Genomic DNA, 57,671 nt, shown 5'->3' with positions numbered 1-57,671 from the left:
GTTCTGGGCCATGAGGGCAACATCGAGGCCGTCGGCGCGACCATTGAGGCGATTCCGGCCTACAACAAGGATCCGGCGAGCAAGTTCCACCCCAGGGAGCGCGGCGACAACGGCTATGTCCTCACCATGCCCGGCTTCCGGATCTACATCTCGGGCGACACCGAGGACATCCCGGAGATGCGGGCGCTCAAGGATATCGACCTTGCCTTCGTCTGCATGAACCTGCCGTTCACGATGACCGACGAGGCGGCGGCCAGCGCCGTGGCCGAGTTCAGGCCCAAGTTCGTCTACCCCTACCACTACCGTGGCCGCGATGGCGGCACGCAGGATCCCGGAAAGTTCGCCCAGCTCGTCGGCGACGCCGCCGAGGTGCAGCTGGTCGACTGGTACCCGGACGACGACAGCGTCTGATCCGCCTGCCAATGGCGAGCGCACGGCTCCGGCCACGGGCCGGAGCCGGTTTCATCTCGCGGCCGATCCGCTCGCCAGCCGCACGGGCCCGCCCGCGTCCCCGCCGGGCAGGACCGGAAGGCATCCAGATCCCGCGGGTCCGTCCCTGCCGGCTCACGCCGCCCGTCATGACCGGAACGACGTTCGCGCCCGGATCGCCCGCCAAAGCGATTTCCGGGCGTTGTGAATCGCGAGGGGCTTCCCGGCAGCCCCCGGAGCCCGGCTGGCGAGACCCCAGGGCCGCACCAGGGGGCTAAGCAGGCATCGCATTGCACCCCACGGAAGGCTGATCCGGCCGGGGCCTCCACGGGGAGGAGACCGGATCGGCCGCGATCACGGCCTCCGTCGCGGTGAGCCGCCGGATGCTGGGGAGATTGGCCATCCTCGGCAGCAGGCGGGGCAGGTTCCCGTCTCGGGCGAGGGGCTCCGGCATCGCCTCGCCTCGGGCCACCTTGAGACGGTTCCGCCCCGTCCCGTATCGCCGGCGCTGGTCGAGCGGACTGGTCCGTTGCGCGCTCCATTCGCTTCCTGGCGTTGTCGCGCCGGCTCTCGGCCTCCGAGGCGCCAGATCGGCGGCCCGGCTCGGCTCGTCTCCGTCCACCGCGTCGCGCGTCGCGACGATCCTCGCCGCAGCAGGAGCGTTAGCCGCCGGGCCCGTCGGCTGCACGCCTGCGCGCTCCGGCGAAGCGGACCGCTCGGCGGGGGAGGGACCCGCATCGACCGGCCGGGCGAAGGCGCCCGCCGGGCCTGGAACGCCGCGGGGCCGTCGCGGGAGGATCAGGAGCGCACGGGCTGTCGTTGCAGCAGGCAGGTGCCAAGGAAGCACGTGCCGCCCACAAGGAAGCCGCATGTCGCGAACCCGAACGGCAGGCCCTCGCAGAGATGGGTGAACCGTGCAAGGCAGATCGCGACGAACCCCATCGCCATCCCGGCGATTGCCGCCGCCGCGGTTCCGCGTGCCCATGTCGATCCGATCAGCGGCCAGAGGAGCAGCGTGCAGAAGCTGGCGCCGAGGGTCACCCAGGGGGCGATCGCATCGCGCCCGATCCCCTGCAGGGCCACCAGCGACGCAAGCGCCAGCAGCGCGAGGGAGATCCAGCGTGCCAGCGAAAGCTCGGTCGCGGCGGAGAGGTCGATGCGCAGCTGCCCGCGAAGGGTATCCCGGGTTGCGAGCGAGGCGACGGAGAGCACGACGCTGTCGATGGTGCTCATCGACAGCGCGAGCACGGCGATCATCAGGATCACGCCGCCCTCCCGCCAGTGCTGCCGGTACATCGCGACGATCAGCTCGTCGGGGTCGTCGAGCGTGCCGTGCAGCTCGGCAGTGGCGAAGATCGCCATGACGAGGATGCAGGCCATCATCACGAGCATGATCGCACCGCTGATGATCGAGGTCCGGCGGATCGTCTCGGGCGCCCGCGCCATGAATAGCCGCTGGAAGATGTGCGGGAACAGGAACACCGCGAAGGTCCAGGACAGCATCTGGTCGAGAAACTGCGGGCCGTTCTCGCGGTTGAAGACGAGCTTCTCGGGCATCGCCCTCGCGACCCGGTCGAGGCCCGAGGAGACGCCGCCGGCCCAGTCCACGAAGAGCCATGCCGAGATGCCGAGGATCCCGGCGACGATGATGCCCTGCAGCCCGTCCGTCCAGACCACGGCCCTGGCGCCGCCGAAATGGACATAGGCCCAGATCGAGGCGACGCAGATCAGGACGGCTGCGTCATAGGAGATCTGCCGGTCGACGACGCCGGACAGGATCTTCGCCGCGCCGGCGATCTGCACGGCGAGAAACGGCAGAAGGGTCATCAGCCCGACCAGCGTCACCAGCAGATGCACGGTGCGGGAGTCGTAGCAGCGCCCGAAATACTCCGCCTGGGTGATCACCCCCCCATCGCCTGCCGTCGGAGGCGATCCGGGTTCCGAAGGTCCACATCAGGATCGTGACGCCGAGCACGGTCGGGAAGAGCTGGAGGAACAGGATGCCGCCGGAGTAGAACAGCGCGGGCGTGCCGGTGATCGCCAGCGCGTTGAACAGGCTGGCGACGGTGGTCCCCACGAGCCAGGCATAGCCGACGGTCCGGTTCGCGATGTAATGATCCTCGACGGTATGCGCATTGCGCCTCGCCGCGACCGCCGCGATCAGCCCGAGCGCCGCGAGATAGAGCCCGAGCGGGACCAGCAGCCAGCCCGACCCTTCCAGGGTCAGCCTGTCGAGCACCGGTCCACCTGCGTCAGTCATGGAGCATTGCGGGGATGCCGCCGAGATCTGTCGGACACCGGCCGGCCGGCAGCCGCTGAAACCTGAACTGCGTCAGGGCGCAGGCCAGTCCGACAAGGACCGGCTGCCCGACCGGCCCAGAATAGGCGGGTCGGTGCAGTCCCGCAACCGGCTTCGGCCTAGCGCCGGCCCCCGCGGCCGCGCCCGCCGCCGCGTCCGGCGTGCGAGGGCAGTTGCGTGGGCCGCGCCGGCGGGCGGGCCGCCGGCGGTCGGTCCGGCCGGTCGCCGCGTCCGTAGTAGTCGTGGTGGTGGATGTAGATCCCCGAACGATAGGGGTAGGGGTCGTAATATACCCCTCCGCCGCCTTCCACGGCGCAGCCGGCGACGAGCAGGCAGCCGCCGGCGGCCAACAGGATCGCGCGGGCCAGCCGGGTCATCGGTTCTCCTCCACGGGTACGAGCGAGCCGAGGATCGCCGCGATGTCCAGGTCATAGACCTCCCGCGCGCCGTTCTCGCCGACGATCACGCCGATCACGGCGCGGGGCCCGGGCAGCGCCGCGATGGCGACGCCGATATCGATCGGCGCGCCGGCGCGCGTGCCCTGGCCGAGATACAGCCGCGCCGGCAGGACGCCGAGCTCGCCGTCGGCCACGCGTTCGACCCGGCTGTCGTCAACCAGCTTCGTTCCGAGGTCCCGCACATAGGCCTCCGCCTCGTTGATGTCGCGCGGCTCCTCGGGGGAGAGGAAACCGATCCAGAGCGAGAAATCTCCCTCCGGCGTGATGCCGAGGATGCGCGGCACGCCGTCTTCCTCACTGCCGCTGCCGGTCGCGACGACCCAGCCATCCGGCACGGCGATCGAGAACAGGGCCCTGCCGCCGGTCTCGTAGATCGCGCGGACCTCGGCGCGCACGGACTGGACGCCCGCGGCGGCAAGCATGAGCGCCGCGAGCATCCCCGCCCGCGCGAGGCGCCGGATGCCGCGTATCGGATGCGCCGCGCCGGCCGGCACCGCGCTATTTCCGGCCTGGCTCGCCAGGGAGCCGCAACTGTCTTGCATCCTGAATCACCGTCTCCAGTTCCACCTCGAGTTCCGCCTTCAGCGCCCGGTACTCCGCGACCTCGGGGCGACGTTCGGCATCGGGTGCCTGCTCGAAGTGGTCAAGCGCCGTTGTCGCCATGGCGTGCTCCTCGCACATGATCCGGACCACGGCATTGGTCCGGATCAGCAATGCAAGCATCGCCCTGTCCTGGGGGAAACGCTTGAAGGTCGGCTCAAGATCGACGTCCCGATCATTCGCATCCATTGGCGTCACCCGACAATCTTCCTGGGAAACCGTTGACAAGCTCCCTCGGTTTCCGATGCTGTGCCGGACCGGGTCCCGATCATAAGTACGTAACCGTAACCGCGCGGATTCCCGACAAAGCTGTTCAGAATAGCGGACCGATTTGCTATAACGCCCGGCGGGCGCTGGAAACTCGAAACTCAATCGATTTAGCGGTTTGGAAACGCAGCAGATGGCCAGTCCGGATCCCGATACCCTGAGCGATCGCGTTCGCGACGGGCTCGAGCGGATACTCGCGTCGCCGGATTTTGAGGTGACCGAGCGCAACAGGCGATTCCTGCGCTATGTCGTCGAGGAGACGCTCGAAGGGCGGGAGAACCGGATCAAGGCCTACAGCATCGCGACCTGCGTGTTCGGCCGCAGCGCCGAGTTCGACCCGCAGATCGACCCGATCGTGCGGATCGAGGCACGGCGGCTGCGGCGCGCGCTGGAGCACTACTACCTGACCGGCGGCGTGGACGATACCGTCAGGATCACGATCCCGAAGGGCTCCTACATCGCCACCTTCGAGTTTCCCGAGATTGCCCGGTCGGAGCGCGCGGCATCCGGCGGCGAGGCGGCCGGCACGGGCGGGGTGCGGCTCTGCCCGCCGGGTCCCTCGATCATGGTGGCGCCCTTCGACGAGGAAGGCGCCAGCGCCGCGCCGGGGTTCGCCCGCGGCTTCCGGCGGCACCTGATCGTCGGGCTGACGCGGTTCACGGATCTTCTCGTCTATGGCGCCGAGACCGTGCAGCACGCCGACGGCGAGCGGGGCGCCGAGGGCGCGGACCGGCCGGTCGACGTGGATTTCATCCTCGAGGGCTCGATCACCGTCGCCGATGGCCGGATCCTGCTCGAGACCGTGCTGGTCGATGCGCATACGGGGCGCTTCGTCTGGGCCGAGAGCTTCGACGAGGAGCACCATCCGGCCCAGTGGATCGCCCTGCGCGACCGGGTGGCGGCCAGCGTCGTGCGCACCCTCGCGCCGCCCTTCGGGGTGATCTACAGCCACAGGGCCAAGGACATCGATGGCCGCCCGCCGGACTGCCTGCGGGCCTTCGAGGCGGTGCAGCTCTTCTACCAGTACTGGCGGACCTTCGACAATGCGCGCTTCGAGGAGGCGCGCCGGCGGCTCGAGGAGGCGGTTGCCCGGGAGCCGGACTATGCCGAGGCCCATGCCTGCCTCTCGCTGCTCTATACCAACGCGTCGCGCTTCGGCCTGAGCCTCGGGAAGGCCACCTTCGATCCGATGGAGCGCGCGCGGCGCCTCGCGCACCGGGCGGTCGAGCTGGCGCCGCGGTCGAGCCGCAGCTATCACGCGCTCGGCACCGTCTGCTGGTTTTCCGGGGATATCGAGGCGAGCTTCGAGGCGCTGGAGACCGGGCGCGTGCTGAACCCCCACGATACCGGCATCCTCGTCGAGCTCGGCTCGCGCCACGCGGTGCGATGCAACTGGGCGCAGGCGGTCCCGCTGCTGCAGGAATCCTATCTGCGTAACCCGACGCAGCCCTCGACCTACCGCATGGGGTTCTTCCTCTACCACTACATGGAGGGGCGCCACGAGACGGCGCTCCGGGAAGTCTGCCGGATCGAGGCGCCGGACATCGTCTATGTCCCCCTGGTCAAGCTGGCGGTGCTCGCCCGGCTCGGGCGCATGTGCGAGGCGCGGGCCACGCTCGGCCGGCTGCTGGCGATGCATCCCGGCTATCCGGAACGGGCAGAGGCGGATTTCCGGGCGCGGAGCATCCACCCGGAGATCACGGCCGCGGTGCTCGGGGATCTCTCCGCGGTGATCGCCTCGGCCGAGAAGAAGGTGGTCAACGGCCTCTCGGCCCCTGCCGCGTCGCGCTGACCGGAGCCGCCCCGGGCGCCGGAACACGGCGCCGCACCGCCCCACCGTTACCGTAACTTACCTTTCGCACCCTCCATCGGAACGTGCGGGGCCGGTAGCGTCCACCCGGTTCAGGTGTCTCCTGCGGGCAGGGCAGTGATCTGCCTGTCGCGGCGCTTGGCGCGTGTCTCTGCGTGCGGCGGCATTGCGCCGGGGCGGCGCAATTCCCGAACGGCGGACCATCTGACCGGACTGCAGGCGACGTATCGGCGCCCGGAGCGGGCGAAAGGGAGAGATCAATGACATCAGCAGCCGCCGACCTTTCGTCTTCGACGGGACCGCACACACGCATCGACCACTTCATCTCGATGCCCGCCGCCCGGGCCGATGCCTGGCGCGGGCTGACCGCCGATGCGCGGCGCTGGGCCGCGGGCAAGGCCGACCGGGCCGCGGTCGAGCGGGCCTTTGCCGATATCGTGGTTCTCGAGGAGTTCCATGCCTATCCCGGCGCGCGGCTGATGGCGACGCTTCGCGATCGTCTGGCCGCCGGGTCGGCCGAGGGTTTCCGGAACCTCGCGGAGCGCGTCTCGCAGGCCGTCGTCACCCGCTCCTACAAGCATGACGAGGGCGACTGGGACGTTGCCGAGTCCGCGGCCGACCGGATGCCCGATCTCGGCCTGCCCGCGCATGGCTCCGGGGGGCAGCACCGGCCGTTCTTCGAGATGCTGCTGGTCAGCCCGCATGGCGGGACCCGCGGCGCGCAGCAGTCGGCCGAGCTGCGCAAGCTTCGCCGCTCCGAGGATGCCTTCATCTACGAGACCGTGCCCGTCGGCAGCTTCGAGGATGCCATCTGCGCGGCGATCATGAACCCCGGGATCGCCGCCGTGACGATCTACGAGGGCTTCGACTTCGCCTCGCATCACGATGCGCCCGTGCTCCGCAGCGTCATCGCCGCGCGCGGCATCGACGCGGCGGATGTCGACGAGGGCGACCTCGCGCTCGGGCTCGCCAGCGAGCTGAAGCGCCTGCGGCCCGAGCTCGACATCTACCTGCTGTCCGACCGCAAGGTGGAGTCCCTCGCCGGCCATCCGCAGGCCGGCGCGCTCCGGCGCGTGCTCTACTCGGTCGAGGAGATGCTCGAGTTGCATCTCTCGGTGCTCGAGGGCGTCGCCGAACGGTTCCGCACGCCGTTCTTCGACAACCTGAAGCACTATGCCACGCGCCCGATCAGCACCTTCCACGCGCTGCCGATCGCGCGCGGCAAGTCGGTGTTCAAGTCCGACTGGATCCGCGACATGGGCGAGTTCTACGGGCTCAACATCTTCCTCGCGGAGTCGAGCGCCACCACCGGCGGCCTCGACAGCCTGCTCGAGCCCACCGGCAACATCAAGGAGGCGCAGGAGATGGCGGCCCGGGCCTTCGGCGCCGACCGCTGCTTCTTCGTCACCAACGGCACCAGCACCTCGAACAAGATGGTGCACCAGGCGGTGGTGGCGCCGGGCGAGATCGTGATCCTCGACCGCAACTGCCACAAGTCGCACCACTACGGCATGGTGCTCGGCGGCGCGCAGCCGCTCTATGTCGAGGCGTTCCCGATGACGGAATACTCGATGTATGGCGCGGTGCCGCTGGCCTCGATCAAGCAGGCGCTGCTCGACCTGAAGGCGGAGGGCCGGCTCGACCGGGTGCGGATGGTGGACCTGACCAACTGCACCTTCGACGGACACATCTACAACACCCGCCGGGTGATGGAGGAATGCCTCGCGATCAAGCCCGATCTCGTCTTCCTCTGGGACGAGGCCTGGTTCGGCTTCGCCCGCTTCTCGCCGGTGCTGCGCCCGCGCACCGCGATGGGGGCGGCGGCGGCGATCGAGGCCTGGATGCACGATCCGGCCTCGGTGGCGGCCTATGAGACCCAGCAGGCCGAGCTCGGCGAGAACCCCTCGCGGGAGACGCTGCTGGCGACCCGGCTGATCCCCGACCCGCGGCAGATCCGGCTGCGCGTCTACCAGACCAACTCGACCCACAAGTCGATGTCCTCGCTCCGGCAGGGCTCGATGATCCTGGTGAAGGATGTCGACTATCACACGGTCGAGAGCCAGTTCCGCGAGGCGGTCTTCACCCATGCCTCGACCAGCCCCAACCAGCAGCTCATCGCCAGCCTCGACATCGCCCGGCGGCAGATGGAGCTGGAGGGCTACGGCCTCGTGATGAACGCCATCGAGATCTCGCTGTCGATCCGCCGCGAGATCAACTCGCACCCGCTGATATCGAAGTATTTCAAGGTGCTCGGCGCCGAGGAGATGGTGCCGGCATCCTATCGCCAGTCCGGCTTCTCGGATTTCCTCACGCCCGGAACCACCTGGGCCGACCAGATCCGCAGCATGAACGAGGACGAGTTCTGCCTCGACCCGACGCGGATGACGCTGGTCTGCGGCACCGCCGGCTTCGACGGCACCGAGTTCAAGAAGCTGCTGGCGGACGACTACGACATCCAGCTCAACAAGACCTCGCGCAACTCGGTGCTGCTCCAGTCCAACATCAACAACACGCGGAGCGACATCGCCCAGCTGCTGCGGGTGCTGCTCGACATCTCCAACGCCATCGAGAAGCGCCTGGCCGAGGGCGGCGAGGCGGGGCGGGTCGCCTTCTTCGCGCGGGTCAAGTCGCTGATGGAGGATGTGCCGGACCTGCCGGACTTCTCGCATTTCCACGACGCGTTCCGCGGCGATGCCGGCGAGATGACGGTGGAGGGCGACATGCGGACCGCGTTCTTCGCCGCCTATGACCCGGCGGCCTGCGAATACGTGCCGCTGTTCGGCGAGGAATGCGACCGGCGGCTGGCCGAGGGGCCGGAGATGGTCTCGGCCAATTTCGTGATCCCCTATCCGCCGGGCTTCCCGATCATGGTGCCCGGGCAGGTCATCACGCACGAGACGATCGACTTCATGCGCAAGCTCGACGTCAAGGAGATCCACGGCTTCAACCGCGAGAAGGGTCTCCGGCTGATCCGGATCGAGGCCGTCACGGCCAAATCCGCTCGCTGAGCAATCCGGCGCAAACAACGAGGGCGACGCCATGTGGGACTATCTTCTCAACACGCTGCGCGACAATCCGCATATCGCGATCTTCCTGACGCTGGCCGTCGGCGACTGGATCGGCGCGGTGCGTTTCGGCAGCTTCAGCCTCGGCGCCGTGACGGGCACGCTGCTGGCGGGGGTCGTGATCGGCCAGATCGGCATCGAGGTCTCTGGCCAGATCAAGTCGATCTTCTTCATCATGTTCCTCTTTGCGGTCGGCTTCGGCGTCGGACCGCAATTCGTGCGGGGCATCGCGACCGACGGCGCGCCGCAGGCGGCCTTCGCCGCGCTGATCTGCGTGCTCTGCCTGCTCGCGCCCTTCCTGGCCGCGACCATCGCGGGCTATGGCCCGGGCCTTGCGGCCGGGCTCTTCGCCGGCTCGCAGACGCTCTCGGCCTCGATCGGGCTGGCAACCGACGCGATCAACAATTCCGGCCTGTCACCCGAGGAGGCCAAGGCGCAGACCAACCTGATCCCGGTCGCCTATGCCATCACCTATCTCTTCGGCACCATCGGCACCGGCTGGATCCTTGCCTTCCTCGGCCCGAAGATGCTCGGCACGAACATCGAGGAGGCCTGCAAGCGCTATGAGCGCGAGGTGCTCAAGGGCAGCGCCAGCGACTCCAACTACGTGAGCGCCTGGCGGGCCCGCGAACTCAGGGCCTATCGCGTCCGCGAAGGCGGTGCCGCGGTCGGCAAGACCCGGCTCGAGATGGAGCGGCTTGCCGAGGGCGAGCGCATCTTCATCGAGCGCCTGCGCCGCGACGGCGAGCTGGTGTCTCCGACCGACGAGACCGTGCTGAAGGCGGGCGACGTCGTTGCCGTCGCCGGGCGGCGCGAGATCCTGATCGACCTGCTCGGCCAGGCCGAGGAGGTGGACGACCGGGAGCTGCTGGACGTTCCGGTCGAGGCGGTCGACGTGCTGGTCTCCAAGAAGGGGCTGGACGGGCGCGAGCTGATCGACATCGCGAAGGAGCCCTACACCCGCGGCGTCTATCTCAACTCGATCCGGCGCGGGTCGGCCGCGGTCAGCATTCCCGTGCTGCCCGGCACCAAGGTGAACCGCGGCGACATCCTGCGCGTCGCCGGCTCGAAGGCCAATGTCGAGCGCTTCGCCGATGAGGTCGGCTTTGCCGACCGGCCGCAGACCACCACGAACATGGTTCTGGTCGGTCTCTCGATCCTGGTCGGCGGCCTGATCGGTGCCTATGTCCTGCCGATCGGCGGCGTGCCGATCACCCTCAGCACCTCGGGCGGCGCGCTGATCGCGGGCATCGTCGTCGGCTGGCTGCGCACCGTGAAGCCGCAGATCGGCAACGTGCCGCAGCCGACGCTGTGGTTCATGAACTCGGTCGGCCTCAACGTCTTCATCGCCATCGTCGGCCTCTCCTCCGGCCCGACCTTCATCGAGGGGCTGAAGGAGGCGGGCATCGGCCTCTTCGTCTGGGGCGTGATCGCCACCGCGATCCCGAAGCTCGCCGCGCCCTATCTCGGCAAATACGTCTTCAAGTTCGACGATGCGATCAACCTCGGCTGCTGCGGCGGCGCCCGCACCTCGACCGCCTCGGTGGCGATGGTCGGCGAGGTCGCCAAGAGCGACGTGCCGATGCTGGGCTACACGGTGCCCTATGCCGTCAGCAACACGCTGCTGACGCTCTGGGGCCTCGTGATCGTGCTGATGACCCTCTGAAGACGCGCGCCGCCACGGTCATGCCGGGTCGCGCGGCCATTCACCCGACCGGGACGGCGCCGGCACAGGCGCTGTCCGACGAGATCCGGGGCGAGCGTCCGACACCCCGGCTCCCTTCCCTCCACGTTGGACACAGCTCGGAGTCAGACATGTCCCCTTCCTTCCTGATCGCTTCGCACAAGGCGGCCCGGGTTCAGCGCACCGGGCGCCTCCTCGCCGGGGCGCTTGCCGCGGCCCTGGCCATGCAGGCCGTGCCCGCCGGAGCGCAGTCGATCCAGTATCCGACCCAGTCGCACTACTCGATGCCGAAGCCGCACCCCTTCACCGCGAAGAAGGCCGATATCGACCAGCTCGACGCGGATACCGAGATCCTCGTGCAGCAGCTCCGCGCCGGCAGCCCGACCGCGGTGGAATATGCCGGGCGGGCCCATGGCCTGCTGATCTTCCCGAGTGTCCAGACCGCGAACTATTTCCTGCTCGGCGAGACCAAGGCGTTCGGCGTCCTCTATGTCAGGGACGGCTCCGGGGAGTTCCGCAAGAACGGCTACTATTTCGGCGAGCGCAACTCGCTCGGCTTCGTCTCCGGAGCGCAGGCATCGAGCCGGGTGCTGATGTTCATGAACGAGGACGTGCTGGCCGACTTCGTCGCCGCCAGCGATGTCAGTTCCTCCTACATGGTCGTGAACCACGAGACCGGCGAGGTGGCCGGCGAGCCGGACGCCGACATCGCCATCATGATCACCCATGTCGAGGGCGATGTCAGCGAGCTCAGCATCAAGGGGCTGAACATCGTCCCGGTCGACATCAAGGACTGACGGTCGATGTCCGGGGTCAGGAAGCGCCTGCCGGGTCCGACCGCGCCCTGCCGCGATACGGGGCCGGGCCGGCGGTTCCTGGCACCGGTCGCTGTCCCGAGGGCGGCCCCGCCGACGGGACGGTCCCGGTGCGGCGGGGCATAGAGGCGGGGGACATGGAATGGAACTGATCAAGGGCTTCTTCGAGGAATCGGCGATCAGCGTCCTGTTCGTCTGCGTCGCGCTCGGCTTCGGCATCGGGCGGCTCAAGATCGGCGGCATCCCCATCGGGGGCATTCCGGGAACGCTGTTCGCGGCGATCCTGGTCGGCCAGATCGGGGTCGAGGTCGACCCGAACATCAAGACAATGGCCTTCGCGCTGTTCATCTACTCGCTGGGATATGTCAGCGGGCCCAGCTTCGTGGCGAGCCTCGGGCGCAGCACGCTCAATCTCGTCCACCTGTCGCTGCTCTCGAGCCTGCTGATCTTCCTGACGATCTGGGGGCTGGCGCAGCTCTTCGGGCTCGACAAGGGAACCGCGGCGGGGCTGCTGGCGGGGGGGATCACCGAGTCGGCGGCGGTCGGAACCGCAAGCGAGGCGCTGGGGCACCTGACGCTTCCCGGCGACGAGGTGGCGGCGATGCAGTCGAATATCGGCGTCGCCTATGCGGTCACCTATCTCTTCGGCTTCACCCTGGTGGTGTTCTTCGTCAGCGTGATCGCGCCGAAGATGATGGGGATCGACCTCAAGGCCGAGGCCGGCGGCTATGCTTCGGCACTCGGCGACAGCGGCGAGAACCTCGGCCCGACCCAGGAACCCGCGCTCCGGGGCGTCGTCGCCCGGGCCTTCGAGATCTCCAACCCGGAGGCGACCGAGCTCGACATCTCGGCGCTGGAGCAGAAGTTCGGCGGCTTCGTGACGGTCCAGCGCATCGTGCGGCGCGGCCGGCAGGTCGAGCCGACCAAGGACCAGCGGCTCGCGGTGGGCGACCGGGTCGCCCTGTTCGGCCGGCTCGGCGAGCTGCTCGAGGCCGGCGCCTTCATCGGCGTCGAGACCACCGATACCCGGGGCCTGGATCTTGTCGGCGAGACCCGAACCATCGTTCTCACGAACGAGGCGCTGATCGGGGAAACCATCATGGCGGTGCGCGCCAAGATCGATCCCGATGCGCGCCGCGGCGTCCATGTGGTGAAGATCTCCCGCTCCGGACGCATCCTCGTGCCGCGCCCGAGAATGCAGCTCGAGGCCGGCGACGTGGTCAGCCTCTACGGCACGCCGCAGGCGCTCGACAACGTCGTGCCGCTGGTCGGCTATGCCGTCGATCAGGGCATCGCGGTGGATTATGTCTATCTCGCCACCGGGATCATCGCGGGGATCCTGATCGGCATGGTCACGGTCGAGATCGCCGGGGCGCCGGTGGCGCTGCACACCGGCGGCGGCTGCCTGATCTCGGGGCTGCTGTTCGGCTGGCTCCGCTCGCGGCATCCGACCTTCGGTGGCCTGCCGACGCCGACCGCGCTCCATCTCAGGGATTTCGGCCTTGCGGTCTTCATCGCCTGCGTCGGGCTGGGTACGGGGCCGCAGGCCTGGGCGCTGCTCAAGGAACAGGGGCTCCTGCTGCCGGTCCTGTCGATCGTCAGCGTGCTCGTTCCGATCATCGCGTCGATGTACTACGCGCGGTTCGTGCTCAAGATGAACCCCGCGGTGATCTGCGGCGCCCTGGCCGGCTGCTTCACCTGCACGGCCGGCCTCAACGCGGCGGTGCAGGCGGCGGACAACGAGGTTCCGGTGCTCGGCTACACGGTGCCCTATGCCATTGCGAACGTCATCCTGACGCTGCTTGGCCCGGTCATCGTGCTCACGGTCTGACGGGGTGTGGCGGCCCTTTCCGGCCGCCACCCCTGCACAACGGCACGGATGTCAGATGCGAACGGTTGTTCGCTGCGAACTTGCAAACAGGGGGAGGAAATCGGCATGGACCATCAGGACAGCGAGATGGGCAGCGTCAGGCTCGGCACGAGCTACTACGAGAGCCTCGCGCATCTCAGCCCCTTCGAGATCAAGGACGAGCTCATCAAGCTCGCGCGCGCGGGGTCGGAACACTCCGCCAAGGCCTTCCTCAACGCCGGCCGCGGCAACCCGAACTGGATCGCGACGCGCGCCCGCGAGGCGTTCTTCCTGCTCGGGCAGTTCGCGCTCACCGAAGCCAGGCGCAGCTATGACGACCCGGTTGCGGGCATCGCCGGGATGCCGCCGCGCGAGGGCGCCCATGCCCGGTTCACCCGATGGGTCGGCAAGCAGATCGCGCTCCAGGAGGAGGACCGGGACGTGGACGAGGGCATCCCCCCCGCCCGCACCCTCTCGGACGCGGTCGAGTTCGCCATCGGCAAGTTCGGTTTCGACGCCGACGCCTTCCTGCACGAGCTGACCGACTCGATCATCGGCGACAACTATCCGGTGCCCGACCGCGCGCTGCACCACAACGAGATCATCACCCATGAATACCTGATGTGGGCGATGTGCGCCGGCCACCGGCCGGACATGAAGTTCGACCTCTACCCGGTGGAGGGCGGCACGGCGGCGATGTGCTACATCTTCAAGGCGCTGAAGAACCAGCGGCTGCTGAACGCCGGCGATACCATCGCGCTCGGCACGCCGATCTTCACGCCCTATCTCGAGATGCCCGAGCTCGAGGATTACGGGCTGCACTGCATCCGGGTGAATGCCGAGCAGGAGGACAAGTTCCAGCTCACCGAGGAGGACCTGACCGCGCTGGAGGACCCCAAGGTCAAGGCGCTGTTCATGGTCAACCCGGGCAACCCCTCGGCCGCCGCCATGGACCCCGACGCGATCGGCCGGCTCGTGCATTTCGTGAAGACCAGGCGCCCCGACCTTATGATCCTGACCGACGACGTCTATGGCACCTTCGTGCCGGGCTTCGAGTCGCTGCTCGGCCACCTGCCGCGCAACACCATCGGCGTCTATTCCTACTCGAAGTATTTCGGCTGCACCGGCTGGCGGCTGGGGGTGATCGCGGTGGCCGAGGACAATATCTTCGACGAGAAGATCCAGGCGCATCCCGAGGAGATCCAGGAGAAGCTCGACGCCCGCTACCGGGCGCTCACGCCCAAGCCGCGCGAGGTCAGGTTCATCGACCGCGTGGTGGCCGACAGCCGCGACGTGGCGCTCAACCACACCTCCGGCCTCTCGCTGCCCCAGCAGGTGATGATGACGCTGTTCGGCCTGGTCGAGATGATGGACAGCGAGAAGATCTACCAGCAGTCCTGCATCGCGATCTGCCAGCGGCGGTTCCGCAACCTGGTGGAGGGCATGGGCATCGAGTCGAACCCGGGGCCGTATTTCGACTACTATTACGGCATCGTCGATCTCGAGTTCTGGCTGCGCAAATATGCCGGCGACGAGGTGGCGACCTGGGTGAAGGAGAACATCCACCCGCTCGACATCCCGTTCCGGCTGGCCGAGGACTATGGCATCGTGCTGCTCAACGGCTCGGGCTTCGCCGCGCCGAACTGGTCGGCCCGGGTGTCCTTCGCCAATCTCGACGACGATGCCTATTCCGAGATCGGCCGCGCCATCCGCTCGATCGCCCGGGGCTACTACCAGGCCTATCAGGCATCGAAGGGCGAGAGGATCACGGCCTGACCCGGCTTGCCGCCGCCGGCACCAGAGGTGCCGGCATGACGGCCTTCCCGGCCTGCGGGCTAGCCGCCGCGCGCACGATCGCCGCCGAGCCGGAAGATCTCCGGCGCGTATTTGGCGGTGATCCCATGCGCGAAGGCCGAGACCAGCACGGCGGTGATCGCGATCGCGATGATCTCGCGGAGCAGGGGCAGGCTACCGAAATCCACCGCGACGAAGACCGCGAAGAGCGCCGTGGCGAGGCCCCGCGGCCCGAACCAGCCATAGAAGAGCCGCTCGCTGGCCGATGTCTCGGTGCCGATCAGCGAGATCCAGATCGCGAGCGGGCGCACGACCAGCAGCGACAGCACCACCACCAGCAGGCCGCCCGGCGTCAGCAGCGCCAGCGCCTCGGGAACGAACAGCGCGCCGATGAAGAAGAAGCTGAGCATGGCGAGGAACTGCCCGTCGCTCTCCAGGAAGTGGCGCGCCGGCAGCACCGAGACCGTCGCGGCATTGGCGAAGGCGATCCCGGCGACAAAGACCGCGACGAAGGCATTGCCCCCGACATGCTCGGCGGCGAAGAAGATGAAGCCGACGAAGAGCAGCAGCCCGACCTGGCCGAGATCCTTCTCCATCAGCCCGCGTGCCGCGACGAGATTGGTCAGCCTGCCGATGGCGATGCCGCCCAGCAGGCCGACGATGACGCCGGTGCCGATCTGGGTGGCCACCAGCGACAGCAGCGCGGCATCGCCGAGAGCCGGGTCGGCCGTGCCCGCCGCGAGCCCGGCGAAGAAGATCACGAAGGGCAGGGCGAGGCCGTCGTTCAGCCCGCTCTCGGCGTTCATCGCGTCGCGAAGGGTCTGCGGGATGCGTTCGTTCGAGCGGATCGACTGCCCGAGCGCCGCATCGGTCGGGGCCAGCAGCGCGGCCAGCAGGCAGGCCTCCCAGATCGGCCAGCCCGGCAGCACGAGCAGGTTGACCAGGGCGCCGATCCCGATGGCCAGCGGCAGGCCCAGCAGCAGCATGCGCCGGGTCCGCTGGCTGATCTGGTTCAGGGTCTTGCCGCGCAGGCTCGTCGCGTCGGCGAAGAGAAGCAGCGCCAGCGTCACTTCGGCCAGGTGGTGGAAGGTCGTGGCCCGCTCCATGTCGAGCGCCAGGTCGCCGACCCCGAGGACGACGCCGAGCGCGAGGCAGACCATCGGCATCGTGATGCCGGCGGCACCGATCCTCGCCGAGAACATGCAGTAGAGCAGCATCGCGAGGGCAATGTAGACGAGATAATGTTCCATGCGTTTCCCTGGCGCCTCGGCGGGCATCCGCTGCCCGGCCGGAGGCCCGTTTCGCCGTTCCCTGCATCATCCGGCCGTCGACCGGCGCTCCATCGCGTGCCGGAGGGTCCCCGGCCGCCGCTCCGGCAGGGCGGTAGCATCCCGTGCCGGTGCCACCAGTTGAAACGGGCAGCGCTGCATCTTCAAGACCCGCGCGCAACCGAAACGCGCCGGCGATCCGCCGCGCCGGCCATCGTTGCAGCGTCTCCGCTCCTTCGGGCAGTGTGGCGCGAGCCGAAGGCGCGGTACGCGGCGCCGCGCATCAAAGCACGAATTTCCGAGAAGAGGGGACGGTCCGGATGAAAGCGAGCCCGATGCTCATGACCGCGCTCACGCTGAGCGCGGCGATCGCCCTCTGGGGCATCCTCGACCCACAGGGGCTTGGCGCCGGCGCGGCGGCCATCGTGGGGGCACAGTTCGAGAGCCGCGGCTGGTTCATCATGCTGACGGCCAGCGGGCTGCTCTTCGCCGCGATCTATCTCGCGCTCTCGCCGCTCGGCAGGGTGCGCCTCGGGCCGGAGGGATCGGAGCCGGAGTTCTCCACGCCGTCCTGGATCGCGATGCTGTTCGCCGCCGGCATGGGGGTGGGCCTGCTGTTCTATGGCGCCGCCGAGCCGCTGACCCATTTCGCCACCCTCGGCGCCCATGCGCCGCCGTCGCGGGCCGCCGGGATGGCGCTCTTCGTCACCTATCTCAACTGGGGTTTCCATGCCTGGGCGATCTACGGGATGGTCGGCCTCGTGATCGCCTATTTCGGCTTCCGGCGCGGCCGGCCGCTGCTGCTGAGCGCGCCGGTGCGCGACAGCTTCGGCGAGGCGCGCTGGACCCGCGCGATGGGCTGGATCTTCGACCTGCTCGCCATCGTCGCCATCGCGGTGGGGCTTGCGGGCTCGCTCGCCATGGGGGTCTTCCAGGTGCAGACCGGGCTGGCCGGCATGTTCGGCATCGCGCCCTCGGCGGGGCTGACCGCCGCGGTCTTTGCGGCCATGTGCATCGGTTTCGCGATCCCGCTCCGGCTCGATCTCGGCGACGGCATGGCGCGGCTCTCCAACATCGCCATGGCCCTCGCCATCGGGCTGATGCTCTACCTGCTGGTCTTCGGGCCGACCTCCTACCTGATGAACGCGATCGTCACCGGCTTCGGCCGCTATCTCGCGCATGTCCTGCCCGCCGGGTTCGCGACGGCGGAGTTCCTCGAGGAGGATGTCGTCGGCTGGTTCCAGGGCTGGACGCTCAACTACATGATCTGGTGGCTGGCCTGGTCGCCCTTCGTGGGGGTCTTCATCGCGCGGATCTCGCGCGGGCGGACGATCCGGGAGTTCCTCGCCGGGGTGATCCTGGCGCCGACGCTGTTCTCGCTGATCTGGTTCGGGGTCTTCGGAGGGCTCGGCTTCTACGACTCGCTGCGCATCGAGGGCGCGCTCGCCGCGGTCAATCTCGAGAGCCTCGACGCCACCACCTTCGCCCTGCTCGCGCGGTTCCCGCTCGCTACGCTGACCAGCGGGGCGACCATCCTTGCCGCCTTCCTCTTCGTCGTGACCTCGGTGGTCAGCGCCGGCTTCGTGCTCGCGATGTTCGCCACCGAGGGCGACGAGAACCCGCCGGTGCGCCTGCGCCTGATCTGGGGGGCGGTGCTGGGTGCGCTGGGGCTGGCGATGATCCTGGTCGGCGATATCGGGCTGGTGCGCTCGGTGATCGCGCTGTCGGCGATCGCCTTCATCTTCATCGTGCCGATACTGGTGCTGTGCCTGTTCCGGTCGCTGCGGCGGGAGAACGACCAATGAGCGGCAACCTCGTCGATACCGTGCTGAACCTCCTGGTCTTCGGCTATTTCGGCTTCCTGGTCTGGCTCGCCATGCGCCCGCAGCCCTGATCCGCCGGGGCGCCGGCCGCTCCGGCGGGGCAGGGGGCGTGTCGGCCCGGCCTCGCCGGCAGGGCCGATCGGGCGCGGCCTCCCGCATCGCCGGGCGGGAGGCCCGCCGGCGCCGCGGCGGCGATCAGACCAGTTCGGGATAGATCTTCTCGAAGGTCGCCTTCGCCGTCTTGAACCGGCCCTGGACCTCGTTCAGCGCCTTCGCGGCCTCCTTGAGCGCGAGCTCGAGCATCTTCAGGGCGCGGGCGAACATCGGCTTGTCGCGCACGTCCTGCGGGATCGACTTGAGGATGCGCTTGTAGTTCTTCACCGCCAGCTCCTTCAGCCGATCGGCAATGGCGATCCGGTCGGTCCAGAGCTGGTAGGCGTCCCGGCGCGCCTTCTCGAGGCCGCCGAGAAAGCCCTCGCGGTCCGAGGTCATGTCCTTGATGTTCTTCTCGATCTGGTCGGCCTTCAGGGCGCTGACCGCGCTCTCCATGTCGGACTTGTACTTCTTGAGGTCGCGGGCGAGCTGCTTGCCATAGGCGTCCATCTGACCTTCCGCGCCCCTGGCCAGCTTCTCGAGGGTGTCGAGCTTGGACTCGAGCAGGTCGAGCCGCGGCTCCAGATCCTTGCTCCAGGCGTTCTCCGTGGTCATGAACTGCTTGGTGTGGCTGATGAGCACCTTCTTCATCGCGTCCATGACCGCCTTGTAGGCGTCGTCCTGCGGCTTCAGCTTGAGCTTCTCGCAGATCCCCGCCGAGCCGCGCCGCGGCTCGCCGCGCACGAAACTGCCGTGTTCCTTGTAGGTCTTCTCGCATTCCTTCCGGTAGTCCGCGAGCCAGATCCGGGTCTGCTCGATCCGGCCCTGGGCCGCCGGGTCCTTCGCGTTCACCAGCCCCTCGATCCGCTTGATCTCGTCCTTCTCCCACTTCACCTGTTCTTTCTTGATGCGGATGAAGAATTCCTCGGCCTCCTGCGACGTCTTCAGCCAGCCATCGGCGATCTTGTTCGCCTCCTTGATCTGCTTGTCATACTTTCCCATGGGCGTTTTCCTCTCGGTTTACTGGTGCGCCGCGGTCCGGCGCCGTGTTTCGACTGATCGGAATGTGGCGTTTCCGGGCCCGCTCGGCCATGCCGCGGCGGCTAACGTATCGTTGCGCGTTGACTAAGGCGGAGCGCCCTGCCTAGGCTCGACGGGGCGGCCGGTGGGACCAGAGGTGCCGATGGAGCTCAGTCAGATCAGGTATTTCCTGGCGGCCTGCCAGACGCTGAACTTCACGCGGGCGGCCGAGGCCTGCGATGTCGCGGTCCCGACGCTCTCGCGCGCCATCTCGAAGCTGGAGGAGGAGCTCGGCGGCCAGCTCTTCCGGCGCGAGCGGCACCTGACGCATCTGACCGATCTCGGGCGCCTGATGCAGACCCATCTCGCCGCCGCCCATGCCGCGACCGATGCGGCCCGGACCGAGGCGGAGAAGTATGCCGCCGCCGAGACGCGGCTCCGGATCGGCGTGATCTCGACGATCTCGGCCAGCCATCTCGTCAACTTCCTGCGCGCCCTGGCCGAGCGCGCGCCGGGCCTGGACCTCGATATCTGGGAGAGCCACTGCGCCGACATCGCCGCCGCGCTCGAGAACGCGGAGATCGATATCGCGCTGATGACCCAGCCGAGCTATGCCCCGAGCCTGCGCGCCGAGAAGCTCTACGAGGAGCCCTATCTCGTCGCCTTTGCCCCCGGCCACCGCTTCGAGGCGATGAACGCGGTGCCGCTCGCCGAGCTTGATGGCGAGGACTATGTCAAGCGCCTGCACTGCGAGTTTCCCTCCAATTTCCGCAGGCTCGGGATCGATCTGCCCTACAGGGGCGTGCGGGTGCGCTACTCGACCGAGCGCGAGGACTGGGTGCAGTCGATGGTCGCGAGCGGCCTCGGCTGCACGCTGATGCCGCAGTTCCTGCCGATCATGCGGGGCATCCAGACGCGGCAGATCGTCGATCCGGTGGTCACGCGCACGGTCAGCGTGGTGACCCGCTCGGGCCGGCGGCATTCGGCGGCGGTGGAGCACGCGCTCGCGACCGCGCGGGCGCTGCGCTGGCAGGAGATCCTGCCGGCGGCACAGATGGACTAGCGCCCGCGGGCGCCGGAGCGCGAGGGCGCCGGGCCAGGCGCTGTCGTCGGTCGGCGCTGCTGCCGGCACGCTCCGCGATCCGCCCGCCCGGGGGCCTTCCGCCGAGGCCGTCGCGCAGCCTGCGGGCGAGGCCCGAGAAGGCGGCCGCGTCTGCGCCGGGCACCGCCCGGATGGTCTCGTCGGTCGCGTCCCAGGCCGCGGTGATCCCGGCGGGCAGGGCGCGCCCCTTGCCGGCCGGCCCGAGCCGGTTCTTCCGGCGCGATGCGGGATCGACCGTGCGGGTCACGTATCCCGCGGCCAGCAGGCGGTCGGTCATCGTGCTCATGCTCGCGGAGGTGACGCCGAACTCCGGTACCAGCACCGCCTGCGAGACCGCCCCGAGCCGGCCGATCGCCTCGATCATCCGGGCCTGACGCGGCCGGACCCCGAGCGGCGCGAGATGCCGGCGCAGCTCCGCCTCGACAAGCTGTGCGCTGTGCAGCAGCCCATGGAAATCATGCCGGTCGCATTGCATATTGACAGTTAGCATACTAACTGTCTGCCGAACGCAAGGTCGGCCCGCCCCCCGCGGGCGAGACCCCGAGCGCTGCCAGAGTAGGCCCGGCCGCCCGGTCCGCCAGCCCGCAGGCATCCGCGGGCCGGCAGATCGACAGCGGGCGGCACCGTTCGGCCTGCGCAGCACTGAAAGGAGAACACCATGAGAGCCCTGACCGTCTGTACGGCGATGATCCTGTTCGGCGGCCTGTCGCTGGCCGCAGGCCCCTCCGCTGCGCAGCAGCGCCCGCCAAAGCCCGACTTTTCGAGGATGGCCGCGACGCTCGCGGTGTCCGAGGCCGATCTGATGGGCTGCCTTGGCCCGCGCCCCCAGCCAGGACAGCGGCCGCCGCGACCGGATGCGGCGAAGATCGCGGCCTGCCTCGGCGCTGCGGGCTACGACGTCACCGCGCAAGACACCGAGGCGGCGCTGGCCGCGGCCGCCCCGCGCCGGCGCTAGCCCGGCCCGCCCGGTCGCAGAATGGGGGAAACGCAGATGAGAACATTCCAGCGGGTCGGATATCTGGCGGTCGCCGGCGCCATCGCGCTGTCGACCGCGGCCAGCGCGCATGACGACCGGCTGAGCCGGATCGCCGCGTTCTTCGCGCCGGCCGACATCCTCTCCGGTCCGGAGATCGTCGACTGCACGCTGTCGGGCGGGACCCGGACGCGCTGCTTCAGGATCACCGTGACCCCCACGCCGCAGGACTACACGCCCGGGCCGTGGTGCCCCACCCATGTCGGCGACGGCGCGGATGCGGGCGGCATCTGGTTCGCGGATGGCGGGATGGTCGATGTGGACGGCGCGTTCATCCGCTCGCTTGCGGAGCGCTACGGCGACAGCAACTGGCAGCTCTACGACCCAGAGACCGGCGATGTCCGCTTCACCGGGACGCTCGAGGCATGCCAGGCCGCAGCGCGCCCGGATGTGGATCCGGCCTATCGGAATACCTGCGTGCAGTGCCTGCCGGAATACATGCCGGAGGATGCCGTCAGCACCTACACGATCCCGCTCGAGCCCGTGCCGGTCTCCCGGCCGCCGCGCCGCCTGCGCGGCCCGGCCGGCCTTGCCCGCAACGGCGTGCGGCTCGACGGGCCTGCGCCGGTGGAGGCGATCCTTGGGGCCTATACGATCGCGCCGCTTGACGATTGCGGCGGGCATGTGAACCTGCATGCCGGCTATCACTACCACGCGGTGACCGACTGCCTGACCGGCGCGCCGAATGGCTCCGATCCGGCTCGCGGCACAGCCGAGGCCGGGCATGGCACCGAGATCGGCATCGCCATGGACGGTTACGCGATCTTCCCGCACCTGACGGGCGACGGCCGCGCGCCGGAAGGGCTGGACGCCTGCAACGGGCACGACGCGGACGGCATCGGCTATCACTATCACGCGGGCGCCGCCGGTGCGAACGCGATCCTCGGGTGCCACGTGGCCGAGACCGGCTGCGCGTCGGAAGACAGCACCGCAACATGCGATGCGACCAGGCGCCCGCCGCGGCCCTAGCCTGCGGCAAGGCGTTTGGATCTGACGGGGCAGCGGAGGGCCTCGGCGGGTGATCGCGCCCCATGCGAGGGGGCGCCTCTGCACCAAGGGCCGGGCAGCTTGTCCGACCGCTTGGCGCGGCGGCCGCGATCTCTCCCGGCCGCCGGGGCCCATCGAGCAAGGGAGCGGGCGGTCCGCCGAGACGCAGGAGGATCAACCGGCTCTCGCCGGGGGGCCAGCGGGTCCGGATGCTTCCCCGTCGTTCCGGCACTGCCGGGGCGAACGGATGGCCACGGCACCCTCCGCTCTGGCCTGCACCGTGTCGCCGAGGCTGTCGTTCCCGGCCGCCGGCCGGCCCGTCTGAGGCGGCTGCGGGGCTGCCCGTCGGTGATGGTCACCGGCCGGTTGTCCCGTGCCGACACATCGCGCGGCAGGCGCAGCCGTCCGTGTTTCGCTCCGCCATGCGGAAGGGGGCCGCATCCATCCCGGCGATGCCGCAGTCGGAGCCGTCGCCCGTTCCGATGCCATGATCGGGGCGACGCCGATGGCATTGCCGTGCACCCACGGCCGGGCACCGAGCCGGCCGCACACGAAGGGTCTGCCGACCGGCACCGGGAGGCCGCGGGTCCACCGCACCGCCAGGCCGCGCGATGCCTGCGCCCGCACCATGCAGCGCAGGCCGATTGCGATGGGCCGGACCCTCGGGACCCTCGTGGACGGGGCGCGGCGCCGGGCGCCTTTGCATCCCCGACCCGGCGGCCTCGCCCATCACGGTTGACTGGGGCTGTGCGTCAGCGGGTCATCTCGTCCGGGCCTCCCGGCGAGAATGCGGGGGCGCGCCTCCATGGCACTGCGTCATCGTTGCGGACGGGCGAGCCTCCGGCCTCACGTCACCATGCGACGGCGCCGCGGGGCCGGCTGTCATTCGCAGAGCGCCAGCATCCAGTTGCGGAACTCGCGGGCGGGCTTCGACAATCCGGCTCCGCGCGGATGGATGAGATTGTAGGAGAAGGCGGTGCTCCAGGCGCGGTCGAACGGATCGATCAGCCGGCCGTCGCTCAGCTCCTCCTGCACCAGCCAGGCGGCGAACAGCGAGACGCCGAGCCCGTTGATCGTCGAGCTGAGCTGGAAATGACGGTCCTCCAGCATCATCTGCGGCTGCTGCGGCGAGAGGGAGAGCCCGGCATTGCGCAGCCATTCCTCCCACATGCGCGTGTCGTCCACATGGAGCAGCGTGCACCGGGCGAGGTCCTCGGCGCGCTCGAGGCGCCGGGTGCGGCGATAGTCCGGGCTGCACACCACCACGAGGTGCTCCGGCCAGAGGCGGTGCACCGCGAATTTCGGCCAGGCGCCCTGGCCCCACTGGATGCCGAGATCGGCAAAGCCGAGCGGGTTCTCCATGCGGGCATAGCTGTTGTTGTGGTTCTGGATCGAGAGCTGCAGGCCGGGGTGGCGTTCCCAGAACCCGCCGAGCCGCGACGACAGCCAGCGGCTCGCGAACATCGGCAGCACGGCGACCCTGAGCGTGTTGGCCCGCTGCCGGGTGCGCTCGAGCCCGGAGCGGATCGCCGTGAGCCCCTGCTCGACATCGGCGGCGAGGGCCGCGCCTTCATCGGTCGGCTCCAGCCCGCGGGCGGTCCGGCGAAACAGCACGACGCCGAGTTCCTCTTCCAATTTCTTGATGTGGTAGCTGACCGAGCTCTGGCTCGTGTTGAGCGCCTGCGCCGCCCGCGAGACGTTCTGATGGACGTATGCGAGCTGAAAGACCTGCAACGACTTCAGGTTTCGGATGGTTTCCATGGGCCCGGACCTTCGCCTCATGCCGGGCAGCGATGCCGGCGGAGCATCCATGATATCGAAAATTTCGATGGATTGCGCAAATCTTTGCGCTTCTGGCGAAGGCTGCCACGGGCTAGCGTGACCGGATCGCACGTCAGATGCGGAGACATGGGAGGAACGGATGACCACCGCGGTCCTGCAAGCGGTCGGGCTGAGCAAGCATTTCGGTGGCGTCAGAGCCATCGACGACCTGTCCTTCGACGTGCGCCCCGGCGAGATCCTGGGGCTGATCGGGCCCAACGGCTCCGGCAAGTCGACCACGGTCAACGTGCTCTGCGGCGTCTTTCCCGCCACCTCGGGAGAGATCCTGCTCGGCGGCGACCATGTCCAGCACCTGCCGGAATATGCCCGTGTCGCCAAGGGCCTCGCGCGCACCTTCCAGACCGCCAGCCTGTTTCCCGAGTTCACCGTGCGCGAGCAGGTGGCGCTCGGCTCGGACGTGACGCTGAAATCCGGGCCGCTGTCCTGGATCTTCGGGCGCCGCGGCGGCGGCGACGAGGCGGCGGCGGCTGCCCGCGTCGACGAGGCGCTCGCGCTGACCGGGCTCACGGCGGTTGCCGACCGGGTCGTCGGCACGATCTCCTCGGCCGAGCAGCGCTTCCTGATGATCGCCACGGCCCTTGCCTCGCAGCCCAGGGTCATCCTGCTCGACGAGCCGGCGGCGGGCCTCGTGGCGCATGAGCGCCGCGCGCTCGGCGAGACGATCCGGGCGATTCGCGACAGCGGCACCGCGGTGCTGGTGATCGAGCACCACATGGGCCTCATAATGGAGATCTGCGACCGGATCGTGGTGCTGAACTTCGGCCGCAAGATCGCCGACGGGACCCCGGCGGAGATCCGCGCCGACCCGGCGGTGGTCGATGCCTATCTCGGCGAGGCTGCCTGAATGCTGGAGGTTCGCGGACTGCGCGCCGGCTATGGCGCCATCGAGGTGCTCCACGGCATCGATCTCGACGTGGCCGAGGGCGAGTGCGTCGCGCTCATCGGTGCGAACGGCGCCGGCAAGACCACGACGCTCAAGACGATCTGCGGGCTGCTCGCGCCCAAGGCCGGCACGATCCGGCTGCGCGGCCGCGAGATCGGCGGCCTGAGCGGCCATGCGATCGTGCGGGAGGGGGTCACGATGTGCCCCGAGGGCCGGCAGGTCTTCCCGCAGATGAGCGTGCTGAAGAACCTGCGCATGGGCGCCTATGCGCGCTCCGACGACGGCCAGGCCGACGATCTCGAGCGCATGATGGACATGTTCCCGATCCTGCGCGAGCGCGCGCACCAGGCCGCCGGCACGCTCTCCGGCGGCGAGCAGGAGATGCTCGCCATCGCCCGGGCGCTGATGGCGCGGCCGAAGCTCTGCATCTTCGACGAGCCATCCCTCGGCCTCGCGCCCAAGATCGTCGCCGAGGTCGCGGCGACGCTCGGGCGGATCAGGGAGATGGGCATGACAATCCTGCTGGTCGAGCAGAACTCGCTGATGGCGCTGCGCCTCGCCGACCGGGCCTATCTGCTCGAGGCCGGCGAGATCGTGCTCGAGGGCACCGGGCAGGAACTGCAGTCGCATCCCGATGTCGCCAAGGCCTATCTCGGGCACTGAGACCAGACCGACGAAGATCGACGGACATCCCGCCAAAGGGATGCCAGAAATGGGAGGAGACGGAATGAAACGCACGATATCGACCCTTGCGGGCGCCGCGGTGGCGGCCCTGATCGCCGCCCAGCCGGTGCTTGCGGAGGAGACGCTCGCGATCGGCGTGAGCGATGCGCTCACCGGCGGTGCGGCGGTCTATGGCCTGCCGCAGGCCAATGCGGTGAAGCTCGCGGCCAGCGAGATCAACGCCGCCGGCGGCATCTCGGTGGGCGGCGAGACCTACATGCTCGAGGTGATCGCCTATGACGACAAGGGCAACCCCACCGAGGCGACCAACGCGGTGCGCAAGCTGATCGACCGCGACGGGGTGAAATACATCCTCGGCTTCTGCTGCTCCGGCGCCACCGGCGCGGTCGCCTCGTTCATCGAGTACGAGGACGCGGTGATGCTCGTCGGCAATGCCGCGGAGCGCTCGATCACCACCCGCGAGATTCCCAACCTCACGCGCACCCGCCCGCCGGCCGACTATACCGGCGCCGCCGCCGGGGCCTTCGTGGCGGCGAAGGGGCACAAGCGCGTCGCGGTGCTCGGGGCGCTCGATGTCGGCTTCTATGCCAGCTATGTCGATGCCTTCGAGAAGGAGCTCAACAAGGCCGGCGGCGAGATCGTCACCCGCGAGGCCTTCGCGCTCAAGGATCGCGACATGACGCCCCAGCTCACCAAGATCAGGGGCCTCGAAGCCGATGCGCTCCTCGTCGTGGGCTATGTCGAGCCGGCGGCCTTCATCTATCGCCAGTCGGTCGAGCTCGGCCTCGACCTGCCGCGCTACGGCTTCACCAGCGGCAGCGAGGAGCAGTTCCTGCGCGTGGCCACCAGCGAGCAGATGGAAGGGGTCTGGGACCTGCGCCCGACCGAGCTGACGCTGCTCTCGGCCACCGAGAACGGCATCGCCTATCACGAGAACTACGCCGCGGCATACGGGATCTCCCCCTCGCCGAGCAGCCCCTATGCCTATGACCAGACCTATGCGCTGAAGGATGCGCTCGAGGCGGCGGGCACGGTGGAGGACACGGCGGCGGTGGCCAGGGCGCTGCGCGAGCTGGCGGTGCCGGACGAGGTGGTCATGCAGTACCTCCCGATCGACGGGAAGATGTTCGACCGCAACGGCCAGGCCTACACCTCGAACGGCGCCTTCCAGTGGCGCGACGGCAACTGGACCTTCGTCCAGGACCTGCCGTCGGACCCCGTCGCCTATTCCGAGTTCCTGAGCACCCTCGACTGACCGGCAACGGGCGGCGCGGGGCCTCTCCGCGCCGCCCCGGCGGCGGCCCGCCCGGGGCCGCCCGCAGAACGCCCGAGATGGACATCCCATGATCGAGATCCTCCAGCAGATCGTGAACGGCATCGCCATAGGCGGCGTCTACGTGCTGATAGCCCTCGGGCTCACCACGGTCTTCGGCATCCTTGGCATCGCGCATTTCGCCCATGGCTCGGTGTCGATGTTCGGCGGCTACCTCACCTTCTTCCTGGTGGCGGGGCAGGGCATTCCGCTCGTGATCGCCATCCCCGTCGCGCTCACCGCCGGTGTCGTGCTCGGCATGGCGATCGAGCTGCTCGCCTACCGGCCGGTGCGAAAGGCAAGCCACATCAACGCCTTCATCGTGGCGCTCGGCCTCACCATGATGGTCGAGGGGCTCAATCTCGAGTTCTTCGGGCATGAGCAGGTGGTGATCCCCACCAGCTTCGACCGGGTCTTCAACATCGGCGGCGTCACGCTGCCGGAGCTGCGCCTCTACGTGATCCTGGCCGCGGCGCTGCTGATCGCGGCGATGACGATCTTCGTCGAGCGCACCAAGACCGGGCAGGCGATCCGCGCGGTGGCCGAGAACCGCGACGCCGCGATCCTGATGGGCGTCAACGTGCGCACGATCCCGCTGGTGGTCTTCGCCATGTCCACCGCGCTCGGCGTCGCCGCCGGCATCATGGTGGGCGCGCTCTTCGCCATCGCCCCGGGCATCGGCGAGGGGCTGGTGATCAAGGGCTTCGCGGTGCTGATCCTCGGCGGCCTCGGCTCGATCCCCGGAGCCATCGTCGGCGGCATCGTGCTCGGCATCACCGAGTCGCTGGCCGCGGGTTTCGTCTCCTCGGCCTACAAGGACGTGATCGCCTTCCTGGTGATGATCTTCGTCCTGCTGTTCCGGCCGCAGGGCCTGCTGGGCAAGGCATCATGACCCGGATCGCGGTTTCCCTCCTCTATGCCGGAGCGCTGGTCGTCCTGATCGCGCTGCCGCAGCTGATCTCGGTGAAGTACTACCTGCACCTGAGCATCCTGGCGCTGATCTGGCTGATCGTGAGCCAGGGCCAGAACCTGATCCAGGGCTATACCGGCTATGTCTCCATCGTCGGCGCCGGCTTCATGGGGATCGGCGCCTATTCGACGACCCTGATGGGCATGCATCTCGGCCTGCCGGTCTGGCTCACGATCCTGCTGGCGCCGCCGATGACCGCCGTCTTCGCGCTGATCGTCGGCTATCCGAGCCTCAGGATGAAGGGGCACTACTTCGCGATCGTGACGCTCGCCTTCAACCTGGTGATCTTCATCGTCCTGCTCAACTTCACCGAGCTGACCCAGGGCGAGGCCGGGATCACCGGCATCCCCAAGCCGGCGGGGTGGCTCGAGGCGCTCAACTTCCGCGACCGCGAGGTCTACTACTACTTCGTGCTCGCGGTGGCGGTGCTGACCACCGGCATCGCCTGGGCGATCGTGCGCTCGCGCGTGGGGCAGATCCTGATGGCGATCCGCCAGAACGAGGATCTGGTCGGCGCGCTCGGCGTCGCCGCGTGGAAGTACAAGCTCTTCGCCTTCGTCGCGAGCGCGATGTTCGCGGGGCTCGGCGGGGCGCTCTATGCCCATTACCAGAGCTTCATCAACCCCGAGGTCTTCGGCGTGGCGCAGTCGCTCGACGCGATCCTCGCGGTGATCGTCGGCGGATCGGGCACGCTGGCCGGCCCGATGATCGGCGCCTTCATCGTGATCTTCCTGCCGGAATACCTCCGCTTTGCCGACAGCTTCCGCCTGATCATCTACGGGCTGCTGCTGGTGCTCGCGACGATCTTCATGCCGCGCGGCATCGTCGGCCTCGCGCAGGATCTGGGCGCGCGGATCGCGGGGCGGCGATGACGGAGGCGGAACTGCAGGCCGCCGTCCGGGCCTTCGTGCGCGACGAGGTGGCGCCCGCGGCGGCCGCCTGGTCGATGGGGGCGGCGCCCGATCCGGCCCTGCTCGGGCGGGCGGGCGCGCTGGGGCTGATGCGCATCCAGGTGCCGGCGGAGGCCGGCGGGCTCGGCCTCGGCTTCGCCGCGAAGGCTCGGGCGGCGGAGACGCTCGCGCGCGCCGATTTCGGCTTCGCCATGTCGGTCGTCAACACGCAGAACGTCGCCCTGCGGCTGGTGGCGAGCGCCGAGCGCCGGGTGTGGGAGCCGCTGCTGCCCGATCTGCTCTCGGGCCGGTCGAGCGCCTGCACCGCGCTCACCGAGCCGGGCGCCGGGTCGGATTTCGCGTCGATCTCCACCACCGCCCGGCGCGACGGCGAGGGCTGGCGGCTCGACGGCGAGAAGTGCTGGGTCATCAATGCCCGGCACGCGGCGTTCGCCATCGTCTATGCGCAGTGCGGCGAGCCGGGAGACCGTGACGGCATCGGCGCCTTCCTGGTGCCGCTGGACCGCCCCGGATGCAGCCGCTACCCGCTCGACGCGCCCTTTGCGCAGACCTCGATGGGCACCGGCGGGTTCCGGCTCGAGGGGGTCCGCATTCCCGCCGATCACGTGGTCTTCGCGCCGGGGCAGGCCTTCGGCGCGATCCTCGACGAGATCAACGGCGCGCGGGCCTATGTCGCGGCGATGTGCTGCGGCATGCTCGGCGCGGCCATCGAGGCGGCGGGCGACTATGGCGAGAGCCGCCGGAGCTTCGGCCGGGCGCTCGCGGGGCATCAGGCCTGGCGGCTGGCGCTCGCCCGCGCCGGGGTCGCGCTGGCGGCTGCGCGGGCGATCACCGCCGAGGCGGTCGCGGCGGTCGATCGGGGCGCCCCGGCGCAGCTCGCCGCCGCGCAGGCGAAGATCGCCGCCGTCGATACCTGCCGCCGGCAGCTGCCGGAGCTCCTGCACCTCATGGGCGCCGAGGGCCTGCGGCCGCAACATCCCTTCTCCCGCCATCTCGCGGCGGCGGAGATCGCCACGCTGACCGACGGATCGACCGAAATGCTGCTCGAGCGCGTCCATCGCCTGATGCGGCGCGCGCCGGCGCCCTGACCGAAGAGGACTGACAATGCGCGTATTCCAGATCGAGGGCGAGTGGGGCATCGACAACCTCCGGCTCGCCGAGCGCCCGGCGCCCGAGGCCGGCCCGGGCCAGGTGCTGATCCGCATGAAGGCCGCCTCGCTCAACGCGCGCGACCTGATCGTGCCCGAGCGCGGCTATGGCCGCGCCACGGGCGAGCTGCCGCTGATCCCGGTGTCCGACGGGGTCGGCGAGGTCGTCGCCATCGGCGAGGGCGTGACCCGCGCCGCGGTGGGCGACCGGGTCTGCCCGAGCTATTTCCAGAACTGGGTCGCCGGCGAGCCTTCGCCCGCGGCCTTCTCCTCGGGCCTCGGCGGCCCGCGCGACGGGGTGATGGCCGAGCTCGTCTGCCTGTCGGAGCAGGGCGTCTGCCGGGTGCCGGAGCATCTGACCGATGCCGAGGCGGCGACGCTGCCCTGCGCCGGCCTCACCGCCTGGAGCGCGATCTCGACCTATGGCCGGCTCGCCCCCGGCGACCGGGTGCTGGTGCAGGGCACCGGCGGCGTCGCGCTGTTCGCGCTCGCCTTCGCCAAGCTGCGCGGCGCCCATGTCACGGTGATCTCCTCCAGCGACGAGAAGCTGGCGCGGGTCCGCGCGATGGGCGCCGACGAGACCATCAACTACACCACCACCGAGGACTGGGCGAAGGCGAGCCGGCCGATCACCGCCGATCGCGGCGGCTTCGACCACATCGTCGAGCTCGGCGGCGAGAAGACCCTGCCGCTCTCGCTCAAGGCGATCCGGCCGGGCGGCACGATCTCGCTGATCGGCGTGCTGTCGGGGCTGAAGCTCGAGGCGTCGCTGGGCCTCGTCGTGACCCGGCAGGTGCGGCTGCAGGGGGTCACGGTCGGCCATCGCGAGGGCTTCGAGGCGATGCTGGCGGCGATCTCGCAGCACGGGCTGCGCCCGGTGGTCGGCGAGAGCTTCGCCTTCGAAGAGCTTCGCGATGCGCTGGAGCACCTGCGCCGCGGCGGCGGCTTCGGCAAGACCGTGATCCGGTTCTGATCCGATGCAGGCGTCTTCCGCAGAGATCTCCTGCGACCCGCGGGTCCATGCCCGGCAGCGCCCCGAGGCGGTCGCCTTCGCCATGAGCGCAACCGGCGAGCGGGTCACCTTCGCCGAGCTCGAGACGCGCGCCAACCGGGGCGCCCATCTGTTCCGCCGGGCCGGCATCGGGCAGGGCGATCATGTCGCGATCCTCATGGAGAACCGCCGCGACTTCCTGGAGATCTGCTTCGCGGCGGATCGCGCCGGGATCTACTACACCACCATCGGCACGCATCTGACCGCCCCGGAGATCGCCTATATCGTCGGCGATTGCGGCGCGCGCATGCTGATCACCTCCGAGCGCTTCGCCGACCGGCTCGAGGCGCTGGCGCCGGCGCTCGAGGGGCGCTGCGCGCTCTATGCGGTCGGCGCCGACCTGCCCGGCGCGGCGCGCTGGGAGGCGGCGCTCGAAGCCTGCCCCGCCACGCCGATCGAGGACGAGGCGCAGGGCCTCGACATGCTCTATTCCTCGGGCACCACGGGCCGCCCCAAGGGGGTGAAATGGGCGCTGACCGGGGAGAAGCCGGGCCGGCGCAGCATGCTGGTCGACCTGCTGACCGAGCTCTTCGGCTACGCTGCCGAGACCCGCTATCTCTGCCCGGCCCCGCTCTATCACGCGGCGCCGCTGCGCCACACCATGGTGACGATCCGCATGGGCGGCAGCGCGGTGATCATGGACCGGTTCGACGCCGTCGCGGCGCTCTCGCTGATCGAGCGCCACCGCATCACCCACAGCCAGTGGGTGCCGACGATGTTCGTGCGGATGCTCAAGCTTCCCGAGGAGGAGCGCCGCCGCTTCGACCTCTCCTCGATGCAGATGGCGGTGCATGCCGCGGCGCCCTGCCCGGTGGAGGTCAAGCGCCAGATGATCGACTGGTGGGGGCCGATCCTGCACGAGTACTATGCCGGCACCGAGAACAACGGCTTCGTCGCGCTCGACACCGCCGAATGGCTCGCGCATCCCGGCTCGGTGGGCCGCGCGCGGCTCGGCGTCATCCATGTCTGCGACGCGCAGGGCGAGCCGCTGCCGGTCGGTGCGGAGGGCGAGATCTATTTCGAGAACGGCCACCAGTTCGAGTATCACAACGCGCCCGAGAAGACCGCGGCGGCGCGCAACGCGCGGGGCTGGACCACGCTCGGCGATATCGGCCGGCTCGACGCGGACGGCTATCTCTACCTGACCGACCGCAAGTCCTTCGTGATCATCTCCGGGGGGGTCAACATCTACCCGCAGGAGACCGAGAACGCGCTGCTGTCGCATCCGGCGGTGCTGGACGCGGCGGTCTTCGGCCTGCCCAATCCCGATTTCGGCGAGGAGGTCAAGGCGGTGGTACAGCTTGCACAGCCGGCATCGGCCTCGCCGGCGCTCGCGGAGGAGCTCATGCGCTTCTGCCGCGAACGGCTGTCGGCGATCAAGTGCCCGCGCAGCATCGACTTCCGCGAACGCCTGCCGCGCGAGGCCAACGGCAAGCTCTTCAAGCGCCGGCTGCGCGAGGAGTATCTGGCCGCGCTCAAGCCCGGCTGACGTGCCGGCCGGGCGCCGGTCTCAGGCCTTCTTCGCGTCGAGCTTGGCGAGCCCCTTGATCGCCGCCTTGCCGGCGGTGGCCAGCCGGCCCATCTCCTCGAAGCTGGCATAGCCCTTGTCGGCCAGCGGCTTGAGCCTGGCCTCCAGCGCCCTGGCCTTGGCGAGGATCTCCTGCTGGCGCGCCAGATCATGCGCCTTCCGGGCGGCGTCGAAGTCCTTCCTGTGCCGTGCCATCTCCTCGAGCAGCCTGACCTCCTCGCCCCATTTCGCGGCGGCTTCGGTGGCGGCCGTCGCCAGGCCGGCGCCGTTCTTCTTCAGCAGATCCGCGGCCGCGCGGCAGGCCTGCTCGGCCTTGCCGAAGCTCGCCTTCGCGGCGGCGGCGTTCCGCTTCACATCCTCGATCGCGTCGGAGATCGAGGCCTTGTCGGCGGCGGGGTCGCCATGGGGCCAGTCGAGCCCCCTGACATGGCTCTTGAGCGCCTTGACCGTCCCGGTATCCGCGGTCCCGCTGGTGCTCAGCCCGGCCTTCTTCTGGAACCGGACAACGGCGTCCTTCGTCTTCCCGTCGAAGGTTCCGTTCGCCTTCAGTCCCGATGCGAGAACCTTGTTGAGGTCGATCTGGAGCTTCCTGACCGGGCTGCCGGTCGATCCTTCCGAGAGTGCTGGCATTGGTCATCTCCATCCGTTCGCGGCCCGCGGGCCGTTCCGCAGGAATCTGGCAGCCTTGGGTATCGGTTTGACGGCGCGGCGGCGTTTCGATTGTTTCACCGGGCCGGGGCGGCGCCGGTCGCATAGACCCGGCGATGACATGTGCCGCCGGGCAGCCGCCGGTTGCGACGGCCCGGGGGCGCCGGGGGCGGAGGCCAGGAGCGGTTGCCGACCATGCGCAGGGAGGCAGCCGCGGAGCCCTCCCTGCGAGGCGCGTGCCCGCCCGGCGCCATTGCCGTCGCGCGCCGCCGCGGTCGCCGATGCGCAGCGCCCGTGCCCTGCTGGCCCGGGTCAGGCCAGCCAGCATCGTCCTGTCCGGCGGATCGCCCCATCGGCCCGCCACGCGACCTCCGTGCTCCGCAGGGGCGCCGATGGCGTTCGGTGCACCGGACGCCGCAGGATCGGCGATCGGGAGCGGAACCGGCCTCGGCCGGCCTCGTGATGGGCGCGAGCAGAAAAAATCATCAATGGTTCCATTGAAATGTTCCGGGAATTGCCGAGCCTGCCGGGGCAGGGATGGGAGAGGCGCCGATGATCCTGGTATGGCTGTGTCCGATAATCCTCTTTGTCGGGCTACTCGTGTCGCGGCGCGCGAGCCCGGTTGCCGCGGCGGCGCTGGCGACGGCGCTCTCGGCGGTGGTCGCCGTGGTGGCCGCGCCGGTGGAGACCGGCGCCGCGGAGGCCGTGGCCGGGCTGCTCGCGGGGTTCTGGATCGCCCTGCCGGCGGTGCTGGTCATTCTCGCGGGGCTGTTCTTCGCCGAAAGCACGGGCGGGGGCGGCGTGTCGTCCGGTCCGGCGCCGAGCCATGGCGCGCTGGCCGGAAGCTGCCTGCTGATCGGCCCCTTCCTCGAGACCGCGACCGGGTTCGGCGTCGGCTATGTCGTCGCCCTGGCGGGGGTGGTGCGGCTGGGTGTCACCGGCGGCCGGGCGCTGGCGCTGGCGGCGTTCAGCCAGTTCCTCGTGCCCTGGGGGGCGCTCGGCGTCGGCACCCGGATCAGCGCGGAGATCTCCGGCATCCCGGTCGAGGCGCTCGCGCTGCGCTGCGCCCTGCTGACGACGGTCGCGGTCGCGGTGATCCTGCCGCTGTTCTGGCGGGTGGCGCGCGGCGCCGGGTTCGCGCCGTCGCGCCGCGAGCGCATCGAGTGGAGCGCGACGCTGGGCGGGCTCTCGGCACTGCTGGTGCTGGCCAGCCTCGCGATGCCGATCGAGTTCGCCGCGCTGGCCGCGCTCGGCGCGGTGCTCCTGCTGCGCCATCTTGCGGCGGGGCGGGAGGATCGCCCGGACCCGCGCGCCGCCCTGCCATATGTCGCGCTGGTGCTGCTGCTCGCGGCGACGCGCTTCCTGCCGCCGCTGCGCGAGGCGCTGGAGACGCTGCGCTTCGCACCCTTCGCCGGGCTCTCGGCGCTGGCGCCGCTGATGTCGCCGGCGCTGCTGCTGCTGCTGATCGGCGCGGCGGTGTCCTGGCGGCGCGGTGGCCGCGGCGCGGTCGTGTCGGGCCTGCGCGCCATGCTGCGGCGCGGCTGGCGCGCGGCGGCGATGACCTTCCTGCTGGTCGGCATGGCCTGGATCATGGTGCGCTCGGGGATCTCGGCGGCGCTGATGGGGCAGGCGACCGGCGCGGTGGGGGCGGCGGCGCCGGCGCTGGTGCCGCTGGCCGGCGCCTTCGGCGGCTATCTCACCGGCAGCAACACCGGGGCGGGGGCCCTCTCCATGCCGCTGATCGCCGGGCTCCGGATCGGCCCGGAGGTGGTGCCGTGGGTCGGCGCCGCCGCGGTCTTCGCCGGCAGCGCGCTGACCGCGATCAGCCCGGTCCGGTTCGCCATGGGGCAGGCGCTGATCTCGGCCTCGGGCGAGGAGGCGCAGGCGGGCTTCCGGCTGCTCCTGCCCTACACGCTGAACGCCATCCTGCTGGCCGTCGCCGCCGCGCTGCTGGCCGCCATGCTGCTCTGACCGCGACGCGGCCGGTAGCGGTTCCGTCCGGGCGCCGAGGCCGCCGGACGTCCCGTCGCAGGCCACGGTATCTCGCAAGCCCGGAAGCGCGAATAGGCCGGCCATCGAGAGCGTCGAGAGAGCGCCACCCTGACAATCGGCCTGTTGACGGCAGCCGGTCTCAAGCCGGGAAACCGACCGTCGGCACACCGATGGCCGCCTTCCACCGGCTCGGGCAGGGAGGACAGTTGGTCAGGCTGCCCCGCGTCACGGCATCCCCATGTGGCGCCGGCTTTCGCGCGACCGCGGTGGCGGGTGCCGATCCGGACGGGCTGCGGATGAAGCGGCCTGCGCTGGTGCCCGGCATGTCCGGCTTCGCCTCTGCCAGAGCGTGCCGGCGACACGGTCGCGGCGGGGACGGCTGCCACCATCCACCGATGCCACCCCGGCGCCGGCAGGCCGCCCGGGACGAAACCGCCGAAACCGCCCGTCGGCGTGTCGCCTCCGCCATCTGCCCGGGCGCCGCTATGGAACGGTGCGATACCCTGCATGTTCCGGCGCATGTCCCCTCCGCGCCAGCCCGGCCTGCACTGGAGGTCGGCCACCTCGCCGCCCATGCGCCTCACTGCAAAGGATCAGGGCGACGGTCACGCCGCCCGCCCGGGCGACTGTGTTCCGCAGCGGAACGGTTGCGACCGGCCTAGGCGGCTCGGTCCGAAGATCATGGGTGGCGTGGCCGGGGAGACCGGCGAAGGTTCGCGCGCTGGGCCTTTGGGAGTCACACTTGGGGCTGCATGGGATGCGGGCGGCGGGGCGTCCGGGCAGCACCGGGCGAAGGCGCCGGCATCTGGAAGCTGGGCGTGCCGCGGCAGGCGAGGCCCGCCCGTCCCCTCCTTGGGCCCGCCGCGGCATGCCAAGGGCGCGCCATGGCGCACCCCGCGCGCGCCTCCGGCCGAAGCGAGCCGGAGATCTCCGGTTCGGAGATCGTACGGTTCATAGTATATTCACACATGCGCGTTGTTCGAGAGATGGTGTGGTGAGCCGGGAGCCGATACCCAACATCGTGGAGTCCGCGATGATCCGGGGCAGCTACGATCTCGTGGTTGTCGGAAGCGGGTTCGGGTCGCTGTTCTATCTCCGGGAGTGCCTCGGGCACCTGCCGCGGACCGCGCGGGTCGCCCTGCTCGAGCGCGGGGCCTATCTGCCACATGCGCGCCAGCTCGCGCTGCGGAGCAATTCCGCCGATCCCGAGGACCCCGATCGTCCGACCTCGGCGGACCGCTACTACCGGCGGCTGGAGGGCGAGAAGCCTTGGAACTTCACCATCGGCCTCGGCGGCGGAACGCTGTGCTGGTGGGGCCAGGCCCCGCGCCTGCATCCCTCCGACTTCGGGATGCGCCGGCTCTACGGCAGGGGCGAGGACTGGCCGATCTCCTATGACGACCTCGAGCCCCATTACTGCGCGGCGGAGGAGATCATCGGCATTGCCGGCGACAGCGACCGTGTCGGCCCGTTCCGGCGCTCGCGTCCCTATCCGCTGCCGGCCTTCCGGGGCTCCGGCATCGACATGGCGCTGCGCGAGCGCGATCCGATGCAGCTCGCGCTGCCGGCGGCGCGCGACAGCATCGGTGCGCTGCGGGCACAGTGCTGCGCCCATGGCGAGTGCCGCCTCTGTCCGCAGGACGCGAAGTTCACGGCGCTGAACGGCCTGCCCGCGGTGCTGGAGGACGCGCGCATCAGCATCCTCACCGGGGCGAACGTGCTCGCGCTGGAGCTCGAGGCCGGCCATGCGCGCAGGGTGGTGTTCGAGCGGCGCGGAAGGCGGCAGACGGTCTCGGGCGACCATGTCGTGCTCGGCGCCAACGCGATCTGCAACCCGGCGATCCTGCAGCGCTCGGGGCTCGGGCATCCCGAGCTCGGCCGCGGCATCGCCGAGCAGATGGGGGCGAATGTCGAGGTGCAGCTCGCCGCGCATTCCGGCGTCGATGGCGGGACGGCGGCGACCGGCCAGAACATCCGGCTCCTCGACGGCGCGCACAGGCGGGCGCACGCCGCCGCCGCCTACTATTTCGACAATCGCTGGAAGCATCATGGCCTGCGGCTCGAGCGGGGCAGGCATCTCAACACGCTCAACCTGATGGTCATCGCGGAGGCTCTGCGCAGCGAGCGGAACTTCGTCGAGGTGCCGGAGGACTGGGATGCGCTGCCGGTCATCCACCACGCGACCCACGGCGCCTATGCGGAGGACGGCCTGAGGGCCGCGCTGCGGGCGGTGCCGGAGATCTTCGCCGGCCTCGGTCTCGAGCGCGTGTCCGAACCGGTGGCGCGGCCGTCCGAGGCGCATGTCCAGTGCACCACCCCGGCCGGAACCGACCCGGGCCGCAGCATCGTCGATGGCGATCTGCTGCATCATCGGGTGCGCAATCTGAGCGTCGTCGGCACCAGCGTCTTCCCGACGGCCCCGGCGGGCAACCCGAGCCTGACGGCGGCGGCCTGGTCCCTGCGCGCGGCGCGCAGGCTGTTCGGGGCGGGCTGAATGGGCAGGACGACGCGGCGCAGCTTCCTGACCAACGGGATCGGACTGGTGGCCGCCGCGGCTGCCGCCGGCGTCGCGGGCCGCTATGCGCTCACGGATATCGAGGCGATCCTTGAGGCGATCGTCCGCCACCATGTCGGGGACGATGCGCTGGCGCGCGGCGCGGCGGCAGCCTTCGCGCGGGACTATGCCCCGATGACCGCGTCGAACTGGAAGCTGCGATCGGCGGTCGCATCGGGATTGTACCTCCTGCCGCTGTTCCGCGGTGCTCTGCCCGCTGGCGATCTCGCGCGCATCGAGCGCTACGACCGCCGCGTCGTCACGGATTTCCTGTTGTCCTCCAGCTATGACGGGCGAGAGTCGGGCGATCCCATCGATTATCTCGCGCTGGAGACGGCCCCGCTCTGCAACCCGTTCGCGCGCCTGCGCTAGGGGTGCCGGCGGGACCGGTGCGCCGCCGCTCTAGCGGGTCCAGGGATCGGCGGAGGCCTCCCGCGCCATCGCCTTGATGGTGTCGATGATCGGCGGCGCGCCCGCCGCGAGATGCAGCGCATAGAACGGGATCAGCGGGATCGGCGGATCGACCTGCAGCACCTGCAGGCGGCCGTTGCGGCTCTCGTCGCGGTAGAAGTCGATCGGCAACAGGCCGACGCCGAGGCCCGAGCGGATCAGGCCGGCGCTGATCTCCATCGAGTTCGACCGTTGCAGATGCTGCGGCTGGCGCGAGGCCTGGCCGAGCCAGCGCTGCTCGATGCTGGAGATCGTCGAGCCGGGCCCGAGGCTGATCACGCTCAGCGCGCGGAAATCGTCGGGCGAGAGCGGGCCGGCGCGCATCTCGAAATCCGGGGCGCAGTGGTAGCCGAAGCGGATGGTCGAGAGGACCTCGGCGGCGATGTCGGGTTCCGGCTGCTCGGCGAGCGGCACGAAGGCAATGTCGATGGCGCCGTTGCGCAGCCTGTCCGGCACGTCGCCGCTGAGCCCGACCTCGAGGTCGATCTCGAGGCGCGGATAGCGCTTGGCGAGATCCGCGATCAGCGCCGGCAGCCAGGTCAGCGCGATGAGCTCGGCGGCGCAGATCCGCAGCGATCCCGAGATGCTCCGGGGGTTGCCCACGGTCATCTGCAGCTCGTCGACCAGGAGCGCGATCTCGGCGGCATAGCGCAGCAGGTCGCGCCCTTTCGCGGTGACCCGGACCTGTCGCCGCGACCGGTCGAGCAGCTCGACGCCGAGATCGCGCTCAAGATCGGCGATCCGCAGCGACACGTTGGACTGCGTCGTGTTCAGCTGGTGCGCGGCCTGGGTGAAGGAGCCGAGGCGCGCAACGCAGCGGAAGGTTTCGAGCTGGCGAAGATCCATCGGACAGCCTCATTCCATGCTTCTGCCTAGATCAATGGATTCGATCCTGCCATCTGTCCAGCGTTTCCGGCCGGGAGCGGGAACAGGCCGGTGAAACCGGAAATCGCCAAAGGTTTGCGGGAGAAGCTCCGAACCCTGTGCCTGTGACCGCCGGAATGGCACAGCTTCATGCAAGCCTTAAAATCGGAAATACAGATCGAACATATATGATCAAATCATTGGATTAGATTTTTGGCCGTGGCTACGGTTTCGTCAGGAAGTCCGGCATGGACCCGGCCGGCACGGGCCCGGCGGGCGGGACCGGAAAGCACGGAAAGGAGGCGCGGGAAATGGCGCAGCTGCATCGAGAGATCACCAAGGACGAGATCAGGACCTATCGCGAGGACGGCATTGTCGTGCTGCGCGGCTTCTTCAACAGCGATGCCGTGGAGATGCTGCGCGAGCTCGCCGAGGAGGACATGGCGAAGCCCGGCCCGCTGCACCAGGAGCTGACCAAGCCCGGCGGCACCGGCCGCTTCTTCTTCGATACCTTCCTCTGGACCTTCAACGAGAAGGCCAAGGCGGCGCTGCACGACCTGCCCACCGCCGAGATGGCCGGCACGGTCATGGAATCGAAGAAGGTCAACATCTTCTTCGACCAGTTCCTGATCAAGGAGCCGGGCACCTCCGAGGCGACGCCCTGGCACAACGACGTGCCGTTCTGGCCGGTGCGGGGCAACCAGATCTGCACGCTCTGGCTGGCGCTCGACGAGGTTTCGGCCGACAGCGGCGCCGTGGAATACGTCAAGGGCTCGCAGAAATGGGGCCAGTGGTTCAAGCCGCCCGCCTTCGCCGGCGACGACAAGTACAAGATCGACCTGCCCAAGGTGCCGGATATCGATGCGATGCGCGACGAGCTCGACCTTGTCAGCTTCGAGCTCGAGCCGGGCGACTGCACGATCCATCACGGGCTGCTGGTGCACGGCGCGCCCGGAAACTCGCGCAGCGACCGCCGCCGGCGTGCCTATCTCACGCGCTGGGCGGGCGACGATGCCACCTATCAGCCGCATCCCAACATCCAGAAGATGATGTGGGATCCGGACATCGAGGCCGGCGGACCGCTTGACAGCGATCTCTGGCCCGTCATCTGGCGTGCGCGTGAGAACGAGACCGCCTGAGGACGGCGACGACGACAAACCGGAGCAGAGAGGGACGTGACATGACCGACCAACGCCTATCCCTATCGCTGGCCGCAGCGATTGCGGCTTCGCTGAGCCTCGCGCCCGTTGCGGGCCATGCGCAGGAGACCTTCAAGATCGGCCTCGTGAATTTCCTCTCCGGCCCGGCGGCCGACGCCTTCGGCGTGCCGTCGATGAACGGCGGGGTGCTGATGGTCGAGGCGCTGAATGCCGGGCAGGTGCCGGCGCCCTATGACGGGCAGACCGGCATCGGCGGCCTGCCCATCGAGTTCGTCCAGATCGACGAGAGCGGCGGCGCGCAGGTCCAGATCCAGCGCTACCGCGATCTCGTCGAGCGCGAGGAGGTGGATGCCGTGCTCGGCTATGACGGCTCTGGCGACTGCCTGGCGATCGCGCCGGTGGCGGACGAGCTGCAGACCGTCACGATCTTTTCCGGCTGCGGCACCACCCGGCTCTTCGAGGAGGCGTCCTACGACTATGTCTTCCGCGCCGGCGCGCACACCACGATGGATAACGTGGCGCTGGCCCACTACATCAAGCGCACGATGCCGGAGACCAAGACCGTTGCCGGCCTCAACCAGAACTATTCCTGGGGTCAGGACAGCTGGCGCGACTTCACCGCCGCGCTCACGCTGCTGATGCCCGAGGTGGAGATCGGGCCGGAGCTGTTCCCGGAGCCCGGGGCCGGCCAGTACGGCTCGCAGATCAGCGTGCTGATGCGGGCCAAGCCGGACGTGGTGCATTCCAGCCTCTGGGGCGGCGATCTCGAGGCCTTCCTGCTGCAGGCCGGGCCGCGGCAGCTGTTTGCCCGCTCCCACGTGGTCTTCAACATGGCCGAGCACGTGCTGCCCCGGATGGGCGAGAAGGCGCCGGTCGGGCTGATCACCGGCGGGCGCGGCGCGGTCGGCGAGCTGCGCCCGCGCACCGAGCTCGCGGACTGGTTCTACGAGGCCTACGCGGAGGCCTATGGCATCCCGGCCGTGCAGGGGCCGTTCCGCTTCGTGCAGACGATCCTGGCGCTGAAGACCGCGGCGGAGATCGCGATGGCGGAGAACGGCGGCACCAAGCCGACCGACGAGGAGATCGCCGCGGCGCTGGCCGGCCTGGTCTTCGAGACGCCCTCCGGCACCGTCGAGATGGCGCTCGCGGACGGCCATCAGGCGATCCAGGGCGCGGCGATCGGCATCGCCGCCTGGAACGACGAGCTCGGCCGGCTCGAGCTGACCGAGGTCGAGCATTTCGCGGCGCGCTGCGTGAACCCGCCGGCCGGCGTCACCTCGCTGGAATGGATCGAGGGCGGCATGGTCGGGGCGGAATGCGAATGAGCCGCGCCATGCGGACCGATGCGGGGGCGGCCGGTCCGGCCCCGCAGACCACCCGACGGCCACGGCCCAGCCGGGGGACCCCATGGACATCGCGCTGACAATCCTCGTCGACGGGCTGATCTACGGCGCCTGGCTGTTCCTCGTCGCCATCGGCCTCACCCTGGTCTTCGGCATCATGAAGATCCTCAACGTCGCGCATGGCGCGCTCTATGCCGTCGGTGCCTATGCGGGCGCGAGCCTCGTCGGCGGCTATCTCTTCGCCACGCCGCCGGCCGCGCTGCAGCTGCCGCTGCTGATCGTCGCCGCGCTCGGCGTGGCGCTGCTGCTCGGCCCGCTGCTCGAGGGGGTGCTGCTGCGGCTCTTCTACGGCCGCGACGAGGTCGTGATCCTGCTCGCCACCTTCGCGCTCTCGCTGATCATCGAGGATCTGATCAAGCAGGTCTGGGGGGTCTATTCCTACTATGTCTCCGAGCCCTACGCGCTTTTCGGCGTGATCGAGGCGGGGCCGCTCTTCTATGTCGGATACGACGCGTTCCTGATCGTGGTGGCGGCGCTGGTGGGGCTCGGCGCCTCCGCCTTCCTGCGGCTGACCCGGCAGGGCAAGATCGTGGTGGCGATGATCCACGATTCCGAGATCTGCCGGGCGATGGGCGTGAACGTCTCGCGCGCCTATCTCTGGACCTTCACGGTGGGCGTGTTCCTCGCGGCGCTGGCCGGTGCCCTCATCGCGCCGACGCTCGCGGTGACGCCGACCATGGGGGTCAACGCGATCATCCTGAGCTTCGCGGTCGTGGTGATCGGCGGCCTCGGCTCGGTCGAGGGCGCGGCGCTCGGTGCGCTGATCGTCGGCTGCACGCGGGCGGCGACGGTGCATCTCTGGCCCGAGGGCGAGCTCTTCATCGTCTACGCCGTCATGGCGGCGGTGCTCGCGGTGCGGCCGCGGGGGCTGTTCGGCATGCCCGAGGGGAGAAAGATATGACCTTGCGCCCATCTCCCGCCCCCGCCGGCCGAGCGCTTGGCCTGGCCGCGGCCGTCGCCTCGGCGATCCTCGCGCTGCTGCTGCTGGCCGGCTGGGCGGCGCCCTCCTGGGCGATCTACACCGCGACCATCGCGCTGGCCAAGGGGCTCGTGGTGCTCGGCCTCGTGATGCTGCTGCGCATGGGGCTGATCTCCTTCGGCCACGGCATGTTCTACTGCTTCGGCGCCTATGTCAGCGGGCTGCTGGCCAGCGGGGCGGGGCTGACCGACGCGCTCGCGCTGACGCTGGCGGCGACGCTGGGGACGGCGGCGCTGGGCCTCCTGCTCGGGCTGCTGCTGGCGGGCTATCGCGGGGTCTTCTTCGCCATGTTCAATCTCGCGCTCTCGATGATCCTCTACGGTGCGCTGCTGAAATCGGTCTCGCTCGGCGGGTCGGACGGGGTCAGCGTGCCGGCGCCGAGCTATTTCGGCCTGGTGCCGCCGGACGGGATGCGCTCGCTCGCGGCCTATGGTTTCGTCGCCACGATCGCCTGCGCCGCCGGCTTCCTGCTCTGGCTGGTCTCGCGCTCGCAGCTCGGCCTGGTCCTGCTCGGGGTCAAGGGCAACGAGATCAGGCTCGACTATCTCGGCATCAGCGCGCGGCGGCTGATCCTGGTGGCCTATGTGCTCTCCGCCGCGCTGGCGGGAATGGGCGGCAGCCTCGTGGCCATCGTCTCCGGGCACGTGATCCCCGAGATGGCGTACTGGACGACCTCCGGCGAGTTCGTCTTCATCACCGTGCTGAGCGGCCCCGGCAGCATCAGCGGCGCCTTCGCCGGCGCCGGCGTCTTCGAGGCGGTGCGGCTGGCGACCGGGCAATACCTGCCGAATGCCTGGCAGCTGCTGCTCGGCGGCTTCCTGCTCCTCGTCATCCTGTTCCTGCCGGACGGGATCAGCTCGCTCGCGCGCAGGCGGACGGGCACGGCAGACGCTTCGGCGCCGCCGGCGGGCCGCGTGCAGGGGGAGGGCTGAGGCATGGAAACCGCTCTCGAGGCAACCGGGCTCACGCGGTCGTTCAGCGGCATCCGTGCCGTCGACGATGTCAGCCTCTCGATCCCGGCCGGCGGCGTGGTCGGCCTGATCGGGGCCAACGGCGCCGGCAAGACCACCTTCGTCAACATCGTGACCGGGTATCTGCGCCCGGACAGCGGCACCGTCACCTGCGGCACGCGCGACATCACCGGCCTCGGGCCGCGCCGGATCCGCCGGCTCGGCGTGTCGCGCTCGTTCCAGATCCCGCAGCTCTTCCTCGAGCTGACGGTGTTCGAGAACCTGCTGCTGGCGGTCCGGGTCGCCGGGACCAACCGCGGCGGCTTCCTGCACCCGCTGCGCCCGGCCAACGACGCCCGGGCGCAGGCAGAGGTGGATCGGATGATCGGGCGCTTCCGGCTCGAGCCCTACCGCGCGCAGCCGGTCGGGGAGGTGCCCGGCGGCATCCGCAAGCTGCTCGACGTCGCGATGGCGACCGTCGACCATCCGCAGGTGCTGCTGCTCGACGAGCCGACCAGCGGCGTCGCGGCAAAGGAGAAGTTCGGCTTCATGGACCTGGTGATGGATGCCCTGTCGGAGGAGCGCGCCGCGGTCCTCTTCGTCGAGCACGACATGGAGATCGTGCGCCGCTATGCGGACCGGCTGATCGTGTTCCACGAGGGCCGGGTGCTGCTCGACGACACGCCCGAGCACGTGCTCGCCGATGCCGATGTGCGGCGCTTCGTGACCGGGGCGAAGGCATGAGCGCGGCGATGCCCGCGCCACCGGCCGGCGCACCGGTCCTCGCGGTCGAAGGGCTGACGGTCGCGATCCAGAAGGTGACGATCCTGCACGGGATCAGCCTGAGCATCGAGGCCGGCGAGATGGTCGCGCTGATCGGCCACAACGGCGCGGGAAAGACCACCTTCCTGCGCGCGCTGATGGGCATCCAGCCGCTCGCGGCGGGGCGGATCGACTTCGCCGGCGCGCGGATCTCCGACCAGCCGCTGCACCGCCGCGCGGCGCTGCGCATCGGCTACATGCCGGAAGACCGCCGGCTGATCCCGACGCTGAGCGTGGCGGAGAACATCCTGCTGCCGGGCTGGACCACCGGCATCGCCGATGCGGCGGAGCGGCTCGAGGGCATCTACGCGATGATCCCGGAGATCGCGAAGGTGGCGTCGCGGCCGGCGCTCTCGCTCAGCGGCGGGCAGCAGAAGCTGGTGGCGCTGGCCCGCGCGCTGATGATCGGCGATCGCCTCCTGCTGCTGGACGAGCCCTTCGAGGGGGTCGCCCCGGCGCTGGTCGAGCGCTTCCAGGAGATCGTCGCCGGCCTGCGCAGCGAGGCGCGGACGGTGCTGATCTGCGACAGCAGCCTCGACCGCGAGCGCAGCCTCTATTCGCGCTGGATGACGATCGAGCGGGGCGCCGTGGTAACCGGCATGGATGGCCGCGAAGGGCAGCCCGCCGCCTGACCCGCGCCGCCGCCCCGCGCTCCGCGCCGCCCGGGAGCGGCGGCGAGGGCAGGGCCCCCCGGTCGATCCGGCACCCTCCGGCGCGGCGACCACCGCGCCGGGAGGGCGGCGATGCCCCCTCCGGCGCACCGCTGGCGCCGGAGCCCGAGCCGATCCGATTGAATCGAACGGAAGTCCACCCGCGGGCCCGGTTCCGGTTCGCCCGGTCTTCCGGAGGCGGCGGGCGGCAGGCATGTCGAAAACCCTGCCGGTCGATCCTCGCATCCGGTTCCTAGCTGCCGAGGAGGGCGGCACCTGACATCTCCAAGTGGCGGCACGGTCTGCGCCGGTGCCGCCAGTGTCAGCCCTTGGCGCCCGCGCTGCCACCGAACACCCGCGTGGGCGTGCCGGTGGCGCCCGCATCAACCCTTCGCACCCGCTCGCTTGCGAGACGGGAAGGCCCCGCCCGGGTCCTCTCGCCGGCGACCGCCGCTCCGGCCGCATCATGCCGCCGGGCGCCCTCACCCGCACACGCCCCGAAGAGACCCCCGACCTCACCGCCCGAGCGCCAAGCGTGGCGATCGCCACCGCGCCCAAGCATCAGGTTGAGGCACGCTACAGCGCGCCTCCCACCGCCACGGGGCAATCGGCAGGGAGGACCGCAGATGCCGGAGAACAGGGTCGCCCGGGCATCCCGAGGAAGTGGTGGGACCGCTTCGAGGCCCGCCCGCCCTCGATCCGGCCCGGCTCCACGCTTCGCTCCCGCCAATTCGCGACGTCATCGCCGGGACCCGGGCGAAGACCGGCCCGGCGCGGACCCGGGGGCGATGCCGCAGAGGTGAACGCCTCCGGATGGGGACACCGGACGGCCGCTGGAAGCCCCATGGACGCTGCGCGCCCGGCGCCATGCAAGGTCCGCCGGGACGACCACCCGCAACATGGAGGCCCCCTTCGTGCCGCGCCAGCCGGTCACCGCGCCAGCTTCGAGGCCGACATGGAGCGCGCTCGTTCCCGAACGCCGCCCGCGCGACGGTGTCTCGCGCGATCTCCCCAGCCACGGGGATTGCGGACGAGGCTGCTGATCCAGGCCGCCGGCGCGTGGCTCCCGGTCCTTCCGCCCCGCAGCCCGGAGTCCAATCCCGCCGAGACTGCCTTCCCGAAACCGAAGGCCCTGCTCCAAAGGGTGGCCGAACGCGGCATCGGCGCCCTGTGCTCCGCGATCGGCCGGACCGCCGGCATCTTCACCCAGGCCCTATGCCGAGGCCACGTCGGCGCAAGCGGCGGCGATCCAGACCGATGCTAGGCCGCGCGGGCCAGCACAAGGCTCGCCGCTGAAGCCTGTCCCTTGGCCAGCGGGCACGAAGTGACGGATGGCCCGTGTTCCCGCATGGCCGGCCGGCCCCCCGCCCTCTCCGAAACGGCAGCCCATTCCGCGCCGCTCCCGCCCCCGGCTCCCGGACGCCGGGGGCATCTCGGGAACCGCAGCACCTTAGGGTAGACGTCACGTGCCCTGCGGCACCGGCCCTGACGCATCCCGGCCAGTCAGTGCTGGGGGCGGACCCAGCCACGGATCACCCGGACTGCACCCGACAGCGCAAGACAGGCACCGCCCGGCCGCGAGCGAGAGGACAAGTCAGGCGTCGGCGCCGTACGCATCGGGAATTCCGGCCCCTTCTGCCTCCGCCCCACCTCTGTGGTGCAGTGCCACCATGGCCAACGACGCCGACAAGATCCGCGCCTTGGCGGTGGGCGGAGGCGCGATCTGTTTCCGCGTCGACACCGCTCCCCTTGGGAGAGGATCGATCCTGCGAAACGCTCCGGCGCCGCGCCACCGCCGGCGATCTTTCCGCCGGGCCGGCCGTGCTCGACTGCTCGAACGGTGATGCCAGGCGGGGCGGGCAGATCGCCGGCGCTGGGGGAGGCGCATCGGGACGACCGAAGCCGCTGCCTCCGGCGGGACCGTTCGCGCCGATTCTGCCGGGATGTCTCGCCCGGTCCTGTGGCTCCGGCGGGGCTGATGCCCCGCCGGAGCGGCCGAACTGGAGGGGTGCGAACGAGCGCAGCGGCCCGCCATCCCGCCGCACTTCCGGCTTCGTGCAGCGGCGCTCCGGGGCGCAGCGGTATGCAGCGATTGGCCGCGAAGAACCCGATCCGGTCGGGCTCTGGCGCCGGCTGGCCGGAGATCGCCGCGGCGTTGACCTAAAGGCGCGCGGCGGGATGGCGGATGCAGCCCCGGTCCTGCGGCTCGGACACCGGTATCGAGACGGTGAGCCGGAGCCGGCCAGGGCGGCAGCGGGCGGGATCGGCTTGTCGCGGATGCCGATCGCCCGCGCATTGGCCGTGCGGGGCCGGATGTTTGGGCGGCAAGGCGCGGGATTTCCGTGCGGGACAAAGCTCCGGCCCCATCCTCCGATTGGCGGAACGAGGCACCGCGGCGGGCCGCCGGCGCCACCAGCCCGCCGGCGGCGCCGATCGCGCCGCCATTGGCCGGTTCGGCGGGTGCGGGAAGTTGGGCTACATCGACCGGGTGGAGCCCGGCCTGGACCGGCCGGTGCTCGGGATCCGTGCCGCCAGGCGGGCCGTCTGCCGGCTGGCGTTGATGGATCGCCAACGGCCGTTCCGATGGGCAGGTATCGGCAGGGAGACGCCGATCTCATTGTACTCCACTGCAAGCACGCATCGTTGGCCGAATAGGGCGATGATTGCCGATGCCCCTCGTGTCCGAGCGCCACCAGCCCGCCGGCGGCGCCGATCGCGCCGCCATTGGCCGGATCGGCGGGTGCGGGAAGTTGGGTCGCCCCGGCCGGGTGGAGCCCGGCCTGGACCGGCCGGTGCTGGGGAGGCTTGCCTCCGGGTGGGCCGTGCGCCGGCTGGCGTCGATGGATCGGCGGCGACCGTTCCGATCGGCAGGAAAATGGCGATCTCATCGCGCTTCACGGCAAGCATGCATCGTTGGCGGAACGGGGGCGATGATTGCGGATGTCCGCTCGTGCGCGGCCGGGGGAGGCGGTCTTGCAGGCCCGGTGTTGGCCGGGGTTTCTTTCGCGGCGCCGTAGTGCGGCGGGCGGCGCACGATCCACTTCCACCTCGGCGCGGCGGTCTTCCTGGGGAGCGCCGGCGGTCGTCGGGCGGTCCGGAGCGCGCTGTTCGCTGGCGCCTCATCGTGCGGCCGGGGGTATCGGCGCGGTCTTCAGCGGTCTTCAGCGGTCTGCCGGCCCCGGCGCGGCGCTCCGGCGGGTCAGCGCCTTGCGGGCCCGAGCCGGCGGCGCCCGAGGAGCATCAGGGTGGCGTTGCGCCCGGCGCGCAGCAGGGGATAGGCGACACGCGCCAGCGTCTCCGAGCGGAACAGCCAGGCCGAGAGGCGGTTGAACAGGCCGCTGCGCGTCGAGAGCAGCGCGAGGCGGTTGAGACAGTCGGCGCCGTGATGGTCGCGTCCGTCGAGATGCAGCAGCATGCCGTCGTCGAGATCGAAGCCGAGCGCCCGGGCGCGCTCGACCTCGGGCCCGCCCTCGCGCGCATCGATCAGGGCGACCGGTCCGATCGCCTGCTTCAGCCGCATCAGCCCGACATAGGAGCTGCAGAAGGGGCAGTCTCCGTCATAGATGATGTGGTTCCGGATGCCCATGCCGACCGCCGATCTCGCTCCCGCATACCCGGCTAACATGAGGACTGCGGCGCCGGTTTCAAAGGGGTTTCGGTGGCGCAGGCGGCCAGGGCCGGGGCCAGAGCCGGGGCCGGGGCCAGGGCCGGGCGCGGGGGCCTAGAAATCGAGGCTCGCGCCGAGGGACAGGCCGGTCACCCGGTCGCCGAGGATCACCGATGCGCGCAGGCTGAGGCCCGCCGGCATGTCGCGGCCGCGCAGCGTGACGCCGCCGCCGAGCTCCGCGGCCGCCGGAAAGCCCGCGATGTCGCCCGGCAGCGCGGGGAAATAGTTGACGCCGGCGAAGCCGAGCCAGCGCAGCGCCAGGCCGCTCTCCGGCGTCCAGAGCGGGCCATCGGCCTCGATCCGCGCGGAGACCGCGGGGAAGGGGATCGGCTGGTCGATCGCCCGGGCGGTCGCCACCGTCACCGGGGCATAGAGCACGCCGAGGCCGAGCGCGCCGTCGAGGGTCACGTCGCCGCCGAGCCCCGCCCTGTGCCGCAGCTCCAGCGAGGCGCCGGCAACCGGGCTCTCGAGGCGGGCATCGGCGAGGATCCCGTCGACCACCGCGAGCAGCAGCCCGGAGAAGGGGCCCGAGGTGGTCGCCTCGGAGCGGATCCGCGCATAGCCGCCGAGCAGCATCGGCCGCAGCGTGGTGGCGCTGCCGAGCGGCACCGTGACCCCGAGCCCGGCGACGACCATCTCGCCGCTCATGCTCACGTCGAACCCCGTGGGAAAGGCCGGGATGATCGCCACCTGCGCGCGCTTGTCGATGTCGAAGCTGCCGAAGGTGATCTGGACCACCGGGCGCAGGCCGCGCCAGACCGGCGCGAACTCGTGCGACAGCGGCAGCCGCAGCAGATCGACATCGATCGGGCCGAGCGGATCGGCATCCACCGTGAGCCGGGCCAGCCGGGCGCCCGGGGTCACGCCGAAGAGCCCGAGCGCGGGCAGGATGTTGGCGATGCCGCTCCGCTCCAGCGCGTCGTCCTCGAGATCGGGCAGCTCGATCGTCTGCCCCCCGCCGGGGCCGGTGCCGGCCAGCAGCGCCAGAAGACATCCCGCCAGACAGTTCCGGATACGCACGGAATCCCTTCTCCGGGTGCCTGCAGCCAAAGGCGAGAATGATTGACGCGTGACTGATTGTCGAGCAGGATTATCGGCCGTTAGTGAGGGTGGCGTCAGGATGGTACTGCGCGTGAATGCAGTTTGGGATGGCCTGTTGGTGTTGTCCGGGCGCGAAAGGCGAAGGGACAGACCATGGGCAACTTCACCGGAACCGCCGGCCCCGACACGCTGACCGGCAACGACGGCGAGAGCAATGTCATCGACGGGCTGGCCGGCGACGACAGCCTGACCGGCGGCGGTGCGCTGATCTCCGTGCCGGACACCGACGACACCATCTTCGGCGGCGAGGGCGACGACGTCGTGCTTGGCGTCGGCGGGTCGGACATGCTGTTCGGCGGGCCGGGCGACGACAACATCCAGGCCGGTCCGGGCGATGGCGGCCCGGGCGACGCGGACACGCTCGACGGCGGCCCCGGCGCCGATTTCATGACCGGCCAGAGCGGCCCGGACGTCTATTTCGTCGACGATCCCGGCGACATCGCGGTGGAGTTCAACAGCGCGCCGGAGATCGACGAGGTCCGCTCCACCATCAGCAGCAATCTCAAGACCCTGGTCGGCCCGGGCAACGAGTTCTCCGAGAACGACATCGAGAACCTGACGCTGCTCGGCAGCGCCGATCTCGACGGCACCGGCAACGACGCCGACAACCTGATCACCGGCAACAGCGGCGCCAACGCGCTGAGCGGCGGGCTCGGCGACGACACCCTCGAGGGCGGCGCCGGCGACGACACCCTCGACGGCGGCGACGATGCCGACACCGCGCTGGTCGGGGTGACGCGGGCCGCGGCGGAGGTCTCCTTCGACGGCGCCGCGGTGGTCATCGTCTCGGCCCTCGGCACCGACCGCTTCGAGAACATCGAGAGCTTCGCCTTCACCGACCAGACCATCGCTGCCGGCGATCTGACTGAGGACATGAACACCGCCCCCGCGGCCAGCGACGACAGCGCGTCCACCGCCTTCGAGACCGCCGTGCTGATCGACGTGCTCGCCAACGACAGCGACGCCGACGGCGACACGCTGACCATCGCCAGCGTGTCGGGCCCGGCCAGCGGCACCGCGGCGATCGAGGGCGGCCAGGTGCGCTACACCCCGGCCGCCGGGTTCAGCGGCGGCGTGATGTTCGACTACACGGTCTCCGACGGCATGGGCGGGTCGGACACCGCGACCGTGACGGTCACGGTGGCGGCGGCGGCGAACACGGCGCCGGTGGCGGCGGACGACAGCGCGGGCACCGCCTTCGAGACCGCCGCGCTGATCGACGTGCTCGGCAATGACAGCGACGGCGACGGCGATGCGCTGACCATCGTGAGCGTGACCAGCCCGGCCAATGGCACCGCGGCGATCGAGGGCGGCCAGGTGCGCTACACCCCGGCCGCCGGGTTCAGCGGCGCGGACATGTTCACCTACACCGTCTCCGACGGCATGGGCGGCACGGACAGCGCGAGCGTCACCGTCACCATCGATGCCGGCGAGGCCTCGTTGCCGGCGGGCCGCGATGCCTTTCTCGGGCCGAACTCGGGCGGCGCAGGCGCGGCCGCAGCGGGCGCGGGCGCGACTGCAGACGGCTTCGGCTTCGACCTGGGCGCGTTCTACGCCTTCGATTTCGGCGGGTTCAGCATCTCGACGGGCTATTCGGTCGAGATCGACGAGCCGGCTTTCGGCACGGTCTCCCGCTCCGGCGATGTTCTCGAATACAGCCCGGACCCCGACTACAACGGCCCGGTGCTGCTGTCCTACACCTTCTCGGACGGGGTTGCCGCGGAGACCGGCCGCATCGGCTATCTCGGCTGGGACACCGGCAACCCGGTGGCCAGCCCGCTCGATGCGCAGTTCTCGCTCGGGGCGGCGCTGGCCTTCTCGAACGGCGGGATCGGCACCCTCTCCGACGACACCGGCGGCGATTTCCTGAGCTTCCTCGGCTTCGATTTCGACGGCGATGCGGAGCGGGCCCGGCTCGAGCGCGAGGGCGTCGCGCCGCCCGACTTCTCCGTCAACGGCATGACCGTCGCCGAGCTGGCGGAGGGCGACCTGATCGATGTCCTCGCCGCCGCGGTCAACGACGAGGGCTTCCTCACCTTCGATCTCGAGATCGGCGGCGAGATGGTCTTCGCCATCGATCTCGACGAGGATGTCGACAGCATCGATGCGGTTCCGAACGACACCAGCTCGTTCCTCTACCGGGTGCGCGATCCCGCGGGCAATGCCTCGATCGGCGTGTTCTCGATCGAGAACGGCACCGACGCGACGCCGAACGCGGGCCCGGTCGCGGGCCGCGACACCGTCGGCATGCTCGGCACCGCCGCCGGCCTTCCGACCGGGATCGACGTGCTCGCCAACGACACCGATGCGGACGGCGATGCCCTCACCCTGGACATGATCCCGACCGATCCGGAGCACGGCACCGCGGCGATCGTGGAGAACCGCGTCATCTACACGCCGGATCCGGGGTTTGCCGGGGTCGACAGCTTCGTCTACGCGCTGCGCGACGGCAATGGCGGGCTCGCCGTCGCCGAGGCCCGGGTCATCGTCACGGATGCGGACTGCGCCGGGATCGGCGGCACCGGCGCCGCGGACCAGCTCTCCGGCAGCGCCGCCAACGAGTGTTTCGACGGGCTCGCGGGCCGCGACACCGTGGTCTTCGCCGGCACCCGCAGCGAGGCCGAGCGCGCCTTCGCCGGCGACGGCGTCGCCTTCGACGGCCCCCAGGGCACCGATCTGCTGATCGGCATCGAGCGCGCCGAGTTCGACGACGGCGCCTTCATCTTCGATGCCGGCGGCGCCGATCTCGGCTACATCTACCGCACCTATGCCGCGGCCTTCGCGCGCACGCCGGACGAGGGCGGCTTCATCTTCTGGAACGACGCGATCAACACCGGCGCCTTCAGCCGCGCGGGCGTCGCGCAGTTCTTCGTCGACAGCCCGGAATTCGCCGAGAAGTTCGGTGCGAACCCGAGCGACGGGGACTTCATCGACGCGCTGTTCAACAACGTGCTGCTGCGCGACCCGGACGACGGCGGCCGCACCTTCTGGCTCGACGCCTTCGAGACCGGCCTCTTCGACCGCGCCGACATGCTGGTCTTCTTCGCCGAAAGCCCGGAGAACGTCGCCCGCAACATCGAAAACCTCGACGTCGGCGTCTGGGTGGTCTGAAAGGTCGCGCGCCCGGGTCCTGTCGCGCCGCCGCCGGGGCTGCTAGAAGGCGGCAGACTCGCACCCGGCGCCTCGGTGCCCCGGCTGCCGGCGGCGGTCCGGGCAGGGAGGCGCCAGTGGTCAGGGCGGCAATCCGCATCCTCAGTTTCGCCGTGCCGGTCGCGCTCGCCGTGGCGGTGCTGATGGTCGTGCTCGGGGGGCGGCAGCCGCCGCAGCAAGCCGCGCTCGCCGAACGCGCCCGCAGTGTCCGGGTGATCACGGTCGCGCCGGTGGACTTCGTGCCGGGGGTCACCGGCTATGGCAGCGTCGCGCCGGTGCGGACCTGGGACGCGGTGGCCCAGGTGCCGGGCCGGATCGCCTTCGTGCATCCGCGGCTGCGGGTCGGCGCGGTGCTCCGCGAGGGGCTCGAGATCATCCGCATCCGCGAGGAGGATTACGAGCTCGCCGTGCAGGAGGCGCGCTCCAATCTCGACGCTGCCGAGGCGCAGCTCCGCGAGCTCGAGGTGAGCGCCGAGAACGCCGGGCGCTCGCTCGAGATCGAGCGGCGCTCGATGGAGATCAAGCGGGCCGACCTGGAGCGGCAGGAGGGGCTGGTCAAGCGCGGCGTCGCCAGCCAGTCGACCCTCGACACGGTGGAGCGCGACTTCCTCACGCAGCAGGTGAGGGTGCAGGAGCTGGAGAACGCGGTGCGCCTCTTCCCGGCGCAGATCGCGACCCAGCGCACCCAGATCGCGGTGGCCGAGGCGCGGCTCGCCACCGCCCGGCTCGAGCTCGAGCGGACCAGCATCCGGATGCCGTTCCGCGGCCGCATCTCGGAGATCGGGGTGGAGGCGACGCAGTTCGTCGCCTCGGGCACCCGGCTCGCCGCGGCGGGCGACATCAGCGCCGCCGAGATCGTCGCGCAGGTGCCGCAGGACCAGTTCGCCCGGTTCGTCTCGCTGGCGGTGCCGGGCGATTTCATCCCGGTCTTCGAGGATGACGGCGAGAGCGAGAGCACCGGCGACCCGCGCGCGGCGATGGCGGCGCTCGACTGGGAGGCCACCGTCACGCTGCAGATGGAGGCCCGCGACGTGCGCTGGCCGGCGCAGGTGATGCGCACCGCGGATGCGATCGACGCCGGCAGCCGCTCGGTCGGGGTGATCGTCCAGGTCGAGGGGCCCTATGCGGACCTCAAGCCCGGCACCCGCCCGCCGCTGGTCAAGGGCATGTTCGTGCGCGTCGAGCTGCGCGGCCGGGCGCTGGAGGCGCAGCGGGTGATCCCGCGCGGCGCGCTGCATGACGGGCGGGTCTTCGTCGCCGATGCCGAGAACCGGCTGCGGGTCCGTGAGGTCGCGGTGCGCGCGGTGCAGGGCAGCGATGCGCTGATCGCGGCCGGGCTCGAGTTCGGCGAGCGCGTGGTGGTCAGCGATCTCTCGCCGGCGATCGAGGGCATGCTGCTCGACCCGGTCGAGGCCGCGGGCGGCGGGGAGCCCGCCGAATGATCGGCTATTTCATCCGGCATCCGACGCTCGCCAACCTGCTGATGATCGCCTTTCTGGCGGTGGGCGCGGCGATGCTGCCCGGCCTGCAGCGCGAGACCTTCCCGCGGATCGAGCCCTCGCAGGTCGAGATCAGCGTGCTCTATCCCGGTGCCCGGCCGGAGACGGTGGAGGAGGCGATCTGCCAGCGGCTCGAGGATGCGCTCGACGCGGTGGACGATGTCCACGAGATCACCTGCGAGGCGCTCGAGGGCATGGCGACCGCCACCGCGGAGATGCGCGAGGGCGCGGCGCTCGACCGCTTCGCCGCCGATGTGAAGACCGAGGTCGAGGCGATCGACGATTTCCCCGAGCTTGCCGAGGCGCCCATCGTCAAGCAGCTCGGGCGCACCGATTTCGTCGCCTCGGTGGCGATCACCGGCGCGCTGACCCGGCCCGACCTGAAATCCCTCGCGGAGGAGATCAAGCGCCGGATGCAGGCCTATGGCGGCATCCCCAAGGTCGCGATCACCGGGTTCTCCGAGCGCCAGTTCCGCATCGAGATCCTCGACGGCACGCTGCGGCAATACGGCCTCAGCCTCGAGGAGGTGGCGGCGACGATCCGGCGCCAGAACGTCGATCTGCCGGTGGGCACGATCCAGGCGCGCCAGGGCGAGATCCTGCTGCGCTTCGCCGACGAGCGGCGCAGCGTCGAGGCGCTGCGCGACCTGGTGGTGATCGCCAGCCCCGAGGGCGGCCAGGTGCGGCTGAGCGACATCGCCCGCATCGACGACCGCTTCGAGCAGGAGGAGGTGAAGTATCTCTTCGACGACGAGCCGGCGGCCTTTCTCGAGATCACCAAGTCGGCGGGGGACGACCTGCTGGTCGTCGTCGAGCGCATCGAGGCCTTCCTCGCCGAGGAGCGCCAGCGCGCCCCGCCGGGGGTCGGGCTGACGCTGGTGCAGAGCTCGGCCGACATCGTGCTCGACCGGCTCACGCTGCTGATCGAGAACGGTGCCATGGGGCTCGTGCTCGTCGGGCTGACGATGTGGCTGTTCTTCGGCGCGCGCTATGCCTTCTGGATCAGCGCCGGGCTGCCGGTGGCCTTCGTCGGCGGCATCGCGGCGATGGCGGTGCTGGGCTACTCGCTCAACATGCTGACCATGGTCGGGCTGCTGATCGTGGTCGGCATCCTGATGGACGACGCCATCGTGATCTCCGAGAGCATCGCCAGCCGGCGCGAGGCCGGCGCGGCGCCGATGGAGGCGGCGCTGGAGGGGGTGCGCGAGGTGGCGCCGGGGGTGGTCTCGTCGTTCCTCACCACGCTCTGCGTCTTCGGCTCGCTGGCCTTTCTCAAGGGCGATATCGGGCAGGTGCTGCGGGTGGTGCCGGTGGTGATGATCGCGGTGCTGGCGCTGTCGCTGGTCGAGGCCTTCCTGATCCTGCCGAACCATCTCGGTCATGCGCTGCACGCCGCCGGCGGCGGGCGCGGGCGGGTGCAGCGCACGGTGGAGGCCGGCATGGCCTGGCTGCGCGACCGGCCGGTGGTCGGCCTGGCGACGCTGGCGGTGCGCGCGCGCTACGCCACGCTCGGCCTCGCGGTGGCGGCGCTGCTGCTCGCGGTCACCGCCATCGCCGGCGGCGCGCTGAAGTTCAGCGCCTTTCCCGATCTCGACGGCGACACGCTGCAGGCGCGCATCCTGCTGCCCCAGGGCACGCCGCTCTGGCGCACCGAGGAGGTGGTGGCCGACGTGGTCGCGGCGGCAGAGCGGATCGACGCCGCGCTGACCCCGGAGCAGCCCGGCGGGCAGCGCCTGGTGCGCCACACCACGGTGAAGTTCAACGTCAACGACGACGCGCACGAGACCGGCGCCCATGTCGCCACCGTGAGCCTCGACCTGCTGAGCTCCGAGAGCCGCAGCATCGACAACCAGCACTTCTTCGCCCGCTGGCGCGCCGAGACCGGCCGGCAGGCCGACGTGATCTCGCTGAAATTCGCCGAACCCTCGCTCGGCCCCGCCGGCCGCGCCATCGAGATCCGCCTCTCGGGCGAGGATCTCGGCGAGCTGAAGGCGGCCAGCGAGGCGCTCAAGACCTGGCTCGAGAGCTATCGCGGGGTGGTCGACGTGCTCGACGATCTCCGCCTCGGCAAGCCGGAGATCAAGATCCGCATCAACGAGGAGGGGCTGATCCTCGGCCTGCGGGCGCAGGACATCGCCGACCAGCTGCGCGCCGCCTTCTTCGGCTCCACCGTCGACGAGATCCAGGTCGATGCGGAATCCTACGAGATCGACGCCCGCCTCGCCGGGATCGACCGCGACGATGTCGCCGCCCTCGACGGTTTCGTGATCGTCACCCCGGACGGCGCGCTGGCGCCGCTCTCCTCGGTGGCCAGCATCGAGCGCGACCGCGGCTTCGCCCGGATCAACCGGATCGAGCGCCGCCGCACGGTGACCGTGGAGGGCGATGTCGACACCCGCTTCGCCAATGCCAACGAGGTGATCGCCGACACGCTGGCGCGCTTCGTGCCCGGGCTGGCGGCGCGCCATCCCGGCGTGACCATCGGGCTCGAGGGCCAGTCGGCCGAGACCGCCACCACCCAGGGCTCGATGATGTCGGGCTTCGTGCTCGGGCTGGTCGGGGTCTATCTGGTGCTGAGCTTCCAGTTCCGCAGCTATGTCGAGCCGGTGATCGTGATGATCCTGATCCCCTTCGCCTTCATCGGCGCGGTGGCCGGGCATCTGCTGATGGGGGTGGATTTCTCGATGCCGAGCATGCTGGGCTTCGCGGCGCTCTCGGGCGTGGTGGTCAACGACTCGATCCTGCTGGTCAACCGCATCAAGCTCCACCACCGACCTGGCGCCACGGTGGCCGAGACCGCGCCGGAGGCCACCCGCGCCCGCTTCCGCGCGATCCTGCTGACCTCGCTCACCACCATCGCCGGGCTGTTCCCGCTGCTGCTCGAGACCAGCCTGCAGGCCCAGGTGCTGATCCCGCTGGTCACCAGCCTGGCCTTCGGGCTGCTGGCCTCGACGGTGCTGGTGCTGGTGGTGGTGCCGGCCTTCTACGCGGTGCTCGACGATCTCGGCGTGACCACGCTGGCCGCCGAGCGCCGGGCGCGGGCCGCCGCGGGCCGGC

At 70.2% G+C, this 57,671-nt stretch carries 44 protein-coding genes (1 of these 44 running past the window's edge); 31 read left to right on the top strand and 13 right to left on the bottom strand.

What is annotated here, in order from left to right; translation table 11 throughout:
• Positions 1-411: the 3' portion of an MBL fold metallo-hydrolase gene (locus QSJ97_RS15945; protein ID WP_285672888.1), read on the top strand. The gene continues 369 nt to the left of window position 1, outside the view; only the last 411 of its 780 coding nucleotides appear in the window; its start codon lies beyond the left edge, outside the window; its stop codon occupies positions 409-411.
• 816 nt (positions 412-1,227) lie between these two features.
• On the opposite strand, the gene QSJ97_RS15940 is transcribed toward QSJ97_RS15945, so the two are convergent.
• From QSJ97_RS15940 to QSJ97_RS15920, 5 genes are all read right to left on the bottom strand, one after another.
• Positions 1,228-2,286, bottom strand: a complete 1,059-nt coding sequence (locus QSJ97_RS15940) for a sodium:solute symporter family transporter (RefSeq protein WP_285672905.1) — start codon at positions 2,284-2,286, stop codon at positions 1,228-1,230.
• Positions 2,171-2,668 (bottom strand): hypothetical protein, encoded by a 498-nt coding sequence (locus QSJ97_RS15935; protein ID WP_285672887.1) that lies wholly within the window; start codon positions 2,666-2,668, stop codon positions 2,171-2,173. The genes QSJ97_RS15940 and QSJ97_RS15935 overlap by 116 nt, the downstream gene beginning before the upstream one ends.
• A gap of 179 nt (positions 2,669-2,847) precedes the next feature.
• Complete coding sequence (locus QSJ97_RS15930; protein WP_285672886.1) at positions 2,848-3,105, bottom strand: hypothetical protein; 258 nt, start codon at positions 3,103-3,105, stop codon at positions 2,848-2,850.
• Positions 3,102-3,680 (bottom strand): hypothetical protein, encoded by a 579-nt coding sequence (locus tag QSJ97_RS15925; protein WP_285672885.1) that lies wholly within the window; start codon positions 3,678-3,680, stop codon positions 3,102-3,104. Before QSJ97_RS15925 ends, QSJ97_RS15930 begins: the two co-directional genes overlap by 4 nt.
• A 4-nt stretch (positions 3,681-3,684) precedes the next feature.
• A complete protein-coding gene (locus tag QSJ97_RS15920) occupies positions 3,685-3,975 on the bottom strand; it encodes a hypothetical protein (RefSeq protein ID WP_285672884.1) in 291 nt (96 codons plus the stop codon).
• Between the two features lie 211 nt (positions 3,976-4,186).
• Here QSJ97_RS15920 and QSJ97_RS15915 point away from each other — a divergent pair, with 211 nt between their 5' ends.
• The 6 genes from QSJ97_RS15915 to QSJ97_RS15890 all read left to right on the top strand — a co-directional run bounded on the left by QSJ97_RS15915 (position 4,187) and on the right by QSJ97_RS15890 (position 15,052).
• Positions 4,187-5,845 carry a tetratricopeptide repeat protein gene (locus QSJ97_RS15915; RefSeq protein WP_285672883.1) on the top strand — a complete coding sequence of 553 codons (1,659 nt, stop codon included), beginning with the start codon at positions 4,187-4,189 and terminating at the stop codon, positions 5,843-5,845.
• Positions 5,846-6,123: 278 nt separating this feature from the next.
• Positions 6,124-8,871 carry an Orn/Lys/Arg family decarboxylase gene (locus QSJ97_RS15910; protein ID WP_285672882.1) on the top strand — a complete coding sequence of 916 codons (2,748 nt, stop codon included), beginning with the start codon at positions 6,124-6,126 and terminating at the stop codon, positions 8,869-8,871.
• Positions 8,872-8,902: 31 nt separating this feature from the next.
• A complete protein-coding gene (gene aspT / locus QSJ97_RS15905; RefSeq protein ID WP_285672881.1) occupies positions 8,903-10,594 on the top strand; it encodes an aspartate-alanine antiporter in 1,692 nt (563 codons plus the stop codon).
• A gap of 149 nt (positions 10,595-10,743) precedes the next feature.
• Complete coding sequence (locus QSJ97_RS15900) at positions 10,744-11,409, top strand: lipid-binding SYLF domain-containing protein (RefSeq protein WP_285672880.1); 666 nt, start codon at positions 10,744-10,746, stop codon at positions 11,407-11,409.
• Between the two features lie 160 nt (positions 11,410-11,569).
• Entirely contained in the window at positions 11,570-13,258 is a 1,689-nt protein-coding gene (aspT, locus tag QSJ97_RS15895) for an aspartate-alanine antiporter (protein ID WP_285672879.1), read from the top strand.
• 105 nt (positions 13,259-13,363) lie between these two features.
• Positions 13,364-15,052 (top strand): bifunctional aspartate transaminase/aspartate 4-decarboxylase, encoded by a 1,689-nt coding sequence (locus tag QSJ97_RS15890; RefSeq protein ID WP_285672876.1) that lies wholly within the window; start codon positions 13,364-13,366, stop codon positions 15,050-15,052.
• A 59-nt stretch (positions 15,053-15,111) separates the two neighbouring features.
• Here QSJ97_RS15890 and QSJ97_RS15885 read toward each other — a convergent pair whose 3' ends face one another.
• The gene (locus QSJ97_RS15885; RefSeq protein WP_285672874.1) at positions 15,112-16,320 is read right to left on the bottom strand and encodes a cation:proton antiporter domain-containing protein; all 1,209 of its coding nucleotides are present in this window, start codon (positions 16,318-16,320) and stop codon (positions 15,112-15,114) included.
• A gap of 338 nt (positions 16,321-16,658) precedes the next feature.
• On the opposite strand from QSJ97_RS15885, the gene QSJ97_RS15880 reads away from it, so the two are divergent.
• Complete coding sequence (locus QSJ97_RS15880) at positions 16,659-18,143, top strand: BCCT family transporter (RefSeq protein ID WP_285672873.1); 1,485 nt, start codon at positions 16,659-16,661, stop codon at positions 18,141-18,143.
• 213 nt (positions 18,144-18,356) lie between these two features.
• Here the strand turns inward: QSJ97_RS15880 and QSJ97_RS15875 are convergent, their stop codons facing one another.
• Positions 18,357-19,256 (bottom strand): hypothetical protein, encoded by a 900-nt coding sequence (locus QSJ97_RS15875; RefSeq protein WP_285672871.1) that lies wholly within the window; start codon positions 19,254-19,256, stop codon positions 18,357-18,359.
• Between the two features lie 181 nt (positions 19,257-19,437).
• Between QSJ97_RS15875 and QSJ97_RS15870 the strand changes: the two genes are divergently transcribed.
• Entirely contained in the window at positions 19,438-20,337 is a 900-nt protein-coding gene (locus tag QSJ97_RS15870; RefSeq protein WP_285672870.1) for a LysR family transcriptional regulator, read from the top strand.
• On the opposite strand, the gene QSJ97_RS25020 is transcribed toward QSJ97_RS15870, so the two are convergent.
• The gene (locus QSJ97_RS25020; RefSeq protein ID WP_352231100.1) at positions 20,225-20,740 is read right to left on the bottom strand and encodes a MarR family winged helix-turn-helix transcriptional regulator; all 516 of its coding nucleotides are present in this window, start codon (positions 20,738-20,740) and stop codon (positions 20,225-20,227) included. The two genes, QSJ97_RS15870 and QSJ97_RS25020, sit on opposite strands and share 113 nt — an antisense overlap.
• A gap of 294 nt (positions 20,741-21,034) precedes the next feature.
• On the opposite strand from QSJ97_RS25020, the gene QSJ97_RS15865 reads away from it, so the two are divergent.
• Positions 21,035-21,331 carry a hypothetical protein gene (locus QSJ97_RS15865; RefSeq protein ID WP_285672869.1) on the top strand — a complete coding sequence of 99 codons (297 nt, stop codon included), beginning with the start codon at positions 21,035-21,037 and terminating at the stop codon, positions 21,329-21,331.
• Positions 21,332-21,367: 36 nt separating this feature from the next.
• Positions 21,368-22,378 carry a YHYH protein gene (locus tag QSJ97_RS15860; RefSeq protein ID WP_285672868.1) on the top strand — a complete coding sequence of 337 codons (1,011 nt, stop codon included), beginning with the start codon at positions 21,368-21,370 and terminating at the stop codon, positions 22,376-22,378.
• A gap of 900 nt (positions 22,379-23,278) precedes the next feature.
• Here QSJ97_RS15860 and QSJ97_RS15855 read toward each other — a convergent pair.
• Positions 23,279-24,157: a LysR substrate-binding domain-containing protein gene (locus QSJ97_RS15855; protein WP_285672866.1), complete on the bottom strand. Its 879-nt coding sequence runs from the start codon at positions 24,155-24,157 to the stop codon at positions 23,279-23,281.
• A gap of 160 nt (positions 24,158-24,317) precedes the next feature.
• Here QSJ97_RS15855 and QSJ97_RS15850 point away from each other — a divergent pair, with 160 nt between their 5' ends.
• The 8 genes from QSJ97_RS15850 to QSJ97_RS15815 all read left to right on the top strand — a co-directional run bounded on the left by QSJ97_RS15850 (position 24,318) and on the right by QSJ97_RS15815 (position 32,686).
• On the top strand, positions 24,318-25,082 hold the full coding sequence (locus QSJ97_RS15850) for an ABC transporter ATP-binding protein (protein ID WP_285672864.1): 765 nt from the start codon (positions 24,318-24,320) through the stop codon (positions 25,080-25,082).
• Entirely contained in the window at positions 25,083-25,784 is a 702-nt protein-coding gene (locus QSJ97_RS15845; protein ID WP_285672862.1) for an ABC transporter ATP-binding protein, read from the top strand.
• Positions 25,785-25,848: 64 nt separating this feature from the next.
• On the top strand, positions 25,849-27,060 hold the full coding sequence (locus QSJ97_RS15840; protein WP_285672860.1) for an ABC transporter substrate-binding protein: 1,212 nt from the start codon (positions 25,849-25,851) through the stop codon (positions 27,058-27,060).
• 88 nt (positions 27,061-27,148) lie between these two features.
• Positions 27,149-28,009 carry a branched-chain amino acid ABC transporter permease gene (locus QSJ97_RS15835; protein WP_285672858.1) on the top strand — a complete coding sequence of 287 codons (861 nt, stop codon included), beginning with the start codon at positions 27,149-27,151 and terminating at the stop codon, positions 28,007-28,009.
• Positions 28,006-28,959: a branched-chain amino acid ABC transporter permease gene (locus QSJ97_RS15830; protein ID WP_285672856.1), complete on the top strand. Its 954-nt coding sequence runs from the start codon at positions 28,006-28,008 to the stop codon at positions 28,957-28,959. The genes QSJ97_RS15835 and QSJ97_RS15830 overlap by 4 nt, the downstream gene beginning before the upstream one ends.
• Positions 28,956-30,086 (top strand): acyl-CoA dehydrogenase family protein, encoded by a 1,131-nt coding sequence (locus tag QSJ97_RS15825; RefSeq protein WP_285672854.1) that lies wholly within the window; start codon positions 28,956-28,958, stop codon positions 30,084-30,086. The genes QSJ97_RS15830 and QSJ97_RS15825 overlap by 4 nt, the downstream gene beginning before the upstream one ends.
• A gap of 16 nt (positions 30,087-30,102) precedes the next feature.
• The gene (locus QSJ97_RS15820) at positions 30,103-31,119 is read left to right on the top strand and encodes a zinc-dependent alcohol dehydrogenase family protein (RefSeq protein ID WP_285672850.1); all 1,017 of its coding nucleotides are present in this window, start codon (positions 30,103-30,105) and stop codon (positions 31,117-31,119) included.
• Between the two features lie 4 nt (positions 31,120-31,123).
• Positions 31,124-32,686 carry an acyl-CoA synthetase gene (locus QSJ97_RS15815; RefSeq protein WP_285672848.1) on the top strand — a complete coding sequence of 521 codons (1,563 nt, stop codon included), beginning with the start codon at positions 31,124-31,126 and terminating at the stop codon, positions 32,684-32,686.
• A 21-nt stretch (positions 32,687-32,707) separates the two neighbouring features.
• Here QSJ97_RS15815 and QSJ97_RS15810 read toward each other — a convergent pair whose 3' ends face one another.
• Entirely contained in the window at positions 32,708-33,355 is a 648-nt protein-coding gene (locus QSJ97_RS15810; protein WP_285672846.1) for a peptidoglycan-binding domain-containing protein, read from the bottom strand.
• A gap of 570 nt (positions 33,356-33,925) precedes the next feature.
• On the opposite strand from QSJ97_RS15810, the gene QSJ97_RS15805 reads away from it, so the two are divergent.
• The 3 genes from QSJ97_RS15805 (at position 33,926) to QSJ97_RS15795 (ending at position 38,291) form a co-directional block, all read left to right on the top strand.
• On the top strand, positions 33,926-35,344 hold the full coding sequence (locus QSJ97_RS15805) for an L-lactate permease (RefSeq protein ID WP_285672844.1): 1,419 nt from the start codon (positions 33,926-33,928) through the stop codon (positions 35,342-35,344).
• Positions 35,345-36,398: 1,054 nt separating this feature from the next.
• Positions 36,399-37,859 (top strand): GMC oxidoreductase, encoded by a 1,461-nt coding sequence (locus QSJ97_RS15800; RefSeq protein WP_285672842.1) that lies wholly within the window; start codon positions 36,399-36,401, stop codon positions 37,857-37,859.
• Positions 37,860-38,291, top strand: coding sequence for a hypothetical protein (locus QSJ97_RS15795; protein ID WP_285672841.1), 432 nt, complete (start codon positions 37,860-37,862; stop codon positions 38,289-38,291). It abuts the gene before it with no gap.
• 30 nt (positions 38,292-38,321) lie between these two features.
• Here the strand turns inward: QSJ97_RS15795 and QSJ97_RS15790 are convergent, their stop codons facing one another.
• Entirely contained in the window at positions 38,322-39,215 is an 894-nt protein-coding gene (locus QSJ97_RS15790) for a LysR family transcriptional regulator (RefSeq protein WP_285672839.1), read from the bottom strand.
• A 329-nt stretch (positions 39,216-39,544) separates the two neighbouring features.
• Here QSJ97_RS15790 and QSJ97_RS15785 point away from each other — a divergent pair, with 329 nt between their 5' ends.
• The 6 genes from QSJ97_RS15785 (at position 39,545) to QSJ97_RS15760 (ending at position 45,179) form a co-directional block, all read left to right on the top strand.
• Entirely contained in the window at positions 39,545-40,372 is an 828-nt protein-coding gene (locus tag QSJ97_RS15785) for a phytanoyl-CoA dioxygenase family protein (protein ID WP_285672838.1), read from the top strand.
• A 41-nt stretch (positions 40,373-40,413) separates the two neighbouring features.
• Positions 40,414-41,718, top strand: a complete 1,305-nt coding sequence (locus QSJ97_RS15780; RefSeq protein WP_285672836.1) for an ABC transporter substrate-binding protein — start codon at positions 40,414-40,416, stop codon at positions 41,716-41,718.
• An 82-nt stretch (positions 41,719-41,800) separates the two neighbouring features.
• Positions 41,801-42,697: a branched-chain amino acid ABC transporter permease gene (locus QSJ97_RS15775; protein ID WP_285672834.1), complete on the top strand. Its 897-nt coding sequence runs from the start codon at positions 41,801-41,803 to the stop codon at positions 42,695-42,697.
• Positions 42,694-43,707: a branched-chain amino acid ABC transporter permease gene (locus QSJ97_RS15770; RefSeq protein ID WP_285672831.1), complete on the top strand. Its 1,014-nt coding sequence runs from the start codon at positions 42,694-42,696 to the stop codon at positions 43,705-43,707. The genes QSJ97_RS15775 and QSJ97_RS15770 overlap by 4 nt, the downstream gene beginning before the upstream one ends.
• Positions 43,708-43,710: 3 nt before the next feature.
• Positions 43,711-44,469, top strand: coding sequence for an ABC transporter ATP-binding protein (locus tag QSJ97_RS15765; protein ID WP_285672827.1), 759 nt, complete (start codon positions 43,711-43,713; stop codon positions 44,467-44,469).
• Between the two features lie 8 nt (positions 44,470-44,477).
• Positions 44,478-45,179 carry an ABC transporter ATP-binding protein gene (locus QSJ97_RS15760; RefSeq protein WP_285672825.1) on the top strand — a complete coding sequence of 234 codons (702 nt, stop codon included), beginning with the start codon at positions 44,478-44,480 and terminating at the stop codon, positions 45,177-45,179.
• Positions 45,180-48,396: 3,217 nt separating this feature from the next.
• On the opposite strand, the gene QSJ97_RS15750 is transcribed toward QSJ97_RS15760, so the two are convergent.
• Both QSJ97_RS15750 and QSJ97_RS15745 read right to left on the bottom strand, forming a co-directional pair.
• A complete protein-coding gene (locus QSJ97_RS15750) occupies positions 48,397-48,783 on the bottom strand; it encodes a DCC1-like thiol-disulfide oxidoreductase family protein (protein ID WP_285672822.1) in 387 nt (128 codons plus the stop codon).
• A gap of 135 nt (positions 48,784-48,918) precedes the next feature.
• The gene (locus QSJ97_RS15745) at positions 48,919-49,884 is read right to left on the bottom strand and encodes a hypothetical protein (protein WP_285672820.1); all 966 of its coding nucleotides are present in this window, start codon (positions 49,882-49,884) and stop codon (positions 48,919-48,921) included.
• Between the two features lie 174 nt (positions 49,885-50,058).
• Here QSJ97_RS15745 and QSJ97_RS15740 point away from each other — a divergent pair, with 174 nt between their 5' ends.
• The 3 genes from QSJ97_RS15740 to QSJ97_RS15730 form a co-directional block, all read left to right on the top strand.
• Positions 50,059-53,076: an Ig-like domain-containing protein gene (locus QSJ97_RS15740; protein ID WP_285672818.1), complete on the top strand. Its 3,018-nt coding sequence runs from the start codon at positions 50,059-50,061 to the stop codon at positions 53,074-53,076.
• Positions 53,077-53,192: 116 nt separating this feature from the next.
• A complete protein-coding gene (locus tag QSJ97_RS15735; RefSeq protein ID WP_285672817.1) occupies positions 53,193-54,557 on the top strand; it encodes an efflux RND transporter periplasmic adaptor subunit in 1,365 nt (454 codons plus the stop codon).
• On the top strand, positions 54,554-57,671 hold a 3,118-nt coding region (locus QSJ97_RS15730; RefSeq protein ID WP_285672815.1), incomplete at its 3' end, for an efflux RND transporter permease subunit. The genes QSJ97_RS15735 and QSJ97_RS15730, both read left to right, overlap by 4 nt.

The organism is Paralimibaculum aggregatum (assembly GCF_030270585.1).
Classification (GTDB): Bacteria; Pseudomonadota; Alphaproteobacteria; order Rhodobacterales; family Rhodobacteraceae; genus Thermohalobaculum; species Thermohalobaculum aggregatum.
The sequence above is the reverse complement of the archived record's forward strand: the minus strand, read 5'-3'. Positions and strand labels throughout refer to the sequence as shown.

Coding starts and splice junctions, on each gene's coding strand:
- QSJ97_RS15930 (WP_285672886.1), bottom strand. CDS start 3,105: ATGACCCGGCTGGCCCGCGCGATCCTGTTGGCCGCCGGCGGCTGCCTG.
- QSJ97_RS15920 (WP_285672884.1), bottom strand. CDS start 3,975: ATGGATGCGAATGATCGGGACGTCGATCTTGAGCCGACCTTCAAGCGT.
- QSJ97_RS15915 (WP_285672883.1), top strand. CDS start 4,187: ATGGCCAGTCCGGATCCCGATACCCTGAGCGATCGCGTTCGCGACGGG.
- QSJ97_RS15910 (WP_285672882.1), top strand. CDS start 6,124: ATGACATCAGCAGCCGCCGACCTTTCGTCTTCGACGGGACCGCACACA.
- aspT (WP_285672881.1), top strand. CDS start 8,903: ATGTGGGACTATCTTCTCAACACGCTGCGCGACAATCCGCATATCGCG.
- QSJ97_RS15900 (WP_285672880.1), top strand. CDS start 10,744: ATGTCCCCTTCCTTCCTGATCGCTTCGCACAAGGCGGCCCGGGTTCAG.
- aspT (WP_285672879.1), top strand. CDS start 11,570: ATGGAACTGATCAAGGGCTTCTTCGAGGAATCGGCGATCAGCGTCCTG.
- QSJ97_RS15890 (WP_285672876.1), top strand. CDS start 13,364: ATGGACCATCAGGACAGCGAGATGGGCAGCGTCAGGCTCGGCACGAGC.
- QSJ97_RS15885 (WP_285672874.1), bottom strand. CDS start 16,320: ATGGAACATTATCTCGTCTACATTGCCCTCGCGATGCTGCTCTACTGC.
- QSJ97_RS15880 (WP_285672873.1), top strand. CDS start 16,659: ATGAAAGCGAGCCCGATGCTCATGACCGCGCTCACGCTGAGCGCGGCG.
- QSJ97_RS15875 (WP_285672871.1), bottom strand. CDS start 19,256: ATGGGAAAGTATGACAAGCAGATCAAGGAGGCGAACAAGATCGCCGAT.
- QSJ97_RS15870 (WP_285672870.1), top strand. CDS start 19,438: ATGGAGCTCAGTCAGATCAGGTATTTCCTGGCGGCCTGCCAGACGCTG.
- QSJ97_RS25020 (WP_352231100.1), bottom strand. CDS start 20,740: ATGATCGAGGCGATCGGCCGGCTCGGGGCGGTCTCGCAGGCGGTGCTG.
- QSJ97_RS15865 (WP_285672869.1), top strand. CDS start 21,035: ATGAGAGCCCTGACCGTCTGTACGGCGATGATCCTGTTCGGCGGCCTG.
- QSJ97_RS15860 (WP_285672868.1), top strand. CDS start 21,368: ATGAGAACATTCCAGCGGGTCGGATATCTGGCGGTCGCCGGCGCCATC.
- QSJ97_RS15855 (WP_285672866.1), bottom strand. CDS start 24,157: ATGGAAACCATCCGAAACCTGAAGTCGTTGCAGGTCTTTCAGCTCGCA.
- QSJ97_RS15850 (WP_285672864.1), top strand. CDS start 24,318: ATGACCACCGCGGTCCTGCAAGCGGTCGGGCTGAGCAAGCATTTCGGT.
- QSJ97_RS15845 (WP_285672862.1), top strand. CDS start 25,083: ATGCTGGAGGTTCGCGGACTGCGCGCCGGCTATGGCGCCATCGAGGTG.
- QSJ97_RS15840 (WP_285672860.1), top strand. CDS start 25,849: ATGAAACGCACGATATCGACCCTTGCGGGCGCCGCGGTGGCGGCCCTG.
- QSJ97_RS15835 (WP_285672858.1), top strand. CDS start 27,149: ATGATCGAGATCCTCCAGCAGATCGTGAACGGCATCGCCATAGGCGGC.
- QSJ97_RS15830 (WP_285672856.1), top strand. CDS start 28,006: ATGACCCGGATCGCGGTTTCCCTCCTCTATGCCGGAGCGCTGGTCGTC.
- QSJ97_RS15825 (WP_285672854.1), top strand. CDS start 28,956: ATGACGGAGGCGGAACTGCAGGCCGCCGTCCGGGCCTTCGTGCGCGAC.
- QSJ97_RS15820 (WP_285672850.1), top strand. CDS start 30,103: ATGCGCGTATTCCAGATCGAGGGCGAGTGGGGCATCGACAACCTCCGG.
- QSJ97_RS15815 (WP_285672848.1), top strand. CDS start 31,124: ATGCAGGCGTCTTCCGCAGAGATCTCCTGCGACCCGCGGGTCCATGCC.
- QSJ97_RS15810 (WP_285672846.1), bottom strand. CDS start 33,355: ATGCCAGCACTCTCGGAAGGATCGACCGGCAGCCCGGTCAGGAAGCTC.
- QSJ97_RS15805 (WP_285672844.1), top strand. CDS start 33,926: ATGATCCTGGTATGGCTGTGTCCGATAATCCTCTTTGTCGGGCTACTC.
- QSJ97_RS15800 (WP_285672842.1), top strand. CDS start 36,399: ATGATCCGGGGCAGCTACGATCTCGTGGTTGTCGGAAGCGGGTTCGGG.
- QSJ97_RS15795 (WP_285672841.1), top strand. CDS start 37,860: ATGGGCAGGACGACGCGGCGCAGCTTCCTGACCAACGGGATCGGACTG.
- QSJ97_RS15790 (WP_285672839.1), bottom strand. CDS start 39,215: ATGGATCTTCGCCAGCTCGAAACCTTCCGCTGCGTTGCGCGCCTCGGC.
- QSJ97_RS15785 (WP_285672838.1), top strand. CDS start 39,545: ATGGCGCAGCTGCATCGAGAGATCACCAAGGACGAGATCAGGACCTAT.
- QSJ97_RS15780 (WP_285672836.1), top strand. CDS start 40,414: ATGACCGACCAACGCCTATCCCTATCGCTGGCCGCAGCGATTGCGGCT.
- QSJ97_RS15775 (WP_285672834.1), top strand. CDS start 41,801: ATGGACATCGCGCTGACAATCCTCGTCGACGGGCTGATCTACGGCGCC.
- QSJ97_RS15770 (WP_285672831.1), top strand. CDS start 42,694: ATGACCTTGCGCCCATCTCCCGCCCCCGCCGGCCGAGCGCTTGGCCTG.
- QSJ97_RS15765 (WP_285672827.1), top strand. CDS start 43,711: ATGGAAACCGCTCTCGAGGCAACCGGGCTCACGCGGTCGTTCAGCGGC.
- QSJ97_RS15760 (WP_285672825.1), top strand. CDS start 44,478: ATGCCCGCGCCACCGGCCGGCGCACCGGTCCTCGCGGTCGAAGGGCTG.
- QSJ97_RS15750 (WP_285672822.1), bottom strand. CDS start 48,783: ATGGGCATCCGGAACCACATCATCTATGACGGAGACTGCCCCTTCTGC.
- QSJ97_RS15740 (WP_285672818.1), top strand. CDS start 50,059: ATGGGCAACTTCACCGGAACCGCCGGCCCCGACACGCTGACCGGCAAC.